Below are 57,671 nucleotides of genomic sequence, written 5' to 3' on the forward strand. Positions count from 1 at the left end.
TTCGCCGCGCGCGCGCTCGACGCCTTGCCCTGCTTTTTCACTTCTTCCGCATGCTGGTCCTGCTCCACCTTGGCCACCAGCGCCAGCCAGTCCGACGGCGCCGCCTGCAGGTAATGGTCGAGGATGCGCCATTGCAGCGCCGTCATCGAACCGCCATTTTCCGCATTGGTGAGGATGGCCACGCCCAATTTCGCTTCCGGCACCATCACCACGCGCGAATAGAATCCCTGCAGCGCGCCGCCGTGCATGGCGACCTTCATGCCCTTGTAGTCGCGCAGCTGGAAGCCCAGGCCATACGCGCTGAAGTTCGGTTTCGTCGCGGCCAATGCCGGTTTCGGCTCGGGGATCTTGATCGGCGTTTGCGCCGTCCACATTTCGCGGCCCTGCTTTTCACTGAACAGGCGCGCTTCCTTGCCGTCCTTGCCCTGCACGCCGGCGATCTTGCCGCCGTCGAGCAGCACCATCATCCACTTGGCGATGTCTTCCGCATTTGTGTTGATGCCGACGGCGCCCACCGCGTTCGGCACGGGCATCGACTTGACGGCGGCGATCTTGCCGTCGATCTTGCTGTGCGCACTGGCGACATCGGGATTGCCCGCATTCTCGGCCAGGCTGGTGGTGGTGCCCGTCATGCCCAGCGGCGCCAGGATACGCTCATGCATGGCCTCGCCCCAGCTTTTTCCCGCCTTGTCGGCGATGATCTTGCCGGCCACGATATACAGCAGGTTATCGTAGGCATAGCTGTTGCGAAAACTCGTGGCGGGACGGATGTAGCGCAGCTTCTCGATAATCTCGTCGGTGCTGAACGTGGTGGTGGGCCACCACAGCAAGTCGCCGGCACCCAAGCCCAGGCCGCTGCGGTGCGTCAGCAGATCGCGGATGGTCATGGCGCCCGTGACGTAGGAATCGTGCATCTGGAAGCCGGGCAGATGCTTGGTGACGGGATCGTCCCAGGCCAGCTTGCCCTCGTCGACCAGCATGGCCAGCGCGGCTGCCGTAAAACCCTTCGAGTTCGATGCCACCTCGAACACGGTCTGCGCATCGACGGCGGCCGCTTCGCCCAGCTTGCGCACGCCAAAACCCCTGGCGGTGACGACTTTGCCATCCTTGACGATAGCGATCGCCATGCCGGGCACGTCGAACACTTTCAGGGCGGTGGCGACGTCGCGCTCAAGATCAAAGGCCGGCGCGGGCGCGGGCGCAGCGGCAACGACGGGGGCGGCGTCAAATGCCAGCGCCGGCACGGCGATACCGGAAAACGCCAGCACGATGGCGGCGGCGAGACGGTTCATGGTATGCATGGTCAAGGTGTCCAAAGAAAGGTTCAATGCGCTTGCGCGGCCATCAATTTATCGACGCTTTCCTGCGTCACCGGGTGGTAGCGTTCGCGCGCCTGCGCATACACGTCCTGGGCCCAGGCATGGCCCTGCGGCGTCTTCATCAAGGCGCTGTACAGGGGCACGACGAACTTCTGGCGGCCCACGCTCAGCAGGAATGCCTGCAAGGGCTGACGCACGTCGTAGCCGGCGTTCACGGAGGCCAGGTAGAAGCGGTAGGCCACTTCATTATTGCCGCTCTTGCCCACGCCGTAGACCTGGTCCAGCTCACGCAATTGCGCCGCGCTGGCCTTGTTGTTGATGTCGTTCAGGAAGTGCATCGATTCGATGGCGATCCACTTGTCCATGCCCAGATCCTTGGTGGCAAGTTCGCCTTTCAGCCAGGCGTCGCGGTGCTGGTCGAGCAGCGCCAGGCGCGGCGAGACGACGCGCTGCGCGCTGGCCGGCACGCCCGTGCCATACAGCCATTCCTCGAGTTCCGCTTCCGGCATCACGTCCGGATGCTGCGCCAGCAGGTTCTTGCGCAAGTAGGCGATGAACTGCTCCGTCGTCACGCTCTGGAACGCATGCTGGTCGAACCAGCCGCGCAGGAAGGGGTCGAACACGGCGCGGCCGGCGCGGCGCTCCATGGTGGCCAGGAACCAGGCGCCTTTCGGGTAGATGATGCCGTCGTCCGTGTACGTTTCCGCCGGGTTGGCGTCCGCATCGCGCGTGATCAGCGCCGTTTTCGCAGCCGGCAACTCCTTGATCGACGCGGCCAGTTCTTCCTGATCGACCTGCACGCCCATCTGCGCCACGTCGCTGCCATACAGCTGCTCGACGATGCGCGTCGTGACGTAGGTGGTGAAGCCTTCGTTGAGCCACATGTGCTTCCACGAGGCGTTGGTGACCAGGTTGCCCGACCACGAGTGGGCCAGTTCATGCGCGATCAGGTCGACCAGGCTGCGGTCGCCCGCGATCATGGTCGGCGTGAGGAAGGTCAGGCGCGGGTTTTCCATGCCGCCGTAGGGGAACGATGGCGGCAGCACGATCATGTCGTAGCGCCCCCAGCCATACGGGCCATACAGCGCCTCGGCCGCCTGGATCATCTTTTCCGTATCGGCCAGTTCGTATTCGGCCGCCTTGATGCGCGGCGGTTCCGCATACACGGCGGAGCGTGGGCCGAGTTTGCGCACTTCCAGTTCGCCGATGGCAATGGCCAGCAGGTACGAGGGAATCGGCTGCGGCATCCTGAATTTCCAGCCACCCTTGCCGGTCGCCTTTTCGTCGTTCTCGGCGCTCATCACGACGCGCATGCCGCTTGGCGCCTCGATGCGCGCGCTATACGTAAAGCGCACGGCCGGCGTATCCTGCGACGGCACCCACGAGCGGGCGTTGATGCTTTGCGACTGGCTGAACATGAAAGGCAGCTTGCCCGACATCGTCTGCTGCGGCGTGAGCCACTGCAGCGCGATGGCGTTCGGCGCCGTGTGATAGTAGACGCGCACCTTGCCCGGCTGGCCCGTGGTGGTGATGCGCAGCGCCTGGCCCTTTTCCGGGTCGGCCTTGTCCAGCTGGTACGGCGCCATCTGCCAGGCGCCGCGCTTGTCCTGTACCTGCACCTTGGCGATCGACAGATCGCGCGTGTCGAGCACCAGCGTGCGCGCCGCCGGATCGATCCAGTTCAAGGACAGCTCGGCATAGCCGGAGAGCGTCTTTTGCTTGAAGTCGGCTTTCAGGTCCAGCTGCAGGTCGCGCGTGCGCACCTGGTCGTAGCGCGCATAGCTGAGGGGATCGGCGTGCGCAGCCAGCGTTAGCTGGCAAAATAGCGCACAGCCCAGCGCGCGCAGGAAGGTCAAAGTTTGCATGGTCGTCTTTTGAATGATTTGCGAAAGCCCCGGTCCGTGTGCGCCGGGGCGTCGCGCAGAATAGCACTTCCGGCGCGGGCCGGCAGAAAAAAGCGCCGGACCGGCCGGCACTGTTTTCCTATTTTGCTTCTGCCCTGGCTTGCGGCTTGGCCTCGGGCGCCTTCAGCGGCGTATTCAAATCCTTCATCAGGTTATGCTTGTCGCGGTCCTGCTTGAACAGCTCCAGGCGCGACGGCGTGATTTTTCGCGGCCAGCTATTGTTGCTCGTGTCGATGTCGGCCGTCTCCCAGTACGGGTCCTGCACCAGGCCCACCATCGGCTCGTCCGTGATGATCACCTTGCTGATCTTGTGCGGCGCGTAGCGCCACACTTCGGCCGGCACGCGCTCGATGATTTTCTTGCCGCTTTTCAGTTCGATTTCCAGGATCAGCGGCATCACCAGGCCGCCGAGATTCGAAAAGTCGACCAGGTACAGATGCTTGCCCATGTTGCGCTGTTCCAGCAGCTTTTTCTCCCACGGCTCCAGCGTTTCCTGCTCTTCCGCATAGCTGTTGCGGTCCTTGTTGGTGACCGTGAATTCATCGTGCCGGTTATAGAAATCCTTCAGCGCTGGATCGGTATCCACCTTCTTCGGCAGCGCCTTGTTGCGCTGGTCCGAGATCGAGATGGGCTGCGCGTCCTTCTGCGCCTTCTTCCACGCTTTCTCGACCTCCGGATTCTTCGTGCTCACGCCGTATTCGCTGATGCCGTCGATGCTGATGTCGACCGCATCGGTGGTATAGAACCAGCCGCGCCAGAACCAGTCCAGGTCCGTGCCGGACGCATCTTCCATGGTGCGGAAAAAGTCGGCCGGCGTCGGGCGCTTGAACTTCCAGCGCAAGGCGTACTGCTTGAAGGCGAAGTCGAACAGCTCGCGCCCGAGGATGGTTTCGCGCAGGATGTTGAGCGCCGTGGCCGGCTTGTCGTAGGCGTTCGCCGTGAACTGCAGCAGGGACTCGGAATTGGTCATGATGGGCACCTGGTTCTGGCTGCGCATGTAGTCGACGATCTTGCGCGGCTCGCCATTCCAGGAGGGGAAATGCTCTTCCCACGCCTGCTCGGCCAGGTACTGCAGGAAGGAATTGAGGCCCTCGTCCATCCACGTCCACTGGCGCTCGTCCGAGTTGACGATCATGGGAAAATAATTGTGGCCCACTTCATGGATGATCACGCCGATCAGGTCATATTTGGTCGTCTTCGAATACGTGAGTTCCCCCGTCTTCTTGTCCTTCACGGGGCGCCCGCCATTGAACGCAATCATCGGATACTCCATGCCGCCCACGGCGCCATTGACGGAAATCGCGTTCGGATAGGGATAGTCGAAACTGTACTTGTTGTACTGCTCGATCGCGTGCACGACGGCGCGCGTGCTGTACTGCTGCCACAGCGGATTGCCCTCGTTCGGATAGTAGGACATGGCCATCACGCGCTTGCCGCCGCTGTTCAGCCCCTGCGCATCCCAGATGAACTTGCGGCTCGACGCCCACGCCACGTCGCGCACATTGGCCGCCTTGAAGTGCCAGGTCTTCATGCCTGTGGCTTTACCCTTTTCCGCCGCCAGCGCCTCTTCCGGCGTGATCACCAGCAGCGGCGCAGCGCTGTTTTTCGCCCGCGCCAGCCGCTCGCGCTGCGCCGCGCTCAATACAGCGCCAGGGTTTTGCAGCTCTCCCGTGGCGGCCACCACGTGGTCGGCCGGCACCGTCAGGTACAGCTCGTAGTCGCCAAACTCCAGCGTGAATTCACCGGAGCCGAGGAATTGCTTGTGCTGCCAGCCGACGGCGTCGTAATACGCGGCCATGCGCGGGAACCACTGCGCGATCTGGAAAATCGCGTTCTTGTCGTCCTCAAAATACTCATAGCCGGAGCGCTCGACCAGCACCTTCTGGTCATTGATCCGGTACGACCAGTCGATGTTGAACGTGATGCTCTGGCCGGGCGCCAGCGCCACCGGCAGATCGATGCGCAGCATGGTCTGGTTGACCACATACGGCAGCGGCTTGCCGCTGGCCGCTTTCACGGCGGTGAGCTTGAAGCCGCCGTCGAATTCGCGGCCCGCGTGGATGGCGCGCAAGTCCTCGAATTTCAGCGCCTCCTCTTCGCTGCCGCTCAACCAGGCCTGGCGCGACGGCGCGCTCAATACGCGGCGCTGGTCGGCATCCTGTCGCAAGCCGTTCTGATCCAGTTGCAGCCACAGATACGCAAGGCTGTCGGGCGAACGGTTGTGGTAGGTGATCTGCTCGCTGGCCGTGATGGCGCGGCGCGCTTCATCGAGCGTGGCGCGGATCACGTAATCGGCGCGCTGCTGCCAGTAGGCGTGACCGGGCGCGCCGGACGCCGTGCGGTAGCTGTTCGGCGTGGGCAGCAGTTCTTCGAGCTGGCGGAACTTGTCGTCGAAGGGCGCAGCGGCGCACAGGCCAGGCAAGGGAGCAAACAAGGTCAAACACAGGGCAAGCAAGCGGACAAGGACCGGCATGGCGCATTCCATCTGGGAGTCGTGGACAGAACTGCATTCTAAGTCGAGTCTGTTTGCAATCGATCATTGTTGTGGAAGTCCCACACGCAGCACGGCGCCCGGGGCCGGCGGCACTGGCGCAGAAACACGCATAGGCGTATGATGCGCCTCGAACATTGGGGAGTAGTCGTCCTGCGGTCCTGCCGCGGGAACCTGTATCAACATGATTGGCCCGCAGGCCATGGTGCAGGTGGTTGCAAAACTTGACGAGACCATTGATCCAGGGCGGCCGCATGGGCCGGAGTCGCCCGTGGATCATTGGTTAATTCGTCCGGCCCGCGTACCTCTTGCAATCTCATGGAAGCATTCCTCATCTCCACCGGCATCGTCGGTCTCGCTGAAATCGGCGACAAAACCCAACTGCTGGCCTTTCTGCTGGCCGCCAAATTCCGCAAGCCTTTGCCCATCGTGCTGGCCATTTTCGTCGCCACCGTCGCCAACCACGCGTTCGCCGCCGCCGTCGGCGCCTGGATCACCAGCATGCTGGGCCCGGACGTGCTGCGCTGGGTGCTGGGCGTCTCCTTTTTGGCCATGGCCGCCTGGACCCTGATCCCCGACAAGCTCGATGAAGACGAGACCAAGCTGGCCAAATACGGCGTCTTCCTGACCACCCTGATCGCCTTCTTCATGGCGGAAATGGGAGACAAGACGCAGGTGGCGACGGTGGCGCTGGCGGCGCGCTACCACGATATCGTTTCCGTCGTGCTGGGCACCACCTTCGGCATGATGCTGGCCAACGTGCCGGCCGTCTACCTGGGCGACAGGATCGCCAACCGCGTCCCGCTGCGCCTCGTGCATGGTATCGCGGCCCTGGTCTTTGCCGTGCTGGGCGTGGCCACCCTGCTGGGCGCGGGCGCCGCCCTGGGATTTTGAGACAACCCTGCATAATTTCCAATTTACAATATTCATGCTCATAATTACAATATCGTCGGCATGAATACCGGCGCGCCGATCCGGAACGGTCAGCGCGCTTTCTTGAGGAATGTATGCAGTTGAATAGAAACGTGGCGGCGCTGTGCCTGGCCGCTTGCGCCAGCCAGCCTGCCGCCGCCATGGCGGCCCCCTTGCGTCACCACCAGACGGCGACACCATCCGCGCCCGAAGTGCGCACGCGCGATTTGCTGCTATTTGGCGCCGGCCTGATCCTGCTGGCTGGCCGGCGCCGTCCCGAACACGAGAAGTGGCAAAACTAGAGCAGCAGTAGCACCGCATACTCGCGGCCCTCGTCGCGCAGGGCGATGCTGTTGCCGCCCTGTGCCACGCCATCGAGCGACAACCCCGCGGGCCGCCCCTGCGCCTGCTCCACCGTGATGGCATAGATGCTGGCGCCGAAACGGTAGTGCAGCTTGAAGCTGCCCCATTCGGCCGGCATGGCCGGCGCCAGACGCAGCACGTTCGCTTCGCGCGTCAAGCCGAGCAGGGATTCGACGATCAGGCGGTACAGCCAGCCCGACGATCCCGTGTACCAGCTCCAGCCGCCGCGCCCCACGTGCGGCGCCACGGCATACACGTCGGCCGTCACCACGTACGGTTCCACCTTGTAGCGCGCCACCGCCTGCGCGTCGACGCCATGGCGCACGGGATTGATCATGCGCAGCAATTCCCACGCCTTTTCGCCGTCGCCCATGCGGGCAAACGCCATCGCCGTCCAGATGGCAGCATGCGTGTACTGGCCGCCGTTCTCGCGCACGCCCGGCACATAGCCGCGGATGTAGCCGGGATTGAGGTCGGCCTTGTCGAACGGCGGATCGAGCAGCTGGATCACGCCGGAATCCCGGCGCACGAGGCGCGCATCGACCTGGCGCATGGCGCCGGCGACCCGCTCCTTGTTGGCGGCGCCCGACAGCACGCCCCAGCTTTGCGAAATCGAATCGATCTGGCATTCCTCGTTCGTGTGCGAACCCAATGGCGTGCCGTCGTCGAAATACGCGCGCCGGTACCACTCGCCATCCCAAGCATGTTCCTCGACGTTGGCCGCCAGTTTCACGGCTTCGTCGCGGCAGAACTGGGCGAACGCGGCGTCGCCGCGCAGCATGGCCACCTCGGCGAAACGCTGCAGCACTTCGTACAGGAAGAAGGCCAGCCAGACGCTCTCGCCCTTGCCGTGTTCGCCCACCTTGTCCATGCCGTCGTTCCAGTCGCAGGAACCGATCAGCGGCAAGCCGTGCACGCCCATGCGCAAGCCGTGGCGGATGGCGCGCACGCAGTGCTCGTACAGGTCGGCCGACTCGCCCGAACGCATGGGCAAGTCATAGTAGGAATCCTCTTCCGGCTTGACGGCCCGCCCCTCGATGAAGGGCGCCACTTCCGACAGCACGTTGACGTCGCCCGTGGCGATCACATAGCGGCAGGCGGCCAGCGGCAACCACAGGTAATCGTCGGAGCAGTGCGTGCGCACGCCCCGGTCCGACGGCGGATGCCACCAATGCTGCACATCGCCTTCGACAAACTGGTGCGCCGCACACAGCAGCAAGTGCTTGCGCAGCAATTGCGGCGCCGTGTGGATCATCGCCATCGCGTCCTGCAGCTGGTCGCGGAAACCGTAGGCGCCGCCCGACTGGTAATAGCCGCTGCGCGCCCACAAACGGCAGGCGATGGTCTGGTACATCAGCCAGCCATTGGCAATCACGTCGAGCGACGGCTCGGGCGTTTCGATGCGCACCGCGCCCAGAGTGGTGTCCCAGTGCGCGCGTACCGCGTCGAGCGCCATGCGGGCCGCTTCCTTGCCCGCATGGCGCTGCACCATGGTGCTGGCGTCGGCATTGCGGCGCCCGCCCACGCCGAGCAGGAAGACGATTTCGCGCTCCTGTCCCGGCTGCAGTTCGAACGGCACCTGGATGGCGGCACACTGGTCCAGCCCCGTGCCCGCCTTGCCGGACAGGCGCACGCGGCGCAGCGCCGCCGGCTGCGCCAGGCTGCCGTTGCGGCCGATGAATTCATTACGGTCGCAGGTGATGGAGCGGATGCTGGCGTCCGTATTGAAAAAGCCGACGCGGCCGGAAAACTCCGTGTTGTAGTTATTGCGCGCAAACAGCGCGCCGCTGATCGTATCGACTTCGGTGGCCACATGCATGCCGGACTTGGCGCGCAGGTCGGCCATCACCCATTCCACGTAGCCGGTGACGGACAAACGGCGCGGCACGCCGCTGTCGTTGCGCACCTTGATCACCGAGTATTTGACGGCCGCATCAAGCGCCACATAGGTGCACAACTCGGTGGCGATGCCGCCCTCGCTGTGCTCAAAAATGCTGTAGCCGAAACCGTGGCGCGTCACGTAGTCGCCGCTGCCGCGCGCGGGCAGGGACGAGGGCGACCAGAACTGGCCGGTCTGCTCGTCGCGCACATAAAACGCTTCGCCCGACAGGTCCGACACGGGGTCGTTCTGCCATGGCGTAAGGCGGAATTCATGCGCGTTCTCGCTCCACGTGTACGCCTGGCCGGCTTCCGACACCACCGTGCCGAACTGCGCATTGGCCAGCACGTTCGACCACGGCGCCGGCGTCTGCTTGCCTTCTGCCGTGGTGATCACGTATTCGCGCCCATCGGGCGTGAAACCGCCGAGGCCATTTTCCAGGATCAGCTCGCGCTGCGGCGCCCGGTGCGGCACGCCGCCATGCTCGCGTGCCGGGTCCTGCAGCAGCGGCGGCATGCGCAGCACGGGGCTCGGCGGACGCTTGACCTGCTCGGCCAGGGTGCCGCGCAAATCGCTGATGATGGCGCGCGCCACCGATTGCAGCAAGATGCGGTCTTCGTTGGCGATCTGCTCGGCCAGGCGCACGAAGATGCCGCCCGGGCGGTCGATCGCCTGCGCATCGATGCCCGAGGCGATCAAGCCCATGATCTGGTCGTGCAGCAGCTGGCGGTAGCCCGACTGCTCTTCGTACCAGATCACCAGGTCGACGATCAATCCTTTCAGGCGCCAATAGGCATGCGCCTGCACCATCTGGCGCGCCAGTTCGATATTGGCCGCGTCGCGTATCTGCAGCAGCACGATGGGCAGGTCGCCGGAAATCGCATACGCCCACAGGCCGGACTGGCCGCGCTGGTTCTTGATCAGGATGCTCGCTTCCGCGCGCAAGGCCGCATTCGGATAGATCACGGCGTTGGCCAGGCGCGCATACAGCTGCGCGTCCGCTTCGCTGGCGTTCAACTGGCGCAGCACCACCTGGCTGTGCGTCCAGGCCAGTTCGAAGACGCGGTCGGCCAGATGGCGGTCCTGGTATTTGTCGATCAGGTGCAGCGCCGCCTCGCGCTGCTCCACCATGCCGGTGACGCTGTCGACGGTGACGGCCTGGTCGGGTTCGAGCGTGATGACGTAGCGGATGGCCACGATGGGGTCGAGCACGGAGCCGTGGCCGCCGCTGAGCGGCCCGTCGTCCTGCAGCGCCTGCGGCAGCTGCGCCGTGTTGCCGCGGCCGATGAAGCGCGCGCGGTCCGTCTCGAACGACACTTCGTAGCGCTCGATATCGTGCACCGTCATCACATGCAGCAGCCACGGCATCTGCTCGTCTTTCGAGCGGGGCCGGCGCGTGCATAAAATCGCCTTTTCATGCGCGAGGATTTCCGTCTGCACGAACAGTTTGCTGAACGCGGGGTGGGCCGCATCGGCCGCCGCCGGCGCCATCACCACTTCGGCAAAACTGGTGATCTCGATGCGCCGCTGGCGGTTCGAATTATTGCTGATCCGCGTGCGGCGGATTTCGATGTCGTCCTCGGGCGAGACGACGATTTCCGTGTACAGGTCGAGGCCATGGTCGGCGCGGCGGAACTCGGCCCGCCCTTCCGAAAAAATCACTTCGTATTTCTTCGGTTCGGCCAGGGTCGGCTGGTACATGGTGGACCAGACTTCACCGTCGTCGAGGTCGCGCAGGTAGCAGAAATTGCCCCAGTTGTCGCGCGTGCTGTCTTCGCGCCAGCGCGTCACGGACAGGTCTTTCCAGCGGCTGTAGCTGCCGCCCGCATTGCTCACCATGACGTGGTAGCGGCCGTTTGACAGCAGCTGCGTTTCGGGCACGGCGCTGTTGGCCTGCGTGAGGATGCGCATCGGCATGGCCTGCTCGGGCGCGCCGCTGCGCAGCACCGCCAGTTCGGCCGTGTTCGAGTAAAACGCGCCGGCCTGCGGCGTGCGTTCCTGCAGCACCAGCAAGGCCGATTGCAGCAGCGGATCGGACTCGAAACGGCGCTGCATCGGCCGGTCGTGCAGCAGGTAGCTGAGGGCCAGAAAGCCCATGCCCTGGTGGTGCACCATGAAGGAGCGGATGACGGCGCTGCCCTGCCCGCGCGGCAGGCGCGCGGTGGTGAAATCGATCGCTTCAAAAAAGCCGTAGCGGCCCATGTAGCCAGCCGCCTGCATGCGCTGCAGGTTCTGGCACGACGCTTCCGGCTGCACCATCAGGCCCATCATGCTGGCGTACGGCGCCACCACCAGGTCGTCGGCCAGGCCACGCTTGAGGCCCAGGCCGGGCACGCCAAAGGCGCGGTACTGGTAATTCAGGCTGGCGTCGACCGTGTTGTAGCCGGATTCGGAAATCCCCCACGGCACGTCGCGCTGGCGCCCGTAATCGATCTGCGCCTCGATGACGGAATGGTAGGTCTGGTCGAGCAGGGTATTCGGGTAGTTCGGCATCACCAGCAGCGGCATCAGGTACTCGAACATCGAACCGCTCCACGACAGCAGCACGGGCTGGCCGGCCACCATGCACAGCTGGCGGCCCAGGGCGAACCAGTGCTCCTGCGGCAGCTGCCCCTGGGCGATGGCGATGAAGCTGGCCAGACGCACTTCGGAAGCCAATAAATCGTAGTAGCTGGGGTCCAGGCGCCGTTCGCTGACGTTGTAGCCGATGGCCAGCAGCTTGGTGGACGGGTTGTACAGGAAGCCGTATTCGATCTGCGCAAAGTCGCGCGCCTGGCCCGCCGCGTGGGCGATGTCGCGCATATGGCGGCCCGCCTGTTCGCGGCCCAGCGCCAGCAGGGCGGCCAGCTCGGATGGCGTGCCTTCAGGCACCTCCAGGTTGGCCAGTTCGCGCAGGGTCGGCATGCGCAGCCATGCCGCATTGATGCCGGCCTGCGCCGCCCACGGCGCCAGTTGCAGCAATTCGGCCAGCGCCGCGCGGCACTGGCGCGCCAGCGCGCCCGTCCACATGGACAGCTCGCCATCCTCGCTGTGCAGGGTCAGCGACAGCAGCGCATCGGCCGCGCCGTTCGCGGCGGCGAGATAAGCATGCCATTCGTCCAGGGTGGCGGGCGCGGCGGACGCCTGCAACAGGCTCATGCTCTCGCGCATGGCCTTGCCCTCGCCTTCGGCGGCGATGAATTCCTGCAGCACCTGCGCCGTCGTGCGGATGCCCTGCACCACTTGCGCGCCGATGATGGGAGCGTCGTACAGTTCCACCAGTCCCGGCTGCAAGGTCAGCAGATGGCCGGCCAGGTTGCCGCTGTCGACCGTCGAGATGTACATCGGCTGCAGCGCCTTGAGCGTTTGCGTGTCGTACCAGTTATAGAAATGGCCCTGGAAGCGTTCCAGCTCGCCCATGCTGTGCAGGGTGGCGCGGCTGCGCTCGATCAACTGACCCAGGGTCACATAGCCGAAATCGTAGGCCGTCAGGTTGGCCAGCAGCGCCAGGCCGATATTCGTCGGCGAGGTGCGGTGCGCTACCACGAGGTTCGGGTGTTCCTGCATGTTATCGGGCGGCAGCCAGTGGTCGTCCGGCCCGACGAAGGTGTCGAAATACGCCCAGGTCTTGCGCGCCACGCCATGCAGGAAACGTCCCTGCTCGGCCGACAGGCGCGCCACGGCCCGCTCGATGGGGCGGCTGATCCACCAGGCGATGGCGGGCGCGGCCAGCCACAACAGCAGTACCACGGCGGCGGCCGGCAAGGCGGCCGGGCGCCAGTAGAGCAAGGCGCCGAAGGTGGCCAGCGCCAGCGCGGGCGAGCACCACATGGCGCGCCAGCTGTCGGCTTGACTGCCGGAAGAGCTGTGCAGGTTCGAGGCGCGCCAGTCGAGCAAATGCTTGTGCGACACACCGAGGCGCCACAGCGTGCGCGCGATGGCGTCCAGGCTGATCCACGCTTCATACGGCAGGAAGACGAGGGTCAGCATGGCGTGCGAAAACTGCACGCCGCAGCGCCGTTCGAACGCGGCCAGATGCTGGCGCCACAGGGTGTCGCGCGGTTTGCGCAGCAGATCGTACAGGGCCGAAAACACGGGCGGCAGGAAGATGATGGCCAGCACGGCCGCGCTCCAGAAGGCCACGTGCGGCAGGAAGCCCCACACCAGCAACAGGGACACGGTGGTGGCCGGCGCCACGACGCTGCGACGCAGGTTGTCGAACAGCTTCCAGCGCGACAGCATCGACAAAGGATTGCGTTCGCGCTTGCCGGCGCGGCCCGGCACCCGCCCCAGCAGCCAGCCGATCAGCTGCCAGTCGCCGCGGATCCAGCGCTGGCGGCGGCTGACGTCGGCGTCGTAGCGGGCCGGATATTCTTCATACAGCTGCGAGTCGCTGAGCAGGCCGGCGCGCAAATAACAGCCTTCCAGCAAATCGTGGCTGAGGATTTTATTGTCGGGCAGGCGCTGGCCCAGCACGCGCTCGAACATGTCGAGGTCATAGATGCCCTTGCCGATGAACGAGCCTTCATAAAAGACGTCCTGGTACAGGTCGGACACGGTGCGCGTGTACGGGTCGATGCCCGGTTCGCCGCCGCACAGCAGCTCGTAGCGCGAGGCATTCGCGCTGGGCAGCGCCACGGCCACGCGCGGCTGCAGGATGCCGTAGCCGGCCACCACGCGCGTGCCGGCCGCGTCGAGCACGGGACGGTTCAGCGGGTGCATCATGGTGGCGATGAATTCGCGCGCCGCGTCGCGCGGCAGCTGCGTATCGGTGTCGAGCGTGATCACGTATTTGATCGTGCGCAGGCCGCGCAACTCGCCTTCCACCAGCGAGAATTTGTCGCGCGCGCCGCCGCGCAAAAACGCGTGCAGGTCGGACAATTTGCCGCGCTTGCGCTCTTGCCCCATCCACGCATTCTGCTGCGAATTCCACAGGCGCGGACGATGCAGCAGCAGGAACGGCCCCGCATGGCCCAGCTCTTCCGGATCGGCCGGGTCGCCGTTGTCCTTGAACTCGGCTCCCTCCACGCGGTATTTCTCGTTCAGGCCACGGATGGTCTCCTGCGCCTGGTTCAGCAAGGCTTCGTCGCCGGGCAGGGTTTGCGCCTGCGCGTCGACAAAATCCGTCAGCAGGCAGAAACGCAGGTTCGGGTCGCGGTTGGCGAGATAACGCACTTCCAGCGCCTCGCACAGGGCCGCCACGTTTTCCGCGCTGTAGATCAAGGTCGGCACCACGACGATGCCGCGCGCATCGGACGGAATGCCGGACCGGTAATCCATGCGCGGCAGCGGATGCGGCGACGTCATCAGGGTTGCCAGCCAGTTCACCACGGCCACGGCCAGCTGGCTGCTGCCCAGCAGCGCCAGCGCGCCCAGCGCCGCCAGGGGCCAGCCCTGCACGCCATGGCGCACGGCGCGCTCGAGCAGCAGGGCGCTCGTCGCCAGGGTCAGGAACGCAATGGCGCCCAGATAGCTGGCCAGCGGCGCGGCGCGCGCCGTATGCTGCAGCGCCTCGATGAACGGCAGCCTGGCGCCAGCCTGCTTTTCCAGTACCAGCACGCCGCGCCCGACCAGGTAAAAGCCGATGTGGCCGCGGCGCGCGTCATTGCCATTGCCGTGCGTGTGCGCCAGCTGCACCGCCATCTCGGCCACTTCCACTTCGCTGCGCGCGCTGCGCTTGGCGATGCGTTCGATGGCGTGGCGGTAGCTGTCGCGCGTGGCGAAATCCATCAAGCCATATGTGCCGGCCGGGTCCAGGCGCAGGGTTTGCTCGACCACGCTCATGGTCTCGACGAACTCCTGCCAATCCATGGTGCCGAGAAAACGCAGGCTGCCGATGCTGTTGGCGATCGATACCTGGTCGGCCGCCTGCTGCCCGATCTCGGACTGGATCTGCTGCTCGATGGTGAGGCCCGACTCGGCCAGCTTGTGCGTCAGCCACGACAGCGCCAGGGTCAGCGAGGAACTCTGTCCCTGCAGGCGGCGCGACAATTCGGCCACGAAGGCGCTGGTCATCGGCGGATTCGAACGGGCCATGTCCGCCACGAGCAGGATCAAGCCGCTGGGATTGCGCTCGGCGATCTCCGTCATCTGGTCGGCCCAGGTGTTGGCCAGGTCGCGCTGCATGCGGTCGTCGGCCACGCGCGCGGCAACGCGGCGCAGGTTTTCGATCAGCGCCAGACGCAGCATGATGGGCACGGCCCACAGTTCGCCCAGGGTCAAGGTGGCCACGTCCTGATATGCCTCGACGAAGTGGCAGAGGTTTTCCAGGTCGACCCTGCCATCGCCGTGCGAGATGATTTCCAGCGCGATTTTATACACGCGCGGGCAGCCCGCATCCACGCCGGAACTCAGCCGTGGCAACTCCTTGCTGTAATTCTTCGGCAAGTGGCGCCGCGTGGTGCGGATCTGCTCTTCGATCAGATAAAAATTATCGAGCAGCCACTCCGAGGCGGGCGTGACCTGGCGCCCGCTTTTGACAGTCGCCGTCAGCTCATTGACGGTGGCCGTGATGAGGGCCGCATTGTCGGCCAGGCGCGCCAACAGGCGGTCGCGGCCATGATGCCTGCCCACCGCATGGCCGGCGGCCACGTGCTTGCCGTGGGCGGCCATCTGCATGGCGCTGAATAACTCGGAACGCAGGGGCAAGGCATCGTCGCGCGCGGCGTCGAAGGTGTCCGGTGCAAGGGAATGGTCGCGGAAGATTTCTTTGACTTTGGAAACCTGTTCCTTGATCTGCTGCGTGACAACTGCTGTGTACTCTTTCAACTTTAGCCTCGCTAGGTGCGCGCAGGCAGCCAGCGGCCACCGTCATGCGGGCCCAGTCTGGAAGAACACGATCGGACACTGGCGAAGACGGAAAGCGAAGCGCCGGAGCGTTGCGACGAATCTCAGGGTATAGGGAGATTTTCTGAACTTCATCGTAGGAGGGCGACGCAGGCAAGACCGTGCGCTAGCGTACATACTCCGTGTTTTAGGGACGTTTCAGCAAAGAAATCAGCGTGTTGAATGGCAGAAAAATGCCGGTGGGAAATGAACGGGAAAAAAGGCGCGACGCGCACCGTGCCGATGATGGCACGGTGCAATATTTCATGAAAGAAAGTTCAAGCAGTTCAGGCCGCAATCGCCAGCGGATGGCGCGTCGCCTCCGCCATTGCCATGCCGCCGTTGAGTTGCCATGCCGCGCCGTGACCGACGCGGCGCAGGCAGGCGGCGGCCCGTGCGCTGCGGTTGCCGCTGCGGCAGAAAAACACCAGCGGGCGCTGCGGCTGCTGCAGCCAGGCCGCCACCTGCCCCGCCAAGCGGCTCAGCGGTACGCTGCGCACTTCGCAGCCCTCGAACACGGTGCCGGCGCACGCCGCGTGTTCATACGCTTCGCGCACGTCGATCAGGATGGCGTCGGGATGCTGGCGCAGGAAGGCGGGCAAGGCGGCCGCGTCGAGCTGCAGTTCGGCGGCCGGCACGCTACCGTTCTGCACCGTGCGCACGGTGCCGCAGATGCTGCCGTCGTCGCCGGACGCGCACAGCACGGTGTCCTGCGTCAGCAGCGCCGCGTCCAGCAAGGGGGTCAGCGCCTCGGGCGCCAGGGAGCCGATGAAGGCGAAGCGCTGCTCCAGCAGGTACACATGGGTTTCGCCGCACTCGATGCGGCGCAGCCGCTGCCGGCCCAGCGCCAGCTCGCCATCGATATCGACGCGGCCCACCTGCTCGATAGCGAGTTCCTGCAGCAGCGCCAGACGCGCGGCGCCATGGTCCGCTGGCGCCGTCGTATGCACGATAGCGCGCAAGGCCAGGTGCTGGCAGCGGATGAAAGCGGCCAGACGCGGCACGAGCGCGGCGGCGGGATCGATGACGACGCAACTGGCGCTGGCGGCGTCGCTGAGCAGCCAGGTGCACTGGCCGTCGACGCTCAGCTGGATTATGCCGTCCTGCGGCGATGGCGCCAGCGCCGACGGCAGCAGACAGCTGCTGCGCAGCGCTTCGCCGCAGCGCTCGATGCGCGCGCAGGCGGAAGCGACCGTCGCCGCATCGATCAGGGGACCGAACGACAGCCGGATGGCGGAACTGGCGCGCCATTGCGGCACGTGCATCGCTTCCAGCACATAACTGGGCAGCGCCTTGGCGGCGGAACAGGCGCTGCCAGAGCTGACGCGCACGCGCGCCGCGTCGAACAGGTCCAGCAGCTCTTTCGAGGACAGGCCCGGCACTGAAAAATTGAGCGTCGTCGGCAAGGACAGATCGAACGGCATATTGAACACGATGCCAGGGAAAGCGTGTTCCAGGCTGGCCACCAGCTGCTCGCGGAACGCGGCCAGGTCGGCGTGGCTGCGGAAGGTCTTGCCATCGTCCAGCGCGGCGAGCACGGCGCCCAGCGCGGCGATACCGGCCATGTTTTCCGTGCCAGAACGCAGGCCCGCTTCCTGGCCGCCGCCCATCATCAAGGGCGTAAACGGGGCACCGGCGCGCACATACAGCATGCCGATGCCCTTGGGCGCATACAGCTTGTGGCCGGAAAACGGCGCGTAGTCGATGCGCGTGGCGGCCAGGTTCAGTTTCAGCTTGCCCAGCGCCTGCACGCAATCGACCATCCAGTAGGCGTCGGCACCGCGTTCCTGCAGCAGCTGGGCGATGGCGGACAAATCGCTGACGACACCGGTTTCATTATTCGCCGCCATCGTGCACAGCATGGCCGCCTCGCCGATCAGCGCATCGAGCGCCTGCAGGTCGTGGCGCCCCTGCGCATCGACGGGCAGCTTGCGCACTTCCAGCTTCAGGCCCAGTAAACGGTTCCAGTGCGCCAGGCTCTCCGGCACGGCTTTGTGCTCGGTCGCGCCATACAGCAGCAGGCTGCCGATGCGCTTGCCCGCGTCGCGCCGTTCGCGCAGCGCACACAGGGCCGACAGCACGGCCGTCTGGATGCCCTCGGTGGCGCCGCTGTTGAACATCAATCGGCCGTCGCCCACGCCCAGCAAGCCGCTGGCACGCTGGCGCACGCCATCCATCATGGCCTTGGCCTGCAAACCCGTCGCATGTGTGCTGCTGGGGTTGCCATAGCCCTGCTCCATCGCTTGCCGGGCGGCGGCAACGGCGGCGGGCAGCACGCAAGTGGTGGCATTGCTGTCGAGGTAGATGTCTTTCATGATGGCAGTCCGAATATTCTATAAAAAGGGCGCAGTTAAAAAGGCGCAGCGCAGGCGGCTGGGCCATCTCGATAGTCTACCGGCCGGCCCCCGTGAAGATATGCCAAAAGACACTGCAACTACGCTACTATGCAGCATGTTCATGCCATAAAAACCGGAATATTAAAATGAATTCACCAAACGCCTCGCTCGACAAATTCGACTGCGCCATCCTCGCCGCCCTGCAGCAGGACGGCACCCTGTCGATCGCCGCCCTCAGCGAAAAGATCGGCCTGTCCAGCACGCCGTGCTGGAAGCGGGTCAAGCGCCTCGAGGAAGACGGCTATATCGAGAGCCGCGTGGCCATCGTCAACCGGCAAAAAGTGGGTTTGCCCGTGACCGTCTTCGTCAGCGTGCGCACGGGACAGCACGATGAAAAATGGCTGCGCCGCTTCGCCGCCGCCGTCATCGTCTTGCCCGAGGTACAGGAATTTCACCGCATGAGCGGCGACATCGACTACCTGCTGAAAGTCGTCACCACCGACATCAAGGGCTACGACACGTTTTATAAAAAACTCATCAAGGCAGCACAACTGACGGGCGTGTCGTCCGCCTTTTCCATGGAACAAATCAAGTACAGCACGGAATTGCCGCTGGAATTGATCGCCCACGGCTTGCCTGCCTGAGGCGTTTTCCGGCCATGCGGGGCAGATGGGGAAAGTACGTTGCCGCAACGCAACATAAGTAAACGAAAAGCAGCATTCGTGCGGCGGGACGCGCAGCGCGGCCGGTATACTGTCCGCTCGCCTGCCCGCTTTCTGTCTATTGTGCAGGCCATCCTCCAAGGTCTTCCATGTCTCTGCTCCGCCGCCTCTCCATCCAGAAAAAACTCCTGTTCAGCATGGGCTTGTGCCTGCTGCTCTTCATGGCGATCTCGTCTTTCCTCAGCGTGCGCATGAGCAGCGATTACGTGCGCGAGCGCGTCGTCAGCCAGGAATTGCCGGCGCAGGTGGGCGAGATCCGCAACGACGTGCTGCGCCAGATCAGCCAACCCCTGTCGGTGGTGCAAACCATGGCCAACGATGTCTATCTGCAAGACTGGGAAGACGCCGGCTTGCCCGACAGCGGCATCGCCACCTTCCAGCGCTACGCCACCGTGGTCAAGGACAAGAACAAGGCCGCCTCGATCAACTGGGCTTCCGCCAGCACGGGCAAATACTTCACCACGGAAGGCTTGCTGCGCACCCTGGACAAGAACCAGGCCGCCGACCAGTGGTTTTATGGCTTGCTGGCCGGCGACAAGGCCTACACGCTCGATATCGACAAGGCGGACAATTCCAGCGACCTGATGCTCTATCTGAATGCGCGCGGCCAGACGGCGGGCGGAAAGCAGATCGCGGCCGGCCTGGGCTTGTCCATCAATGCGCTGGCCGACACCATCCGCAGCTACAAGATCGGCCAGACGGGCCATGTCTACCTGGCGCGCGCCAATGGCGTGCTGCTGGTGCACCGCGACACGGCCCTGTCCGACGGCAAGCACCTGCTCAAGGATTTGCCCGGATTTCGCGATAGCCTGAGCAAGAGCCTGCTGACCGGCAACAAATACGCGTACGCCGTCTACGACGCGCCTGCGGGACGCCGGTTCGTCGCCGCTTCCTTCGTGCCGGAACTCAATCTATATGTGATGGCCGAAGTGCCGGAAGCGGAAGCGCTGGGCAATGTCACGCGCTCGGCCCTGATCGCCGCCCTGATTGCCGGCCTGGTCGGTGGCGGTATCGCCCTGTGCATCATTTATGTCATCAGCCGCGCCATCGCCGCGCCCGTCGCGCGGGCAGCGGACATGCTCAGTGAAATCGCCAGCGGGAATGGCGACTTGAGCCGCCGCATGCCCGTGGAATCGGAAGACGAGGTCGGCGCGCTGGCCGCTGCCTTCAACCGCTTCGTCGCGTCGCTGAACGTGACGATACGCGAAGTTCGCGACAGTACCGGGGCCATTGCCAGTGCATCGAGCCAGATCGCGTCGGGCAACCTGGACCTGTCTGCCCGCACGGAAGCCCAGGCATCGAGCCTGGAAGAAACAGCGGCGGCCATGGAAGAGCTGACGTCGACGGTGAAACAGAATGCGGACAACGCGCGCCAGGCGAATCAGCTGGTGGTGTCGGCCTCGGGCCACGCCGTCAAGGGCGGCGAAGTGGTCGGCCAAGTCGTGCAGACGATGGGCGCGATTACGGAAAGTTCGCGCAAGATCGCGGATATTATCGGCGTGATCGACGGCATTGCCTTTCAAACCAATATCCTCGCCCTGAACGCTGCCGTCGAGGCGGCCCGCGCGGGCGAACAGGGCCGCGGCTTTGCCGTGGTGGCAACCGAAGTGCGCAACCTGGCGCAACGCTCAGCGGCAGCAGCCCGGGAAATCAAGGACTTGATCGTCGACTCGGGCAGCAAGGTGGAAGCGGGCAGCAAGCTGGTCGACTCGGCCGGCACCACCATGCAGGACATCGTCGTCTCCGTCCAGAGGGTGGCCGACCTGATGGGAGAGATCGCGTCGGCCAGCCAGGAACAAAGCCAGGGCATCGCGCAAGTCAATGCCACGGTCACGCAGATGGATGATGCGACCCAGCAAAATGCAGCGCTGGTGGAAGAAGCGGCGGCGGCGGCCCAATCCCTGCAGGACCAGGCGGGACGCCTGGCGCAGGTGGTCAGCGTTTTCAAGCTGGAAGAAACGGGGCATGCAGCGCAGCAGCAGCAGCAGCAGCAGCAGCCTCGGCAGCCAGCGCACAAGCCCATGCTGCCCACGCCAGCGCGCCCGAAAGCGCCGGCCAGCGATGCGTGGGAAGAGTTTTAAGGAAGTTTGAAAAACGCTTAAATCGCCGGCGCTTTCACGCTGGCGGCTTGTTTAAAGAAATCATAGATGCCGCTCTCGCTCATGCGGCGGGCATTCGCCAGTTCGCCGCCCTTGGTGGCGTACAGCACCTGGTTGTTGTCGCTCGAGACCAGCACGGCGGCGGGGATGCCTTTCTTGAGCGGATTGCCATAGGCTTGCGCCACGTCCAGGTTATGGTCGAAGTTACCCACGTCGACCTTGACGACCTTGAACTGCTGTTGCATCAGCTCGGCGTTCTTGCCTTCCTTCAAGGCCTTGTCGAGCGCGCGGCAATCTTCGCACCAGTTGGCGCCAAAGATCAGCAAGACAGGCACGTGCGCCGCCTTGGCTTCGGCCAGCGCGCGGGTCACGTCGGCCTTGGCGTCGGCCGCCGCGTTGTACGGCAGATGCGGCGTGGCGACCGGGTTGGCCGGTGTGGGGGCGGCGGCAATGGCGGTACCGGCAAGCAGCAGGCTGGCAAAGAATGGGGCGACGAAACGGGAAAGGCGCATGCGGGGCTCCTGAGAGAAATCGTGAAGCCAGCTGAACAGCTGCCAGCGGGCGTGATTATCTAGAATATGCCTGCTTGTAAGAAATATCCACCATTTAATTGCACTGTGCTTATGCGGAAAACATATAAGCACGTATCAGAGCACCACCCAGGAGAAGCCGCTTGAGCATGCCAGATACATTACCCCCAACGCTGTCCGGCGCCGCGCGCATGTTGCGCGACGCCTATCCCGGCGGCATGCCCGATACGGCATATTTCGCCGTGCTGGCCCTGCTGTATGAACACTTTTCCGACCGCAACCTGACCGAGCTGATGGCCGCCGTCACGGGCAAAGATGCGGCGACGATCCTCAATGACATCTATGCCTGCGCCAGCAGCGAGCCGGCGCCGTCCGCCATCGCGGCCGCCAGGAAACTGCTGGCACGGCACGGCTTGCAGGCCGTCTGCGCCGACGATTAGTACCCGCAGGCAGCGAAATGGAACGCATGGGATAATATCGGGCTCACACTGAGCAACGCGGCCCGAACGCGCCCTCCCCATGACGACTTCTTTCCTGGCACGCTGGCTGCCGCAACCGAACAACGGCAGCCGCCGCGAACAATTGCGCGCTTGCGCGGGCGCCATCTGCGGCTTGCTGCTGACGGGCCTGATCTGCCATTTCCTGCTGGCCCCGGACAGCGCCAGCGTCTACCTGATCGCGCCCATGGGCGCCTCGGCGGTGCTGCTGTTCTGCCTGCCGGCCAGCCCGCTGGCGCAACCGTGGTCCGTGGTGGGCGGCAACGTCGTCTCCGGCCTGGTCGGCATGGCCTGCGTCAAATGGCTGGGATCCAGCGTGGGCGTGGCGGCGCTGGCCGCCTGCCTGGCCATCGGCGCCATGTTTGCCCTGCGCTGTTTGCATCCGCCGGGCGGGGCCGTCGCGCTCACCACCGTCGTCGGCGGCGCCAGCGTGCATGCGGCCGGCTTTGAATTCGTCTTCATCACGGTGCTGTTCAATTCCGCCGTGCTGGTCGCGTGCGCCGTGCTGTACAACAACCTGACGGGACGCCGCTACCCGCACGTCCAGCAACTGGTCACGCCGCATCCGCACGATACAAAGGATGACGTGCCCAGCAACCGCCTGGGGTTTTCACCGGATGACCTCGATGCCGTCTTGCGCCAGCACAGTGAAGTGCTCGACATCAGCCGCGACGATTTGCAGGCAATCTTCCTGCAAACGGAAATGCGCGCCTACCAGCGCCGCTTCGGCGTCGTCACCTGCGCCGATATCATGTCGAAGGATGTGCTCAGCGTGGAATTCGGCACGCCGCTCGATGTTGCATGGCGCACCATGCGCGAGCACGATATAGGCGCCCTGCCCGTTGTCAACCGGGCGCGCCGCGTCATCGGCATCATCACGCAGACGGATTTCCTGCGCCATGGCGGCCTCGACGATTACCAGGGCATGCGCCAGCGCCTGCGCGGCTTGCTGCAGCGCAGCGGCCTGTCCCACAGCGACAAGCCGGAAGCGGTGGGACAGCTGATGACGCCGTCGCCGCACACGGCCCGCCTCGGCACGCCCATCATCGACCTCGTGCCCCTGATGGCCGACGCTGGCTACCACCATATCCCCATCCTCGACGAGGAAGAACGCCTGGCCGGCATCATCAGCCAGTCCGACCTGATGGCCGCCCTGTACGAAAGCCGCTTTGCCGAGGCCGCCGCATGACGCCATTCCGGGCACTGCTGAGCGGCCCCGACGGCGGCCCGGCGGGCACGCCCGTTAGTGCGCATTTTTTCGGCACGCAACTGACCATCGATGCGCCCGGCCATGATGTCGACGTGGCGCAGCTGGTCGTCAGCGTGGGCGGTGTCGACGGACCGGAACTGTTCCTGAACTGGCTCGACGAACAAGGACGGCAAGCCTCGCTCAAGCCGCTGACAGCGGACGACATCGCCATCGTGTTAAAAGAAGCGCCGGCCGCGCTGCAGCCGCAACTGCAGCACCTGTGGAGCGAGCGCCAGCGCAACCGGCGGCAAGTGTCGGGCTGGCTGGCCGGCTTGACGGGCGCGGCCGTCGTCGCTGCAGCCCTGCTGTGGTGGCAAGGCGGCCATGCCGTCGGCGCGCTGGCGGGATGGATTCCCCTGTCGACGGAAAAGCAGCTGGGCGAACTGGCCCTGGCGCAAGTGCGCGCGCAGGGCGGCATCGTCGAGAACGGCGTGGCGCAGCAGACGGTGCAGGACATCGGCCGCACGCTGACGGCCGGTTCGCGCTACCAGTACCGCTGGCTGGTCAAGCAGGATGACACGGTCAACGCGTTTGCCATGCCCGGCGGCATCATCGTCGTGCATACGGGCTTGCTGCGCCAGGCGGGGGACCCGGGCGAACTGGCCGGCGTGCTCGCGCATGAAGTGCAGCACGTGGAACAGCGCCATTCGTTGCGGCAGATGATCAGCAGCCTGGGCTGGGGCGCCCTGGTGGGCCTGACCATCGGCGACATCAGCGCCGTGGCCGCCATGCTGGCACACCAGGCCGGCACCCTGTATTTCAGCCGCGACATGGAGGAAGAAGCGGACCGGCTCGGTTTGCTGGCCTTGCAGCGCGCGCAGATCCGTCCCGACGGCATGCTGCGTTTTTTCCAGAGGCTCGATGGCAAGGACCAGGCCAAGGTGCCGGACTGGATTTCCTCGCACCCGCAAACGGCGGCGCGCGCGCAGCAGATCGAAAGCCTGATCGCCGCCATGCCCTGCCCTGCCTGCCGTCCCTTGACCAGCAGCCACTGGCCAGCCATGAAAGCGGCCCTGCCGCCTACGGCAAAATAGCAACATTCCTTTCCGCACAATTTATCCAAACGCACTGGGCAATGGCGTATGCTTACGCCCCGGCTGTTCCTTCTTGAACGGCCACCCCCGACCTCGCTACGCCTCCGTTCATTCCCTCCTTACAAAGGATCTCGCGCATGAAGCATCGTTTTGCCGCCGGCACCCTCGGCACCCTGGCCATCTCCCTGTTGTTCGCCTACGCGCCCATGGCGCAAGCGGCCCAGCCCGCGGCCAAAGCGGCCGTCGCGCCGGCCGTCAGCGCGCCAAAAGCCAAGCAGCAGCTGCAAGTGCTGGCCGACCAGTACTACGATGCGTTGGCCCGTTTCGAGCCGATCAATGCCACCGAGAGCGGCGACAACCGTTTTGACGACCAGCTTGGTTCAGCCATCGTGCCCGCCGCGCGCGCAAAGCAGTTCGCCCTGTACCGCCAGTACCAGAAGACCCTGCGCGGTATTGCCCGCGCGCAGCTGTCGCACCAGGACCAGATCAACTACGATATCCTCGACTATGAACTGGCCACGGCACTGAGCTTCGAGCGCTTCCCCGAATATCTGCTGCCTTTGAACCAGATGGACAGCATGCCCGTCACCCTGGCCAATTATGCGGGCGGCGAGGCATCGCAACCTTTGACCACGGTCAAGGAGTATGACGCTTACCTGAGCCGTATCGGCCAGTTGCCGGGCTGGATAGACCAGGCCATCGCCAACATGAAAGTCGGCATGCAAAAGGGCATCGTGCTGCCGAAGGCGCTGACGGAATCGGCCCTGCCGCAATTCAAGAAGCTCGTCAGCGCCACGCCGCAGGACAGCGTGTATTACACGCCCATCAAGAACTTGCCGGCCAGCTTTTCCGCCGCCGACAGGGAACGCCTGACGCAAACCTACACCGTCATCATCAAGGCCAAGCTGATGCCTGCGCTGCAGCGCCTGGCCACCTTCATGGAACGCGATTACCTGCCGGCCGGCCGCACGAGCAGCGGCTGGAGCGCCCTGCCCGATGGCGCGGCCTGGTACCAGGCGCGCGTGGCCAGCAGCACCACGACGGATTTGAAACCGGAGCAGATCCACGCCATCGGCTTGAAGGAAGTGGCGCGCATCCAGGAACAATACGCGATCGTCGGTCCGAAGATGGGCTACAACGGCCCGGCCGCCGGCTTGCCCGTGTGGGTATCGGAACAGGCGAAATACCGCCCGTTCAAGACGGAGCAGGAAGTGCTCGACGTCTACCGCAAGCTGAACGTGCTGCTGGACAGCAAATTGCCCGCCCTGTTCACCCTGGTGCCTAAGGCACCGCTGGACTTGCGCCTGGAACCTGAACTGAGCCGCGATACGGCCGCCGATCACTACACGGCCCCGGCCGCCGACGGTTCGCGCCCGGGCGTGTTCTGGTCCGTCGTCACGGATCCGAAACTGTATGGCGACACGGGCATGACCACCCTGTTCCTGCACGAAGGCAAACCGGGCCACCATTTCCACCTGGCGCTGGTGCAAGAGATGGACTTGCCGAACTTCCGCCGCTTCGGCGGCAACAATGCCTTCACGGAAGGCTGGGCCCTGTATGCGGAAACCCTGGGCAAGGAAATGGGCCTGTTCGACGATCCTGCCCAGTACTTCGGCCATTTGAACGACGAGATGCTGCGCGCCGTGCGCCTGGTGGTCGACACGGGCTTGCACACCAAGGACTGGACGCGCGAGCAGACGATCAAGTACATGCGCGACACCCTCGGCTATGACGCGGTGGCGAGGAGCGAAACGGAACGCTACATGGCCTGGCCTGGCCAGGCGCTGGGCTACAAGATCGGTTCGCTGAAAATCGTCGAACTGCGCCAGCGTGCCCAGCAGGCGTTGGGTGACAAGTTCAGCCTGCCGAAGTTCCACGAAGTGGTGCTCGGCGACGGCACCCTGCCCCTGAAACTGCTGGAAGCCAAGGTCGACCGGTGGATCGCGCAGCAGAAGTAAAACACAGCGCCTGAAGGTAAAACGGCAACGCCTCGATGGCGCTGCCGTTTTTTTTCGCCGGTGGCGTTTTCAGCTACACCAGCAAAGCCGCACTCATCGAGCGTACTTCCTCGTCCGATTCGGCCAGGATGCTTTGCAGGGTCTCGTTGTCGATGATGAAATCGATGACGGAATCGGAGGGCGTGAGCATTTCCACGTACGTCACCTGCAAGGGCGAGGGCACGGGCGACAGTTGCTTGGCCAACAACAAGGTGTCGAGCAGGGAGTCGGGCGGAATGGACAGCAAGCCATCGCGCAAGCCTTCGATGGCTTCGCTCACGGCCCGCGGAATCAGCAGCTTCTTCATGACTTCGCGGGAAATAATTTCTTCGGCGGACTCCATCCAGTGATCGGCATCGTCGTCGAGCAGGCCGGGAAATTCATCGGCACGCGACAACAGGTAAAAACCGCCCACCTCATGCACGATGCCGGCGAACAGCGCCGTATCGGCATCGACGTTCGTCACGCGGCGGGCCAGCACGTGCGCCAGCGCCGCCACGTGGGCAGTGTGCTCCCACAGCTGGGTCGCCTTCTGGCGCAGCACGGGGTCGATGATCTTGCTGCCGAACTGGCGCACCACCATGGCCGCCACCAGCGCGTACAGATTGCGGTAGCCCATGCGCATGACGGCGGCGCGCACGCTGGTCACGGGCGCCGCATCGCCGCGGCTGTACACGGCCGAATTGGCCAGCGCGACCGTGCGCGCCGCCAGCAAGGGCTCGGCCAGTACCAGCTTGATCGCATGGTCGATATGGCAGTCCGGTTCAGCCAGGGCCAATTGCAATTGCAGTGCTGAATTAACGCTCGTGGGAAACGTTAATTCTCCGCGCACCGCTTGGGAAACAATTAAACCGAAAGCCTGTAGTTTATTCATCATACGATCAATCCGCCTCAGATATTATTCTGGCCAACAATTTCATGTACCTGAAATTGAATGCCAGGCCCGGCCTTTAGAATACAGATGGCATGTCATTCACTTGTAATGAAGAATCCGGTAATGCCAGCGCCTGCAATAGCGATTCATCGCCGATGACAAACAACTTCGGCTGCTGTAATACCTGCAGCAGAAATGGCTGGCCTTCACGCAGCCGCCGGCGATAATCCGCCAGCGTATATAGGTTGGGATTGATTTTACGCCGTAAGGTTCGCTCGGCCGGGGCCAATCCCGTCAACAGATCGCCATAATTGGCTTCTTCGCCCACCAGCAGCAAATCGATGGCGCTGCCGGGCAGGTCCTGCCCCTTCGCCGCGGCGCCCGACACAAATGCCAGGTGCAGCTGGGCACGCAAGGGCGCCAGGGTCATGCTGAGCACACCGACGATGCCGAAGGTTTTTTGCACCAGTCCGCTCAACTCCGGATACACGAGACTTTCCTTGTTAGGCCAGAAGCGCCGCACGTTGCCGATCCGCTCCGATATGATCAGGCCGGACTCATGCAGACGGCGCAGCTCCCGCTGTGCCGACGCGCTCCCCATGCCCGTCAAGCGCATGATCTCGTTCAAGTGAAAGCCTTCATTCACGCGGACAAAGAGCAAACCCAGCAGTTTTTGCTGGGCGGGAGTAAACAGGGCTTGGGCAATCATGCGCCAAATCTTAGCATGAATGAACTGAAAACTGGCGTGGCGCAGGCAACGGGGCGTGACGCCACAACAACGCCGTGATGCGTCATCACCAGCAGTTGGGCGAGCCCATGGGCAGCAAAGCGGGATGACGCAACAGCAGTAGCCAAGAGCCGTCAACGGCAAGCAGCCATTCTTGTAAGCGCTCACTTCAAATTCGTCGGCGCCACGTCTACCATCGTGCCTCGCACCTGCACGAGTCTGGCGTCAACCGCGTTACACGGTTTTAGTCCATCAATTCAAACATGCTCGACGTAATTTAGCTCGGCCGCATTAAGCTATCAGCGTATCAGAATGCATGCCTGCATAAGAATCTTGTTCGTCATCTTGGCCGGTAATAAAGAGCATGACTTTTAATGCGTGCGTTGACCTTCCATTTTACGCTTGCCATTTATATAGGCTGCGAAATACAAATGAATGGGTGCGAACAAGCGACAACCGAAAATCGTGTTCCTCAGTGAGCGATATAAATGATGTGCTGCCGTGGCGATATGCATGCCAATCGAATAGACAAATGGAATGGGCTGCCATCATTTACCGCCTGCCACGCTATCTTTTCGCGCATGGCAATGCGGACAGGCATAAAAAACGGCACCCGAAGGTGCCGTTCTTGTCAGCTAGCAGCGGTCAGCTAGCAACGCAGATTACGCTTCGTCGCCGTGGTGTTACTGGGTCTCGATTTTCTAGCAGATCTTCGGTGGCGGCACCGGCCAGCGTGGTTTTATCGGCCAGCAGCAGCGCTTGACGCTCTTCCACTTCCCACGCTTCTTTCTCTTTGCGTGCATCGTGGAAGGCTGTGCAACGGGCATAAAAAAACGGCACCCGAAGGTGCCGTTCTTGTCAGCTAGCAGCGCAGATTACACTTCGTCGCCGTGGTGTTGCTGGGTCTCGATTTTCTAGCAGATCTTCGGTGGCTGCACCGGCCAGCGTGGTTTTATCGGCCAGCAGCAGCGCTTGACGCTCTTCCACTTCCCACGCTTCTTTCTCTTTGCGTGCATCGTGGAAGGCTGTGCAACGGGCATAAAAAAACGGCACCCGAAGGTGCCGTTCTTGTCAGCTAGCAGCGCAGATTACGCTTCGTCGCCGTGGTGTTGCTGGGTCTCGATTTTCTAGCAGATCTTCGGTGGCTGCACCGGCCAGCGTGGTTTTATCGGCCAGCAGCAGCGCTTGACGCTCTTCCACTTCCCACGCTTCTTTCTCTTTGCGTGCATCGTGGAAGGCCGCGCAACGGGCATAAAAAACGGCACCCGAAGGTGCCGTTCTTGTCAGCTAGCAGCGCAGATTACGCTTCGTCGCCGTGGTGTTGCTGGGTCTCGATTTTCTAGCAGATCTTCGGTGGCTGCACCGGCCAGCGTGGTTTTATCGGCCAGCAGCAGCGCTTGACGCTCTTCCACTTCCCACGCTTCTTTCTCTTTGCATGCATCGTGGAAGGCCTCGCAACGGGCATAAAAAAACGGCACCCGAAGGTGCCGTTCTTGTCAGCTAGCAGCGCAGATTACGCTTCGTCGCCGTGGTGTTGCTGGGTCTCGATGTCCTGCAGCGCTTCGGCAGCTTCGCCAGCCATCGAGGCTTTCTCGGCCAGCAGCAGTGCTTGACGCTCTTCCACTTCCCACGCTTCTTTCTCTTTGCGTGCGCGGTGGAAGGCCAGGCCCGTACCGCCAGGAATCAGACGGCCGACGATGACGTTCTCTTTCAGGCCGCGCAGACCATCGCGCTTGCCCATGATCGCCGCTTCGGTCAGCACGCGGGTGGTTTCCTGGAACGATGCGGCCGAGATGAACGAATCGGTCGACAGCGATGCCTTGGTAATACCCAACAAGACGTTTTCGTAGGTCGCTGGAATCTTGTTCTCAACGGCCATGCGATCGTTCTCGTCCAGCAGTTCCGAACGCTCTACCTGCTCGCCAACGATGTAGTTGGTGTCGCCGGCATTGACGATCTGTACGCGGCGCAGCATCTGACGCACGATCACTTCGATGTGCTTGTCATTGATCTTCACGCCTTGCAGACGGTACACGTCCTGCACTTCGTCAACGATGTAACGTGCCAGCGCTTCGATACCCAGCAGACGCAGGATGTCTTGCGGATCGGCCGGGCCGTCCACGATCATCTCGCCCTTGTTCACGACTTGGCCGTCATGCACCAGCACTTGTTTGTCCTTGGTGATCAAGAACTCATGCTTGTTGCCGTCCATGTCCGTGATTTCCAGACGCTGCTTGCCCTTGGTTTCTTTACCGAACGCAACCGTACCCGTGACTTCCGCCAGCATACCGGCATCTTTCGGCGAGCGCGCTTCGAACAGTTCCGCAACGCGTGGCAGACCACCGGTAATATCGCGCGTTTTTTGCGATTCGGTAGGAATACGTGCCAGCACTTCACCCACCGATACCTGTTGACCGTCCTTGACCATGATCAGCGCGCCGACCTGGAAGCCGATCGCCACCGAGTGTTCGGTGCCGGCGATCTTGACTTCTTCGTTCGCATCGTTGATCAGCTTGACTTGCGGACGCAGGGTCTTGGTCAGCGAACCGCGACGTTTCGCATCGATCGCCACCAGGGTGGACAGACCGGTCACTTCGTCGACCTGACGGGCGACGGTGACGCCTTCTTCGACGTTCTCGAAACGCACTTGACCGGCGTATTCGGTAATGATCGGACGGGTCAGCGGATCCCACGTTGCCAGGGCCGTACCGGCCTTGATGACCATGCCGTCCTTGACGATCAGGGTCGCACCGTACGGTACTTTATGACGCTCACGCTCACGGCCATGGTCGTCGGTGATCAGCACTTCGCCGGAACGGGAAATGACGATTTGCGCGCCCTTGCCGTTCGTCACGTAACGCATGGTTGCCGTGAAGCGGATGGTACCGTTCGACTTGGCTTCCACCGACGATGCCACTGCCGCACGCGATGCCGCACCACCAATGTGGAACGTACGCATGGTCAGCTGGGTACCAGGTTCACCAATCGACTGCGCTGCCACCACACCGACGGCTTCGCCGGCGTTGACCAGCATGCCGCGGCCCAGGTCGCGGCCATAGCACTTGGCGCACAGGCCGAAGCGCGTGTCGCAAGTCAGTGGCGTGCGGACCTTGACTTCATCGATGGACAGACGCTCGATCTCTTCGACCATGTCTTCGTCCATCAGGGTGCCGGCTTCGTACAGCGTTTCCTGGGTTTCAGGATTGACGACGTCATGCACCACCACGCGGCCGAGGATACGGTCACGCAACGGCTCGATGACTTCACCACCTTCGACCAGTGCCTTCATGACGGCGCCGTTCATGGTGCCGCAATCGTCCTCGATCACCACCAAGTCTTGCGTCACGTCCACCAGACGACGCGTCAGGTAACCGGAGTTCGCCGTTTTCAGCGCCGTATCGGCCAGACCTTTACGTGCACCGTGGGTCGAAATGAAGTACTGCAAAACGTTCAGACCTTCGCGGAAGTTCGCGGTAATCGGCGTTTCGATAATCGAGCCATCCGGTTTGGCCATCAGACCACGCATACCGGCCAACTGGCGAATCTGGGCTGCGGAACCGCGCGCGCCGGAGTCGGCCATCATGTAAATGGCGTTGAACGATTCTTGCGTCGACTTGGTGCCGTCGCGGCGGATCACGTCTTCGACTTTGAGCTGGTCCATCATGGCCTTGCCGACTTCATCCGAGGTCTTGCCCCAGATATCGACGACCTTGTTGTAACGCTCGCCGGCGGTCACGAGACCCGAGGCGTATTGCTGTTCGATCTGCTTGACTTCCGATTCGGCCGTCGCGATCAAAGTGACTTTTTGCGGCGGTACCAGCATGTCGTCGACGCAGATCGAGATACCGGCGCGTGTCGCCAGGCGGAAACCCGATTGCATCAGTTTGTCTGCGAACACCACGGTGGCGCGCAGGCCGCACTTGCGGAACGACGTGTTGATCAGCTTGGAAATTTCTTTCTTTTTCAGCGCGCGGTTCAGGACGGAGAACGGCAGGCCTTTCGGCAGAATTTCCGACAGGATCGCACGGCCGATCGTCGTTTCGTAGCGGGTAACCGTTTTCTCGAATTCGCCCGTTTCGGCGTTTTTCGGGTATTCGGTAATACGCACGGTGACGCGGGTCGTCAGTTCGACTTCCTTGTTGTCGTAGGCGCGGATCACTTCCGACACGTCAGGGAACATCATCCCTTCGTTCTTCGCATTGATCGCTTCGCGGGTCGCGTAGTACAGACCCAGCACGATATCCTGCGACGGCACGATCGATGGTTCGCCGTTCGATGGGAACAGGATGTTGTTCGATGCCAGCATCAGGGTGCGTGCTTCCATCTGCGCTTCGATCGACAGAGGAACGTGGACCGCCATTTGGTCACCGTCAAAGTCGGCGTTGAATGCGGCGCAGACGAGCGGGTGCAGCTGGATGGCCTTGCCTTCAATCAGGACTGGCTCGAACGCCTGGATACCCAGACGGTGCAAGGTCGGTGCGCGGTTCAACATGATCGGATGTTCGCGGATCACGTCTTCCAGGATGTCCCATACGACCGGTTCCTGGATCTCGACCAGCTTTTTCGCTGCCTTGATCGTGGTCGCCAGACCCATCAGTTCCAGTTTATTGAAAATGAATGGCTTGAACAGTTCCAGCGCCATCAGTTTCGGCAAGCCGCACTGATGCAGTTTCAATTGCGGGCCCACGACGATGACCGAACGACCGGAGTAATCGACGCGTTTGCCCAGCAAGTTTTGACGGAAACGGCCGCCCTTGCCCTTGATCATCTCGGCCAAGGACTTCAACGGACGCTTGTTGGCGCCGGTCATCGCTTTGCCGCGACGGCCGTTGTCCAGCAGCGAATCGACCGCTTCTTGCAGCATGCGCTTTTCGTTGCGCGTGATGATCTCTGGAGCGCGCAGCTCCATCAGGCGTTTCAGGCGGTTGTTACGGTTGATGACGCGGCGATACAGATCGTTCAGATCCGAGGTCGCGAAACGGCCACCGTCCAGCGGTACCAGCGGACGCAATTCCGGCGGCAGCACTGGCAGCACTTCCATGATCATCCAGTCAGGCTTGATGCCCGAACGTTGGAACGCTTCCAGCACTTTCAGGCGCTTCGCGTATTTCTTGATCTTGGCTTCGGATTTCGATTCCTTCAGTTCCACGCGCAGGGTTTCGGCATCGCGGTGGATGTCGATCGAGCGCAGCAGTTCACGGATACCTTCGGCGCCCATGAAGGCGGTGAAGTCGTCGCCGTACTCTTCGTACTTGGCGGCGTAGTCGTCTTCCGACATGATCTGGCACTTCTTCAGCGGGGTCATGCCTGGATCGGTCACGACGTATGCTTCAAAGTACAGCACGCGTTCGATGTCCCGCAGGGTCATGTCCAGGACCATGCCCAGACGCGACGGCAGCGACTTCAGGAACCAGATGTGCGCGGTCGGCGAAGCCAGCTCGATGTGGCCCATGCGCTCGCGGCGCACTTTGGCCAAGGTGACTTCGACGCCGCACTTTTCGCAGATCACGCCGCGGTGTTTCAGGCGCTTGTACTTGCCGCACAGGCATTCGTAATCCTTGATCGGGCCAAAGATCTTGGCGCAGAACAGGCCGTCGCGCTCAGGCTTGAAGGTACGGTAGTTGATGGTTTCCGGCTTCTTGACTTCGCCGTAGGACCACGAACGGATTTTCTCAGGCGAAGCGAGACCGATCTTGATTGCATCGAAGGTCTCGTTGGTCTGTACTTGCTTGAATAGATCGAGCAGTGCTTTCATGTATCACTCCAGAGGTGATTAAATTTCTATATTCCTGAGACTACATTGCCCGGCGTGGTTTCCCAGCCGGGCTTTGTGTTTCCCAAACCAAATGACAGGGTGCTGTCGTTTAGTTGCGTTCGAGGTCGATATCGATACCCAGCGAACGGATTTCCTTGACCAGCACGTTGAACGATTCCGGCATGCCGGCGTCGATCACGTGGTCGCCCTTGACGAGGTTCTCGTACACTTTGGTACGGCCATTCACGTCATCGGACTTGACCGTCAACATCTCTTGCAAGACATACGACGCGCCATACGCTTCCAGTGCCCAGACTTCCATCTCACCGAAACGCTGACCACCGAACTGGGCTTTACCACCCAGCGGCTGTTGCGTGACCAGCGAGTAAGGACCGGTCGAACGCGCATGCATCTTGTCATCGACCAAGTGATGCAGTTTCAGCATGTGCATGACGCCGACAGTGACCTTGCGCTCGAACGCTTCACCGGTGCGACCGTCATACATGGTCACCTGGTTTTTCGAAGCGGTCATGCCCAGGTTCTTGGCGATGTCGTCCGGATACGCCAGGTCCAGCATGCGGCGGATCTCTTCTTCATTGGCGCCGTCGAACACTGGCGTGGCGAATGGAACACCTTTTTTCAGGTTTTCCGCCAGCTTCATGATCTCTTCATCGTCGAAGTCGTTCAGATCTTCCGCGCGGCCGTTGTCGTTGTAGATCGTCGTCAGGTACTTGCGCACTTGCTCGACCTTGGTTTGCGCCTTCAGCATTTCGCCGATGCGGATACCCAGACCCTTGGCAGCCCAGCCCAAGTGCGTCTCGAGAATCTGACCAACGTTCATCCGCGAAGGAACGCCCAGCGGGTTCAGCACAACGTCGGCTGGCGTGCCGTCGGCCATGTATGGCATGTCTTCCACAGGAACAATACGGGAAACCACACCCTTGTTACCGTGGCGACCTGCCATCTTGTCGCCCGACTGCAGGCGGCGTTTCACGGCCAGGTAGACCTTGACCATTTTTTGCACGCCTGGTTGCAGCTCATCGCCTTGCGTCAGTTTCTTGCGCTTCTCTTCGAAGGCCAGATCGAACTGGTGACGCTTCTCGTTGATCGACTCCTTGATCGCTTCCAGCGCTACCGCGGCATCGTCGTCCGCAGGGCGGATGTCGAACCAGTGGTATTTGTCCAGATCGGCCAGGTATTCCTTGGTGATCTTGGCGCCTTTGGCCAGCTTTTTCGGGCCGCCGTTGACAACTTTGCCGATCAGCATTTTTTCCAGACGCTGGAAGGCATCGCCTTCAACGATACGCATCTGGTCGTTCAAGTCCAGACGGAAGCGTTTCAGTTCGTCATCGATAATTTGCTGGGCACGCTTGTCGCGCACAATGCCTTCACGGGTGAAGACTTGCACGTCGATCACGGTACCGATCATGCCCGAAGGCACGCGCAGCGACGTATCTTTTACGTCCGAGGCTTTTTCGCCGAAGATCGCGCGCAGCAGCTTCTCTTCCGGAGTCAGCTGGGTTTCGCCTTTTGGCGTCACTTTACCAACCAGGGTGTCGCCCGCTTGGACTTCTGCGCCGATGTAGACGATACCGGACTCATCCAGACGTGCCAGCTGATTTTCAGCCAGGTTCGAGATGTCGCGCGTAATTTCTTCCGCGCCCAGTTTCGTGTCACGGGCCACCACCGACAACTCTTCGATGTGAATCGAGGTGTAGCGGTCGTCCTTGACGACGTTTTCCGAGATCAGGATCGAATCTTCGAAGTTCAGACCATTCCATGGCATGAAGGCCACGGTCATGTTCTGGCCCAGCGCCAATTCACCCAGGTCGGTCGATGCGCCGTCGGCGATCACGTCGCGCTTGGCAACACGGTCGCCCACTTGCACGATAGGACGCTGGTTGATGTTGGTGTTCTGGTTCGAACGGGTGTACTTGATCAGGTTGTAGATGTCGACGCCCACTTCACCAGCTTGCGCTTCGTCATCATTGACGCGAATCACGACACGGCCCGCATCGATGTAATCGACGATACCGCCACGCAGCGCTTGCACGGTGGTGCCCGAGTCGACCGCAACGGTGCGTTCGATACCGGTACCGACCAGCGCTTTTTCCGGACGCAAGCAAGGCACGGCCTGGCGTTGCATGTTGGCGCCCATCAATGCACGGTTTGCATCATCGTGTTCGAGGAACGGAATCAGCGAGGCAGCGACGGAAACGATCTGGCCTGGCGCCACGTCCATGTACTGGATGCGCTCCGGGGAGACCAGGATGGTTTCGCCGGCTTCACGGGCCGAGACCAGTTCATCGGACAACATGCCGGCGTCGTTGATGGTCGCATTCGCCTGAGCGATGATGTAGCGGCCTTCTTCGATGGCGGACAGGTAGTCGATCTGATCGGTAATCTTGGAGCCTTCGACCTTGCGGTACGGGGTTTCCAGGAAGCCGTATTCATTCAGGCGGGCGTACAGAGCCAGCGAGTTGATCAGACCAATGTTCGGACCTTCCGGTGTCTCGATCGGGCAGACGCGGCCGTAGTGGGTCGGATGCACGTCGCGCACTTCAAAGCCGGCGCGTTCGCGTGTCAGACCGCCGGGTCCCAGAGCCGATACGCGGCGCTTGTGGGTAATTTCCGACAGAGGATTGGTTTGGTCCATAAACTGCGACAGCTGGGACGAACCGAAGAACTCGCGAATCGCAGCCGAAATCGGCTTCGAGTTGATCAGGTCGTGCGGCATCAGGTTGTCCGCTTCGGCTTGGCCGAGGCGTTCCTTGACGGCGCGCTCAACACGCACCAGGCCGGCGCGGAATTGATTCTCGGCCAGTTCGCCCACGCAACGTACGCGACGGTTACCCAGGTGATCGATATCGTCGACTTCGCCGCGGCCATTGCGCAGTTCCACCAGGATCTTGATCACGGCCAGCACGTCTTCGTTCGACAGGGTCATGGCGCCGGTCAGTTCATCGCGGCCAATGCGGCGGTTGAACTTCATGCGGCCCACGGCCGACAGGTCGTAGCGGTCCGAGTTGTAGAACAGGCCATTGAACAGCGCTTCAACGGAGTCTTCCGTTGGCGGTTCGCCTGGACGCATCATGCGGTAGATCGCCACTTTCGCAGCCATCTGGTCGGCGGTGTCGTCGATACGCAGGGTTTGCGAGATGTAGGCGCCCTGGTCCAGGTCGTTCGTGTACAAGGTCTGGATTTCGGAAATGTTGGCGTCGCGCAGGCGGCCCAACAGATCTTCGGTCAGCTCATCGTTCGCGGAAGCGACGACTTCACCGGTGTCGCCATCGACGATGTTCTTCGCCAATACGCGGCCCAGCAGGTAGTCTTCCGGTACGGAAATGTGCTTGATGCCGGCAGCTTCGATATCACGCACGTGTTTCGCGTTGATACGCTTGTCTTTCAGCACCAGGGTCTTGCCCGACTTGTCGACGATGTCGAAACGCGCCACTTCGCCGCGCAGACGCTCGGAGACGAATTCCATTTCCGCGCCTTCGGAGCGCAGGTTGAAATTGTCGAAGACGAAGAAGTTCGCCAGGATTTGCTCGTGCGACATGCCGATGGCTTTGAGCAGAATCGTCACTGGCATCTTGCGGCGGCGGTCGACGCGGAAGAACAGGATGTCTTTCGGGTCGAACTCGAAGTCCAGCCACGAACCGCGGTAAGGAATGATACGCGCGGAGAACAGCAGCTTACCGGACGAGTGAGTCTTGCCGCGGTCGTGCTCGAAGAACACGCCAGGCGAACGGTGCAGCTGGGAAACGATCACCCGCTCCGTGCCGTTGATCACGAACGAACCGGTGGTCGTCATGAGCGGCAATTCGCCCATGTAGACTTCCTGTTCCTTCATCTCTTTGACGACGGGCTTGGTTGGCGATTCCTTGTCCAGGATCACCAGGCGCACTTTCGCGCGCAGCGGCGACGCGAACGTCAGGCCACGTTGTTGACATTCTTTGACGTCAAAGGCAGGATCGCCCAGAACGTACGACAAGAATTCGAGTCGCGCAAAACCATTGTGCGACACGATAGGGAAAATCGAGGTGAAAGCCGACTGCAGGCCATCATTCTTGCGGCCGGACGGTGCTATGTCCTCTTGCAAGAAGCTATGATAAGACTCGAGCTGGGTCGCCAGCAGGAACGGAACGTGGTGAACGTTGGCGCGCTTCGCGAATGATTTGCGAATGCGTTTCTTCTCAGTAAATGAGTAGTGCATGGACACTCCGTGAGTGACAGAAAGGATAGAAAATTCAGGTTTTGCAAGTGTTCGTTTGCACCGCTGCGTGTGACACAGACGAAACCTCAAGGCTCTGCTTTCCGGCTTGAATCGAATAAAAACTGCTGCTACAACTACATGACAAATACGATGCAGACGACAAAGGAGCCAAAGTCGGATTTCCCCCCTTGCGAGGGGAAACCTCAGACTTTGACTCGGGCGCTAACTGCCGCCGGTACAGATATTACTTCATCGAAGCGGTTGCGCCGGCTTCAACCAGTTTCTTCACTGCAGCTTCAGCGTCAGCTTTCGACACTGCTTCTTTCACAGTTTTTGGTGCGCCATCGACCAGGTCTTTAGCTTCTTTCAAGCCCAGGCCGGTGATTTCGCGAACTGCTTTAATGACGCCAACTTTGTTTGCGCCGAAGGTGTCCAGTACAACGTTGAACTCGGTTTGCTCTTCAGCAGCTGCTGCTGGGCCTGCTGCAGGACCGGCCGAAGCCATCGCTGCTGCGGACACGCCGAATTTTTCTTCGAATGCTTTAACCAGGTCGTTCAGGTCCATTACGGACATGGCGCTAACTGCTTCCAGGATATCGTCTTTGCTAATTGCCATTTTGAAACTCCTAAATTTATTACGTTAGTTACATCAGATTGGTACTGAGAGAAAAAAGCGCGCGCAATTAAGCGGCTGCTGGGGCTTCTTCTGCTGCTGCTTCTGCAGGAGCTTCGGCGCCTTCGCCTTTTTTCGCTGCCAGGGCAGCCAGACCACGTGCAAAGCCCGAAACCGGAGCCAGCATAACGCCCAACAACTGCGAAATGAGGACTTCACGGCTAGGAATGCTCGCCAACGCGGTGACAGCAGCTGTATCCAGCGGCTTGCCTGCGTAGTTACCTGCTTTGATGACCAGTTTGTCGTTGGTTTTAGCGAAGTCAGCGATGACTTTAGCTGCTGCAACGGCATCGGCCGAGATCGAGTAGATCAACGGGCCGGTCATGGCATCTGCCAGGCTGGCGAATGCGGTACCTTCAACGGAGCGACGAGCCAGAGTGTTTTTCAACACACGCAGGTACACGCCTTGGGCACGCGCTTTAGCACGCAGTTGCGTCAAGTGACCAACCTGGATGCCACGATATTCGGCCACGACGATCGTTTGCGCATTTGCTACTTGTGCGGAAACTTCGGCGACGACGGCCTTTTTGTCATTCAGATTGAGACTCACGGTCAACCTCCTTAAATGATGTTCAGCGATCACAACCGAGTGGTTGAGCGCCTTGCATCGGTTCGAACACGGCGTCCGAAGTCAAGAAGTACTAAACTGAGCGGATGGATTCACGCAGCATGAGGACTACAAAACTTGTTCGGGTACACCATCTGCGTTGGGCACTTGCCGTTGCCGGCAAGCCTATTAACCTTCTGCATGTGCAATCGCAGTCGGCCCAACGGTCTTTGATTGTCTGCCTGCCTGATGCGGACACCAGGCAGACAGCCCAAAGATGCGCCCGCAGCGCCCGAAGGCGCTACAGGACTTGATTCTGTTACTTAAGCTGCCAGGCTAGCCTGGTCAACACGGACGCCAGCGCCCATGGTCGACGACAGCGAAACTTTGCGCAGGTACACGCCTTTGCTCGATGCTGGCTTGGCTTTGTTCAGTGCGTCGATCAGTGCGACCAGATTCGACTTCAGATCTGCGTCAGCGAACGATTTACGGCCGATGGTAGCGTGGATGATACCGGATTTGTCGGTACGGTACTGAACTTGACCGGCTTTCGCGTTTTTCACGGCGGTAGCGACGTCAGGAGTAACAGTGCCGACTTTCGGGTTAGGCATCATGCCGCGCGGGCCCAGGATCTGACCCAGGGTACCAACGATACGCATGGTATCTGGCGAAGCGATAACGATGTCGAAAGGCATGTCGCCGGCTTTGATCTGCTCGGCCAGGTCTTCCATACCAACGATGTCGGCGCCAGCTGCTTTGGCAGCTTCCGCTTTTTCGCCCGACGCGAAGACTGCCACGCGTACGGTTTTGCCGGTACCAGCTGGCAGCACGACGGAGCCGCGCACCACTTGGTCGGATTTCTTAGGATCAACACCCAGTTGTACCGATACGTCGATCGATTCATTGAACTTGGCCGTTGCGCACTCTTTGATCAGAGCGACAGCGTTGTCGAAAGCGTACACTTTGGTACGGTCGACTTTGGCTTTCAAAGCCTTGATACGTTTGGATAACTTAGCCATTATACAACACCTTCCACCGTGATACCAATCGAACGAGCGGAACCAGCGATGGTGCGTACAGCAGCATCCATGTCGGCAGCGGTCAGATCAGGGGTTTTCAATTTAGCGATTTCTTCAGCTTGTGCGCGGGTCAGCGTACCGACTTTGTCGGTATGTGGCTTCGGCGAACCTTTGGTGATCGCAGCAGCTTTTTTGATCAGGTAGGTTGCTGGAGGCGTCTTCATCACGAACGTGAAGGACTTGTCAGCGAACGCGGTGATCACGACTGGGATCGGCATGCCTGGTTCCATACCTTGGGTCTGCGCGTTGAACGCTTTGCAGAATTCCATGATGTTCAGACCGCGTTGACCCAGAGCTGGACCGATTGGTGGGGATGGGTTTGCTTTACCAGCTGGCACTTGCAGCTTGATAAAACCAATGATTTTCTTTGCCATGATGGCTCCTATCTTGGATTGAGTAGTAGCGCCCCGCCGATCCTACCCTGGCGGGGCTCCTCTGACCGGATTTTGCTGTTACTACCGCAACGCTCCTGGTGGCGTTTGAGACAGACTTAAACTTTTTCGACCTGGCCGAATTCGAGCTCTACCGGGGTAGCGCGGCCGAAGATGGTGACCGAGACGCGCACTTTGGATTTCTCGTAATTGACTTCTTCGACATTGCCGTTGAAATCGGTGAACGGACCATCCTTGATGCGTACCTGCTCGCCCACCTCGTACAAGGTTTTCGGACGGGGCTTTTCAACGCCTTCCTGCATCTGCTTCATGATGCCGTCGATTTCGCGCGCGGAGATCGGCGTCGGCTTGTTCGACTTGCCACCAATGAAGCCGGTAACCTTGCTGGTGTTCTTGACCAAGTGCCAGCTCTCGTCCGTCATTTCCATTTCAACCAGCACATAGCCAGGATAGAAACGACGTTCGGTGACGGACTTCACGCCATTCTTGACTTCGACAACTTCTTCGATCGGCACCAGGATCTGGCCGAACTGGTCTTGCATGCCCGCGCGCTCGATGCGCTCGGTCAGTGCGCGCATGACGCTTTTTTCCATGCCGGAATAAGCATGCACGACATACCAGCGCTTGCTGCTCACTGGCACGCTCAGCGCTGCACCAGTATCCGCTGCCGGAGCGTCGCCCGGAACGGACTCTTCCGCCGCTTCATCATGCACATTTTCGCTCATTATTTTTTCCAACCCAGAATTACGTCATACAACAAAAACTCGAGCAATTTATCCGTGCCCCACAGGAAAATCGCCATGACCAGCACAAAGGCAAACACGATCGCGGTAATCTGCGTGGCTTCTTTGCGGGTAGGCCAAACGACTTTCTTGGTTTCGCGCACAGCTTCTTTGGCGAAATTGAGAAATTCACGGCCGGTCGTCGAGACATACAAGAGCGCAACAGCAATAACCAAACCAGCCACAAGCGCGCTTGCACGCACCAGAGCTGGTTGGCCTGCCAGGTAATAAAACCCGACTACTCCTGCAATCGCAGCTACTATTGCCAGCGCGACTTTTATCTTGTCACTCGACGTGCTAACGGTTTGCACGGATTGATTTGACATTTTTCTACTTTCGGTGCCCTGCACCTTGACGGTGGCAGGGACGGAGGGCATCGAACCCCCAACCTTCGGTTTTGGAGACCGACGCTCTGCCAATTGAGCTACGTCCCTACGTAAAACTTTCGAGGAGTGCTATTCTACCACCCAGGACGCCCCGGGTGGAAGCATAACATTTCCTTATGCGATGATTTTTGCAACCACGCCGGCGCCGACGGTACGGCCGCCTTCGCGGATAGCGAAGCGCAGGCCTTCTTCCATCGCGATCGGGTTGATCAGCTTGACGGTGATCGACACGTTATCGCCTGGCATGACCATTTCTTTGTCTGCTGGCAACTCGATCGAACCGGTTACGTCCGTCGTGCGGAAGTAGAACTGTGGACGATAGTTGTTGAAGAATGGCGTATGACGGCCGCCTTCGTCTTTCGACAGAACATAGATCTCGCCGGTGAAGTGCGCGTGCGGCTTGATCGAGCCTGGCTTGGCCAGCACTTGACCACGTTGCACGTCTTCACGCTTGGTGCCGCGCAGCAGCAGACCAACGTTGTCGCCAGCTTGACCTTGGTCCAGCAGCTTGCGGAACATTTCCACGCCGGTGCAAGTCGTTTTGACGGTATCGGTGATACCGACGATTTCGATCTCTTCGCCGACTTTGACAATGCCGCGCTCGATACGACCGGTCACAACGGTACCGCGACCCGAGATCGAGAACACGTCTTCCACTGGCATCAGGAACGCACCATCAACAGCGCGCTCTGGCGTTGGGATGTAAGCATCCAGCGCATCGGCCAGACGCAGCACTGCGTCAACGCCCATTTCGCCTTCTTTGCCTTCCAGCGCCATACGTGCCGAACCTTTGATGATAGGCAGGTCGTCGCCTGGGAATTCGTACTTCGACAACAGCTCGCGCACTTCCATTTCAACCAGTTCCAGCAGCTCTGCGTCATCGACCAGGTCGCACTTGTTCAGGAACACGATGATGTATGGAACGCCAACTTGGCGGGCCAGCAGGATGTGTTCGCGGGTCTGTGGCATTGGGCCGTCAGCTGCGGAGCACACCAGGATCGCGCCGTCCATCTGGGCTGCACCGGTAATCATGTTTTTGATGTAATCGGCGTGGCCTGGGCAGTCAACGTGCGCGTAGTGACGCGTTTCCGTTTCGTACTCGACGTGGGCGGTGTTAATCGTGATACCGCGCGCTTTTTCTTCTGGTGCTGCATCGATCTGGTCGTATGCTTTAGCTTCGCCGCCGAATTTCTTCGACAGAACCGTTGCGATTGCAGCGGTCAGCGTGGTTTTACCGTGGTCGACGTGGCCGATGGTGCCGACGTTGACGTGCGGCTTGGTCCGTTCGAATTTACCTTTTGCCATTTTGAACTCCTAATGATTTGATTAGATTGCTCAGGCACACGCCCGACGGTCTGGTTTGAATTGCTTCTGTGCTGCCTGCTGCGAATTCTGGTGCCCTTGACGTGGATCGAACACGTGGCCTCTCCCTTACCAAGGGAGTGCTCTACCACTGAGCTACAAGGGCTGTAATTTGTTGCATGCGATGCATCAAGCATCTGAACGGAAACTGGAGCGGGTGAAGGGAATCGAACCCTCGTCGTAAGCTTGGAAGGCTTCTGCTCTACCATTGAGCTACACCCGCGAGGTATCGTTCACTTTATCTTCACTTGCTTTTTGCTACTACCCAGTTTTCCTTGCAAAAACTTGGTGGAGGGGGCTGGATTCGAACCAGCGTACTCATAGAGAACAGATTTACAGTCTGTCGCCTTTAACCACTCGGCCACCCCTCCGCGGGAACCGCAGAGTATGAAGCATCTACTCACAACTGTCAACCTTATTTACTGATGCCTGACTGCTGCATTTGCGTATAAAGAAGAAGTTGGCTGCTTCGGGGCGTGATTATAAGCTCCCGATTTGAGAATGTGCAAGGGTTGGCGCGAAAAAGTCAGCTTTTTTCGTATTTTTTTTATCGCCCCTGCCGGCAAGCCGCATTTTTTCGTCATTTGCCCCGCATTTCCCCGCTTACCTTGCGTCAGGCGGATGCATCCAGGCATTGCCCAAGGGCTTGTATTTACGCAATAACTGCTGATGCAGGCCCGACAGCACGGGCAATTTGGGATTGCGCGGGTCCAGGCGGCGCACGCCGGCGATAAAAGTCAGCGCCTGCTGCCCCATGCGCTCATCCCAGCCCTCGTGCTCCAGGCATTTCAGCACGGCCACGGCCGCATTGAAGACCACCTGCGGATTGTCGGGCAGGCGCGTGACGGCCTCGCCCATCAGATCGACGGCGCCGCGGAAATCGCCCTCGCCCGCCCGGGCTGCCCCGGCCGCCACCATGTCGGCCACTTCCTGGCGGCTTTGCCGCGCCAATGCCTTGGCCAGTTCCTCGCGCCCCGCCTGTTCGAACACTGCCATGGCGCGCGTCATGGCGGCGCTGTCGGGCGCATTGCGCATGACTTCGCGCATCACCTCGGCCGCGCCGTCTTCGCGCCCGTGCGCCAGGCAGTGGCGCGCCAGCTCCGTTTTCAGCGTATTCGAGCTGCCCACGCTGTGCCGGTTGGCGGCCAGGGCCGCGTCGAGCGATTGCTGCAGGCGCTCCTCGTTGCCCGTATGCGCATGCAGCATGGCGCTGCACAGGGCGCTGCACAGTTCCGCATTCTTTTGCCCACCCATCGATTTGTCGAGGTCGCGGATCACGGCGCCCGCCTGCAAGGGATCTCCCTTGCGCACCAGGGTCTGCACCAGGCGCACATGGTCTTCCGGATCGCGGAATTCCGAATATTTGGCCTTGCTGACCACCAGTTTGAGGGATTTTTCCGCCATGTCGATATCGTCGGCCGCCAGGGCCGCCTCGCCCAGGCGGCGCAAGCGGCGCACGGCATGCGGCGACAGGGCCACCGCTTCGCTCAAGGCCGCCTGCGCCAGTTCCGGCTTGCCTTGCGCCATATGCGTGCGCGCCAGCCAGTCATAGGCGTCGAGAAAACGCTTGTTGTTTTCCAGCAGCCCTTCCAGGGTGCCCTGCGCCGCTTCGTACTCGCCCAGCAGGAACTGCGTCTTGGCCTGCCCCAGGCGCGCCCAGCCGATGGACTTGCTTTCGTATAAGGCTGTGTAGATCGGACCGGCATCGGCCGCCTCGCCCAGCAGCAAATGCAGCTCCGCGCGCAGGCGCAGGAAATCCGTGGCGTAACGGGGGTACAGGCTGGCGCCTTCGGTGCAGGCGGCGATCGCCGCGCGCTCATTGCCCACGTCGATCAGTTCGTACACGGGCACGAAGGCATTGCGCTTGTCGAGCGCGCGGGCTATGCGCTCGAGCATGTTGTCAGCGGTAAATGGCTTGAGGATGTAATCGGTGGGCAACAGCTCGACGGCGCTGACCACCTTGGCGAAGCTGCCTTCGCCCGTGACCATGAAGAACATGGTCGACGCGTGCATCAATTTATGGTGGCGCAAGTCTTCCAGCATCTGCTGGCCATCCTGCCCGCCGCCGAGGTCGTATTCGCACAGGATCAGATCATACGATTTGCTGCCCAGCATGCGGATCGCCTGGCCCGAGCTGGCCGCGTCGTCGATCTTCGCCAGGCCGCACAGGTTGAGCATATTGTGCAGGCTGGCGCGCATGCCTGGATGCGGCTCGATGATCAGTGCGCTAAGGCCCTTGAGTTCTTTCATGTCGTGATGTCCGAAAACTCCGCGGCGCGCCACACCGGTGCGTGGCGCCGGCCAGCATGAGGCTGCCGAGTATATGACGGCGCCGCGCGCAAGGGAATGGGGCCGTGCCGAAAAGCGCCAACGAAGTTGCTGCTCAAGCGGTGGCGCGCTCCGGATGCCACAGTTGCGGCTCGTTGTCGATCAGATCCAGCAGCGCCGCCACCACTTCCGGATCGAACTGGCTGCCGCTGCGCTGTTCGATGTATTCGCGCACCTGCGGATACGGCCACGGCTCCTTGTACGGCCGCTCATGCAGCAAGGCATCGAAGACGTCGACCACGGCAACGATGCGCGCGGCCAAGGGAATGTCGCGTCCCTTCAGGCCGTTCGGATAGCCGGCGCCGTCGAAATGTTCATGGTGGCCGCCCGCAATCTGCGCGCCATACGTGAGGTAGCTGACGCCGTCGACCATGTTGGCGGCACGCTCGAGGATGGTGCGCCCGACGCTGGCGTGCAGCTGCATCTGCACCCGCTCCTCGTCCGTATGCCGGCCCGGCTTGAGCAGCACGGCGTCCGGCGTGGCCACCTTGCCCACGTCGTGCAGGATGCTGGCCAGGCCGATCATGTCGAGCAGCTGCGGCGTGAGCTCGTCGGCATACACCCCGCGCTGCTGGATGCGCAGGGCGATGGCGTCGGACAGCTGCTGCACGCGCCGCACGTGGCCGCCCGTGTCGCTGTCGCGGAACTCGGCCAGGTCGGCCAGCGCCACGACGGTCGCTTCCTGCGCCTTGCGCAGCTGGCCGAACATGTACAGGTTGTCGAAGGCGGCCGCGATACGCTGGCAAAACACTTCCAGCAGATCGCGCTGGATCTGCGCCAGCGGCCACGGCGGCGTGACGGAAATGGCCAGCTCGCGGTTGCCTTCCGTGTGGATGAACAGCACATTGGCCGGATGCTCGAACTGGCTGCGCTTTTCCGCGAACGCCTTGTCGATGGTGGGCGTGAGCGCGTGGTCGGCCGGCATGGCTTCCGCCTCGGCCAGCACGGCATAGGTGCCGGTGGCGGCGACCACCTCGGGCCGCCCCGCGCCGCCCTGCATCAGGCACAGCACGCCGTCGGCGCCCACGTCGAGGATGGCGCTAACCTGGTTGAGCACGCCGGAAGCGAATTCGCGCAAGGAATGGATCTGGTACAGATTGGTGGCGCCGGCGAGGATCTTGCCCAGGCCGATGCGACTGCGCTCGAGCATCATCAGGCTCTCGTAGGCGCGCAGGGCCGAGATAACGGTCGTAAACAGCTTTTGCGTCGTCAGCTCCGTCTTGGCCTTGTAATCGTTGATGTCGTATTCGATGATGACGCGTTGCTCGGGCGCCTGGCCCGGCTGCCCCGTGCGCAGCACGACGCGCACGATGGAGTTGTTCAGGTCGGCGCGGATGCGCTTGGCGAGGATCAGGCCGGCGTCATCCGTTTCCATCACCACGTCGAGCAGCACCAGCGCGATATCGGGCGTGTCGCGCAGGATCTCGTACCCCTCGCGGCCGCTGTAGGCGGAAAACAGTTCCAGTTCGCGGCCCTTGAAGCTGACATTGCGCAGCGCCAGCCGCGTGACCGCATGCACATCGACGTCGTCATCGACGATCAGCACACGCCACAGGCGCTGGTCGGGCGCGGCCAACCCGGCTGGACTGGCCACCGGCTCATCTTCGTCGAGCAGCCAGTTATCATCTGCATCGGCTTTGAGGTCGGTCATGAATACTCCTAAGGGATAAGTTCGATGTGGACGCTGCGTTGACGCATATCAAGCATAATCAGATTAGATGCTGCTTACAACAGGATTCTGCGTACCACCCTCTCCCGCGGCAGGCGCCGGTATCGAGGCGCCGCTGCGCGTAGTACCGCCGCAATTGTCCTGGCCTGGCCCGACGGCCTGGTAGCGCACTTCGTATTTGCCCGCGCTGAGCTGCTCCACGGTCAGCTTGTCATTGGCCAGGATATACAGGTAGCGCACATTCGAGCGCCGCTCCTGGTCATACAGCTTGACGAAGACGGGCGCCGTATTGCTGCTGTTATCGATGGTTAAACTCAGTTCATCGCCCTTGTTGCCGATCGGGAAGCCATCGACATAGCCGGACCGCGCCGGCCAAGGCTCGCCATTCGGCGCCACCAGCCCCGCCGACTCGGCCTGGCTGGCGCCATCGCAGGCGGGCCGGCTGGCTTTCAGGCTCAGCTGCGCCACGGCCAGCACGCGGATCTCGGGCGCCTTCGCTTGCGCGGGCTCGGCCGCATACGGCTTGCCCACGGCCCAGCTATCGATAGCCACCGCCTCGTTTTTTGCCGGCGGCGTGGCTGCGCTCTCCGCCGTTGCCGTGTCCGGGTGCACCCTGGCGCCATCGCGGGCCAGCCCGCTCCATGCCGACGCCAGCGCGGCAGGCACGGGCGGCGAGGTATCGAGCATCAGCAAGGCGCCCAGCCAGCCCAGCAGCAGGCAGACAAGCAAACTCAGCCACCAGCGCCAGTTGCGCCAGATGGGCAGCGCCCCACTCCGCGGCTTGCCCTTCGGCGGCGGCACATCCTGCGCCCAGGTGTGCTCATGCGATTGGGCATGGCCTTTCGCACGGCCATCGCGGCTCTTGCCTTCTTCGTGGTGGGTGCTTTCCAGCCATTCGATTTCCCACTCCTCGGCGGCGATCCACTCGTCGTGTTCCTTGCGTCGTTGCGGATCGGACAAGGTGCCATAGGCGCTGTTGAGGATGGCCATGATGCGGGCGGCCTTTTCGTCGCCGGGATTCTTGTCGGGGTGGTATTTCTGGCTGAGGGCTTTATACGCGGCACGTATGACTTCCTGCGGCGCCAGGCGCGCCACTTTCAGGTTGTCATAGTGTGTATGTATCTTTCCCATCGTTCTATCTTGAAATCGGTGCGCGGCGACGGGTTCTTGCAGGATGGAACCGTGCTGTGTCGGTCATCATATACGATATGACAAGATAATAACCACCGGCGGACAGGAAATTACAGGGCGGTACGGCCCTGCCTTGATATTGACCGCGCTTACAGGCGGTGACTGCGGTCACTGGACAACAGCGCTTCCGGCAACGCCACGTGGTGCCCCACCGCCAGCACCTTGAACAATTCGCCCATCTCGGCCGGCGACACCAGCTTTTGCACGGCGCTGGCCTGCGGCAGGTAGGTCTTGACCTGCTCGGGGTCGGTGCGCAGCAGCAAGTCGCCGATACCGGAGCCAAGCAGGAAGGACGCCTGGTTCATGTATGCGAGCACATCGAGGCCAGCATCCTGCGCCGCCACCGCCATGGCCGTAAAATCCACGTGAGCCGTGATGTCCTGCAAACCGGGCAGATAAAACGGTTCCGCGTGGGCATGGTGGCGGTAATGGCACATCAGGGTGCCCGTGGCGCGCAAGTCCAGATAATACTCGTGCGCAGGAAAACCGTAATCGAACAGCACAGCCGCGCCGCCCTTGCCATTGGTCAGCATGCGCGCCAGCGAGCGCATGAAGCCGCAGGCCACGCCATGAATTTCTGTGACATAGCCGACCGGCAAGTCATCGGCGTCCGGCACCTGGGCGGCGATCTGCGCGGCCACGTCGGCGCCGGCAGGGCGTTCGACAAACACGAACTGGCCGTCGGCAATGCTGACGTCGAGTTCGCACCAGCCGGCGGGCGTCTTGCTGATCAGGTTGACGGGCATGGCGTCGAGCACTTCATTGCCGAACACGGCGCCTTCAAAACTGTCGGGGAAGCCGTCGAGCCACACCACTTGCGGAAAGGCGGCCAGCGCCAGCTCCTGGCGCGCGCGCAATTCGCCGGACAATTCGACGATCGCATACTGTTCGATAGCGATGCCGGCATTCGCCGCTTCCGTCAGGATATCGAAAGCCAGCTTGCCCGTGCCGGCGCCGAATTCGAGGATGCGCGGGGCCGTTTGCGCCATAATAGCGGCTGCCACATGGGCCAGCGTGGCGCCGAACAGGGGCGAAATCTCCGGCGCGGTTGTAAAATCGCCATCTTTGCCCAGCTTGGCGGCGCCGCCGCTGTAATAGCCGAGGTCAGGCGCGTACAGCGCCAGCTCCATGAAGCGGACAAAAGGAATGGCGCCGTCATTGCGCGCGATTTCGGCGGCAATCTGGTGCTGCAAGGCATGGGACGCGGCCAGCGCGTCGCTATCGGGTGCGGGAAGAGACATTCCCGCATTGTAGCGAATCGGCGGCGCATGCCGCCAGTGTGGCGTCCACCGAATATCTCAACCATAGCAAAGACATGACAGAAGCAACGACAACGCCCTTCGACAGCATTCCCCGCGTCGCCCTTGTCACGGGCGCGGCGCGCCGCCTCGGCCGCGCCATCGCGCTGGGCCTGGCGCGCGACGGCTGGGATATCGCCGTCCACTACCGCGACTCGCGCGATGAAGCGCTCAGCCTGGTGGCGGACATCACGGCGCTGGGCCGCCGCGCGCAAGCATTCCCTTGCGACCTGGCGCAGGAAGACGCCGTGCGCCAGCTGCTGCCGCAGGCACAGGCGGCGCTGGGACCCGTCACTTGCGTAGTCAACAACGCATCGTTGTTTGAATACGACAATGCGGGCGATTTTTCCTTCGCCGCCCTGGACGCCCACATGCACGCCAACCTGGCCGCCCCCATCCTGCTGGCGCAAGCGCTGTACCATGCCACCCCGGCAGGCGGGCAAGCCGTGGTCATCAACTTGCTGGACCAAAAACTGTACAATCTCAATCCTGATTTTTTGTCGTACACCCTGTCCAAGGCGGCGCTGCTGTCGGCGACCACCATGCTGGCCCAGGCGCTGGCGCCGAAAGTGCGCGTGGTGGGTATTGCCCCCGGCATCACCATGGTCTCCGGCGAGCAGACGGCAGCGAACTTTGCCAAGGCGCATGAAAACACGCCGCTAGGACGCTCCAGCACGCCCGAAGATGTGGCCGACAGCGTCTGTTACGTGGCCGGCGCGCGCGCGCTGACGGGCACGACCCTGCTGGTCGATGGCGGCCAGCATTTGATCGGCTTGCCGCGCGACGTCATGTTTTTGACCAAATAATCAGCAGCCCTGCCAAACAACCCGCATTCAGCATTCCCGAAAAGGTAAAACTATGTCGTCCGCCCTGTCCCACCCTCGCCTGCTTGATTGCCGCCGGCTGTTCCTGCGCAATTACGAAGTCCTCATCAACATCGGCGTCTACGACTTCGAAAAAAAGGGCGAGCAGCGCGTCCTCATCAACGTCGACCTGTACATTCCCCTGGCCCTGTCGACGCCCAAGGATGACCAGCTGGAAGAGGTGGTCGATTACGACTTCATGCGCGAAACCATCGCCAGGCGCATGGCGCAAGGCCACGTGCAGCTGCAGGAAAGCCTGGTCGACGACGTGCTCGCCGCCATGCTGGCCCACCCGCGCGTGCGCGCCGCGCGCGTGTCGAGCATGAAACCGGACGTGTATCCCGACTGCGAAGGCGTGGGCGTGGAAGTATTCAAGATCAAGGATGAAGCATGAACAACATGAGCAACACCGCCGTGCTGGAAACGACGACGACGGCCGTGGAATTCCCGGCCAATGTGGAAGCGCAGAAACTGGCGCGCAAGAAGGCGGAAAAGATCGCCCTGGAAAACAACAAGCTGCACAAGCGCCTGTGCCGCCTGGTCGGCCAGGCCATCGGCGACTTCAACATGATCGAAGACGGCGACAAGGTAATGGTGTGCCTGTCGGGCGGCAAGGATAGCTATGCCCTGCTGGACATCCTGATGACCTTGCGCGAGCGTGCGCCGATTCACTTCGATATCGTCGCCGTCAACCTGGATCAGAAGCAGCCGAACTTCCCGCCGGAAATCCTGCCCGCCTACCTGACGGAACTGGGCGTGGCCTTCCATATCGAAAACCAGGATACCTACAGCATCGTCAAACGCCTGATCCCGGAAGGCAAGACGACCTGCTCGCTGTGCTCGCGCCTGCGCCGCGGTATCCTGTACCGCGTGGCCGACGAGCTGGGCGCCAACAAGATCGCCCTGGGCCACCACCGCGATGATATTTTGGAAACGTTCTTCCTGAATATGTTCTTCGGCGGCAAACTGAAAGGCATGCCGGCCAAGCTGCAATCGGACGACGGCAAGCACATCGTCATCCGCCCGATGGCGTATGTGAAGGAAGAAGACACGCAGCGCTATGCGGAAGTCAAGGGCTTCCCCATCATTCCATGCGATTTGTGCGGTTCGCAGGAAAACCTGCAGCGCAAACAGATCAAGGGCTTGATGCGCGAATGGGACAAGAAATTCCCGGGCCGCGTGGAAAGCATCTTCTCGGCCCTGTCGAACGTGGCGCCATCGCACCTGATGGATCCGAAGCTGTTCGGCTTCAAGGACTTGAAGGCGGACGGCGTGGCCAACCCAATGGGCGACATCGCCTTCGACGAAGAGCCGTGCTCGACGCCGACCACGTTCGGCACGATTCCGCTGCAAGCGCTGTAATCGGCTGTTCTCAGCCCGTGTTGTTTCGCCGCCACCGCCCAGGTGGTGGCGCCCCGCCTCTTTCCCCCTCCCCTCATTTGCTGTACCGTAGGTAACTCTGCCGGTACGCGGTGTGTCACGCGCACGTCCCTGCCCGGCGGTCAGCACGCATTCTTCCGACAACCTCACTGGAATGAACCATGACGCCATCCGCACTCAAGCGCCCCCTGCTGTTCTCCCTGCTGGCCCTCGGGCTCGCCACCGCCTCTGCCGCTCCTGCGCCAGCCCCCGCTCAGACCGACAAACAGGCCGACCGCTGGGATTTGACGGCGCTGTATCAAAACGACGCCGCATTCGACGCCGACGCGAAAAAACTGTCGGCCCAGCTGCAGCAACTGGGCGGCTGCAAGGGGCAGCTGGGAGGCTCGCCGGCCCGCCTGAAAAGCTGCCTGGACCTGTACGCCGATGCGCGCAAGCGCGTCAACACGCTGTATACCTATGCGGCGCAGTATTACGACCAGGATACGGGCGATAGCAAAGGCAACCAGCTGAACCAGCGCGCCGCCCTGCTGGGCAACGAGTTCACCCAGGCGGTGACCTTTTTACAGCCGGAAATCCTCGCCCTGGGCAGCAAGCGCATCGATGCCATGCTGGCGAAAGACAAGGGCTTGCAGCTGTACCGCTTTCAATTGAGTAACATGCTGCGCAGCGCGCCGCACACGCTCGACGCGGCCGGCGAACAGCTGGTGGCGCAGTTCGGCCTGGCAACAAGCTCGGCCGCCAGCGTCTACCGCACCCTGGCCAACGCGGAAATCCCGTGGCCGACCGTCACACTGTCGGACGGCAAGCAAGTGCGCCTCGACCAGGCGGCGTACACGAAATACCGGGGCGATGACAACCGCGCCGACCGCAAGCGGGTGTTCGACGCCTTCTTCGGCAAGTGGAAAGAGTACGAACGCACGTTCGGCGAAACCCTGTACGGCCAGCTGAAAACGGATGCCGCGTATGCCAAGGTGCGCCGTTACGCCGATTCGCAAAGCGCCGCGCTCGATGCCGACAACTTGCCGCCGGCCGTCTACCAGACCCTGATCGCGCAAACCAACGCCAACCTGCCCACCCTGCACCGCTACTTCAAGCTGCGCGCGCGCATGCTGGGCATCAAGGACCTGGCGTACTACGACGTGTATGCGCCGCTGCTGAAAAGCGAGCGCACCTTCCCTCTGGCCGAAGGCAAGCAGATGATGCTCGCTTCCGCCGCGCCGCTGGGCCCCGACTACGTCAAGGCGCTCACTGCCGCCGTGGACGCGCGCTGGATGGATGTGTATCCGCGTCCGCGCAAGGTGGCGGGCGCCTACATGAATGGCGACGCGTATGACGTGCATCCGTTCGTGCTGCTTAATTACACGGACAATTACGAAGCCGTCAGCACCCTGACGCACGAATGGGGCCACGCCATGCACTCGGTGCTGGCCAACAAGGCGCAGCCGTCGATCTATGCGCCGTACAGCATCTTTGTCGCGGAAATCGCCTCGACCACGAACGAGGCGCTGCTGCTCGACGCGCGCCTGAAGCAGGCCAAGGATGACGACGAGCGCCTGCTGTACCTGGGCGCGGCGCTGGAAAACCTGCGCGGCACCTTCTTCCGCCAATCCATGTTCGCCGAATTCGAGGCGGCCATCCACGGCAAGGTGGACAAGGGAGCGTCGCTGACGGGCGAAGAAATCACGGCCATCTATGCCGATATCCTCAAGCGCTACCACGGCGAAGCGCAGGGCGTCATGACCATCGACCCCGCCTACGCGCTGGAATGGGCGTATGTGCCGCATTTCTATCACGGCTTCTATGTGTTCCAGTACGCCACCTCGATCGCGGCGGCGCAGGATTTCGCACAGCGCATCCTCGACAAGGAACCGGGCGCGCTGGCCGCCTACCTGAAGATGCTCAGTGCGGGCGGCTCGGCCTACCCCTACGATCTGGTGAAGGCGGCCGGCGTCGACCTGGCCTCGCCGAAACCGTACCAGGCGCTGGCGGCGCGCATGAACGGCATCATGGACCAGATCGAGGCGATTGAGAGCAAACGGGGAAAATAAGCCGCTTGCCAGGAGGCGTAGGTCGGCTTAGCGCAAAGCGCGTAAGCCGACACCGCCAACACGATGTCGGATTACGCGGTTCCCGCTAATCCGACCTACCGTTCTCCGCTTCCGCCGCCGCAAACGCCGCCGCATCGCTCTCGAACATGTCTTCCAGCTCCTCGCGCGCCTGGCGCGTGAGGGACATGACTTTTTGCTGGTCCTGGAAGTGCGGCGCCACTTCCAGCAAAGTTTTCAGGTTATGCCGGCCGAAGATGCCGGCCGCGCGCTGCGCCCGCTCGGCGCTGAAGCCCACCTGCTGCAAGGTCTGCTCGCCCAGCAACAGGGCCGCGGCAAACGTCTCGCGCTCGATCAGGGTCACGCCGCGCTTCATCAATTCATAGTAATGCGTGACGTTGCGCGCGCGCGCCAGGATCGTCAGCTCGGGCAGGCGCAGGCGCACGGCGTCGACCAGGGCCAGGCTGTCGTCCACATTGTCGATGGCGATCACCAGCGCCTTCGCCTTCTCGATGCCGGCCGCCACCAGCAGGTCCACGCGCGTGGCGTCGCCATAAAACACCTTGAAGCCAAACTTGCGCAGCAGTTCGATCTGGTCCGGGTCGTGGTCGAGCACCGTCACGCCGATCTTGTTGGCCGCCAGCAGGCGGCCGATGATCTGGCCGAAGCGGCCGAAGCCGGCGATGACGATGGGGTTGTCCTGCGCCTCGATATGGTCGTCGGGACGGCGCTTCTTCTCGCCCTGCAGACGCGGCGCGACGAACTTGTCGTGCGCCAGCAGCAGCAGGGGCGTGGCCACCATCGACAGGGTCACCACCACGACCAGCAGCGCGGCCGTCTGCGGCGCAAACACATGCGCGGCCTCGGCGGCGGCAAACACGACGAAAGCAAATTCGCCACCCTGCGACAGCAGCAGCGCAAAAAACAGCTGCTGGCCGCGGGGAATGTCGAAAAACTTCGACAACACATACAGCAAGCCGATCTTGACCACCAGCAGCCCCGCCACCAGGGCCAGGATCAGCAGCGGCTGGGCGCGCAGCACGCCGAAATCGACGGACATGCCCACGGCGATGAAGAACAGGCCCAGCAGCAAACCCTTGAACGGTTCCAGGTCGGAAATGAGTTCATGCCGGTATTCGGAATCGGCCAGCAGCACGCCCGCCATGAAGGTGCCCAGCGCCATCGACAAGCCCACCGATTCCATCAGCACGCAAATGGCGATCACCAGCAGCAGGGCAAAGGCCGTGAAGATTTCGCGCAAGTCCGTCTTGGCGATGAAGCGCAGGATGGGGTTCACCAGGAAGCGCCCGCCGATCACCAGGGCGGCCAGCACGGCGGCCAGCTTGGCCACGCGCAGCCAGCCCGGTTCGCCGCTATGCGTGACCAGGCCGCCCAAGAGCGGCACCAGCGCGATCATGGGAATGGCGGCGATATCCTGGAACAGCAAGATGGAAAAGCCGGCGGAACCGGCCGGCGTACTCATCAGTTTACGTTCGCCCAAGGTGGCCAGCACGATGGCCGTCGACGACAGCGACAGCCCCAGCGCACCGACCAGCGCCGTGCGCCAGTCCACGCCGAACGCCATGGCCACGGCGCACAGTCCCGCGCTGACGACGCCCACCTGCGCCCCGCCCCAGCCGAAGATGGGCCGGCGCAGCAGCCACAATCGCCTGGGCTCGAGCTCCAGTCCGATCAAAAACAGCAGCAGCACCACACCGAACTCGGAAAAGCTGAGAATCACCTCGACATTCTTGATCAGGCCCAGGCCCCACGGTCCGATGACGACGCCGGCCACCAGATAACCGAGCACGGCGCCCATGCCCAGACGCTTGGCCAGCGGCACCATGATGATGGCGGCGACCAGGTAAAACAGTATGTTGATGAGAAAGCTGTGGTGTTCCATGCGGATTCCGGGCGGATGTGTGGATGAAACGACATCATGCCTGAAGTGGCGCGCCCGCGTGAAGTGGCTGCTCCGCCACGCCGGCTATTTGCGCGCAGCCACCCGCGCCCGCAGCGCGTCGAACATTTTCGGGATGCTGTCGCGGCTCATGCTGTCGACGATCCAGCCCAGGCCCATCGGCACGGGGCCCGGATCCGTGTACACCTGGTACCTGACGGCGGCAGCGCCCGCGTCAAACGGATCCGGCGACAGCTGCCAATAGCCGCTGGTGTCGGCGATGGTGTCCTCCACCTTCAGTCCCTCCATCGGCACCAGCTTCCAGGCCAGGCTGCAACTGGCGTCGAGCACCTTGGGCGTCATTCTCAGGCGGTATTGCTTGATTTTCCCCATCGGCAGCTTGAGCGTGACGTCGACCAGCGAGGCGCCACCGCCGGCGGCCGTCACCTTGATCTTGTCCACGTTCGGCATGAACTGCGGATAGCCGGCGAAATCCTGGATGGCCGCGCAGACGGTGTCCACGCTGGCCGGCATGCTGGTCGTGGCGGCAAAGGTCTTGCCGGGCATGCCGGCTTTGCTGACATCGCGCACATCGAGCGCAGGCGTGGCCGCCAGGGCGGCCGGCGGATAACAGGCGGAACAGGCGGAACAGGCGGCCAGTGCGAACAGCAGGGTCTTCATGGTTTTTCCTGTTCAATCTGCGCGCGCAGCGCCGCCACGTCGACGCGCTTGAGGTAGCTTTCGATATTCTTCCACACGGCGTGATAGCCGTAACCGCCATTCTTCAACTCGTCGATCGCCTTCGCGCGCGGCCAGCCCTGGTACAGCATGCGGTACATAGCGGCCATCAGGCCCGTGCGGTCGGCGCCGTGCAGGCAGTGCAGCAGCACGGGTCCCTGCTGTTCGGCGGCGCGGATGCTGCGCATGGTCTCGATCACATGCTTGTCGCGGATGGCCCAGGTATTGATGGGAATGCGGACGGCACGGATGCCGCTGCCATCGAGCACCTGCGTGTCGGAGTGGAAGGAACGCAGGCTGATCACCGTCTTCACGCCCAGCGTCTGCAGCTGGGCCACGTCGGCGCTGTCGAGCTTTGCGCTGCGGTACAGGACGGGGGTGACCTGGTGCAGGTTCGACACGTGCGGCAGCGGCGTCGCCCACTCGGCATTGCGCTCGGGCGCCCCGGGCGCTTGCGCGCCGGCGGAACCGGCCGCCAGGGCCAGGAATAGCAGCAAAAGATGCGGCAAGGGCGATAAGGTCATGACTTCCTCTTGTATGAAAACCACAGCAGCACGCCAGCCAGCAGCAGCGATACCCAGTAATCGGTCGGCGCCCACCACAGCCAGTGCTTGTGCCAGGCGATGTGGGCCGGATTGAAGTGCGCCACGCCATAGGCGGGATTGAGCACGAACCACAGATAATCCTCGATGATCCAGAACAGCATGATGCAGCCGATGGCGCGGCACTCGAGGCGCGGCGACCATTGCGCCAGAAAGAGCATGGGGAAATGGAAGAACAGGGCAATGAAGGGAAACACCCAGGCATGGTAGCCCGTCATCGGCCGCCCGCCCCAGAAGATATCGAGCAGCCAATGGCTTTCGATGCGCCAGGTGGGCAGGTTCGCGGCCCACCCGGCCGGCCCCTCGATCTGGATTTCCACCTGGGCGAAGAATAGTCCCAGCAGGGCCACCCAGGCCAGCGTCAGGGCGATCTGCCAGGGTTTTACTACGCCCCCTGTCAAGCCAGCACCTGCGCCAGCACGTCGATGGCGGCGCGCGGACGGCCCAGGGCCAGCGCTTTTGCGCGCATCGCTTGCAACTGCTCCGGATGATCGAGCAACAGGCGCACGCGGTATTCGAGGGTGACGGCATCGAATGCCTTCAGGGCCACGCCCTGCTCCAGCAGATAGTCGGCATTGCGCTCTTCCTGCCCGGGAATCGGCGAGTTGACGATCATGGGCAAGCCCAGGGCCAGGCATTCGGACGTGGTCAACCCGCCCGGCTTGGTGATCACCAGATCGGCGCACGCCATCAGGCGCTCGACTTCGCTGGTAAAGCCTTGCGCC

The 57,671-nt window shown here is 62.1% G+C and carries 38 protein-coding genes, 4 tRNA genes and 1 riboswitch (2 of these 43 only partly in view); of the genes, 12 read left to right on the forward strand and 30 right to left on the reverse strand.

Annotation, left to right across the window (positions count from 1 at the left end):
* The 3 genes from OX462_RS26345 to OX462_RS26355 all read right to left on the reverse strand — a co-directional run.
* Positions 1-1,301, reverse strand: the 5' portion of a protein-coding gene (locus OX462_RS26345) for a serine hydrolase (protein ID WP_409027382.1). Its footprint begins 337 nt before the window's first position; 1,301 of the gene's 1,638 nt are visible here — the first part of the coding sequence; the start codon lies at positions 1,299-1,301; the stop codon falls past the left edge of the window.
* A gap of 23 nt (positions 1,302-1,324) precedes the next feature.
* Positions 1,325-3,184, reverse strand: coding sequence for a M1 family metallopeptidase (locus OX462_RS26350; RefSeq protein ID WP_409027383.1), 1,860 nt, complete (start codon positions 3,182-3,184; stop codon positions 1,325-1,327).
* 118 nt (positions 3,185-3,302) lie between these two features.
* Positions 3,303-5,696, reverse strand: coding sequence for a M1 family aminopeptidase (locus OX462_RS26355; protein ID WP_409027384.1), 2,394 nt, complete (start codon positions 5,694-5,696; stop codon positions 3,303-3,305).
* A gap of 145 nt (positions 5,697-5,841) precedes the next feature.
* Positions 5,842-6,023: riboswitch (yybP-ykoY riboswitch) on the forward strand.
* A gap of 9 nt (positions 6,024-6,032) precedes the next feature.
* Between OX462_RS26355 and OX462_RS26360 the strand changes: the two genes are divergently transcribed.
* Entirely contained in the window at positions 6,033-6,608 is a 576-nt protein-coding gene (locus OX462_RS26360) for a TMEM165/GDT1 family protein (protein ID WP_070223416.1), read from the forward strand.
* A gap of 113 nt (positions 6,609-6,721) precedes the next feature.
* Entirely contained in the window at positions 6,722-6,928 is a 207-nt protein-coding gene (locus OX462_RS26365) for a hypothetical protein (protein ID WP_070223414.1), read from the forward strand.
* Here the strand turns inward: OX462_RS26365 and OX462_RS26370 are convergent.
* Both OX462_RS26370 and OX462_RS26375 read right to left on the reverse strand, forming a co-directional pair.
* Positions 6,925-15,552, reverse strand: a complete 8,628-nt coding sequence (locus OX462_RS26370) for a glycoside hydrolase family 94 protein (protein WP_409028785.1) — start codon at positions 15,550-15,552, stop codon at positions 6,925-6,927. The two genes, OX462_RS26365 and OX462_RS26370, sit on opposite strands and share 4 nt — an antisense overlap.
* Positions 15,553-15,959: 407 nt before the next feature.
* Positions 15,960-17,987, reverse strand: a complete 2,028-nt coding sequence (locus OX462_RS26375) for an aminotransferase class V-fold PLP-dependent enzyme (protein ID WP_409027385.1) — start codon at positions 17,985-17,987, stop codon at positions 15,960-15,962.
* 167 nt (positions 17,988-18,154) lie between these two features.
* Between OX462_RS26375 and OX462_RS26380 the strand changes: the two genes are divergently transcribed.
* Together OX462_RS26380 and OX462_RS26385 are read left to right on the forward strand one after the other, a co-directional pair.
* The gene (locus OX462_RS26380) at positions 18,155-18,652 is read left to right on the forward strand and encodes an Lrp/AsnC family transcriptional regulator (protein ID WP_230506747.1); all 498 of its coding nucleotides are present in this window, start codon (positions 18,155-18,157) and stop codon (positions 18,650-18,652) included.
* A gap of 167 nt (positions 18,653-18,819) precedes the next feature.
* Positions 18,820-20,811: a methyl-accepting chemotaxis protein gene (locus OX462_RS26385; protein WP_409027386.1), complete on the forward strand. Its 1,992-nt coding sequence runs from the start codon at positions 18,820-18,822 to the stop codon at positions 20,809-20,811.
* 17 nt (positions 20,812-20,828) lie between these two features.
* On the opposite strand, the gene OX462_RS26390 is transcribed toward OX462_RS26385, so the two are convergent.
* Positions 20,829-21,341 (reverse strand): thioredoxin family protein, encoded by a 513-nt coding sequence (locus OX462_RS26390; protein ID WP_217494537.1) that lies wholly within the window; start codon positions 21,339-21,341, stop codon positions 20,829-20,831.
* Between the two features lie 167 nt (positions 21,342-21,508).
* Between OX462_RS26390 and OX462_RS26395 the strand changes: the two genes are divergently transcribed.
* The 4 genes from OX462_RS26395 to OX462_RS26410 all read left to right on the forward strand — a co-directional run bounded on the left by OX462_RS26395 (position 21,509) and on the right by OX462_RS26410 (position 26,097).
* On the forward strand, positions 21,509-21,799 hold the full coding sequence (locus tag OX462_RS26395) for a DUF3349 domain-containing protein (protein WP_070223452.1): 291 nt from the start codon (positions 21,509-21,511) through the stop codon (positions 21,797-21,799).
* Between the two features lie 79 nt (positions 21,800-21,878).
* The gene (locus OX462_RS26400; protein WP_070223406.1) at positions 21,879-23,045 is read left to right on the forward strand and encodes an HPP family protein; all 1,167 of its coding nucleotides are present in this window, start codon (positions 21,879-21,881) and stop codon (positions 23,043-23,045) included.
* The gene (locus tag OX462_RS26405) at positions 23,042-24,139 is read left to right on the forward strand and encodes a M48 family metallopeptidase (RefSeq protein ID WP_070223403.1); all 1,098 of its coding nucleotides are present in this window, start codon (positions 23,042-23,044) and stop codon (positions 24,137-24,139) included. The genes OX462_RS26400 and OX462_RS26405 overlap by 4 nt, the downstream gene beginning before the upstream one ends.
* Positions 24,140-24,276: 137 nt before the next feature.
* Positions 24,277-26,097, forward strand: coding sequence for a DUF885 domain-containing protein (locus OX462_RS26410; protein WP_070223400.1), 1,821 nt, complete (start codon positions 24,277-24,279; stop codon positions 26,095-26,097).
* Between the two features lie 73 nt (positions 26,098-26,170).
* On the opposite strand, the gene OX462_RS26415 is transcribed toward OX462_RS26410, so the two are convergent.
* The 19 genes from OX462_RS26415 to OX462_RS26505 all read right to left on the reverse strand — a co-directional run bounded on the left by OX462_RS26415 (position 26,171) and on the right by OX462_RS26505 (position 49,358).
* Complete coding sequence (locus OX462_RS26415; RefSeq protein ID WP_070223450.1) at positions 26,171-27,010, reverse strand: HDOD domain-containing protein; 840 nt, start codon at positions 27,008-27,010, stop codon at positions 26,171-26,173.
* Between the two features lie 76 nt (positions 27,011-27,086).
* Entirely contained in the window at positions 27,087-27,719 is a 633-nt protein-coding gene (locus OX462_RS26420) for an ArsR family transcriptional regulator (protein WP_409027387.1), read from the reverse strand.
* A gap of 1,531 nt (positions 27,720-29,250) precedes the next feature.
* On the reverse strand, positions 29,251-33,492 hold the full coding sequence (gene rpoC, locus OX462_RS26425; RefSeq protein WP_034753138.1) for a DNA-directed RNA polymerase subunit beta': 4,242 nt from the start codon (positions 33,490-33,492) through the stop codon (positions 29,251-29,253).
* A gap of 109 nt (positions 33,493-33,601) precedes the next feature.
* The gene (gene rpoB / locus OX462_RS26430) at positions 33,602-37,708 is read right to left on the reverse strand and encodes a DNA-directed RNA polymerase subunit beta (RefSeq protein ID WP_070223392.1); all 4,107 of its coding nucleotides are present in this window, start codon (positions 37,706-37,708) and stop codon (positions 33,602-33,604) included.
* Between the two features lie 244 nt (positions 37,709-37,952).
* On the reverse strand, positions 37,953-38,324 hold the full coding sequence (gene rplL, locus OX462_RS26435; RefSeq protein WP_070223390.1) for a 50S ribosomal protein L7/L12: 372 nt from the start codon (positions 38,322-38,324) through the stop codon (positions 37,953-37,955).
* A 67-nt stretch (positions 38,325-38,391) separates the two neighbouring features.
* A complete protein-coding gene (gene rplJ / locus OX462_RS26440) occupies positions 38,392-38,931 on the reverse strand; it encodes a 50S ribosomal protein L10 (protein ID WP_034753621.1) in 540 nt (179 codons plus the stop codon).
* A gap of 320 nt (positions 38,932-39,251) precedes the next feature.
* On the reverse strand, positions 39,252-39,947 hold the full coding sequence (gene rplA, locus OX462_RS26445) for a 50S ribosomal protein L1 (RefSeq protein WP_034753134.1): 696 nt from the start codon (positions 39,945-39,947) through the stop codon (positions 39,252-39,254).
* On the reverse strand, positions 39,947-40,381 hold the full coding sequence (rplK, locus tag OX462_RS26450) for a 50S ribosomal protein L11 (protein WP_034783246.1): 435 nt from the start codon (positions 40,379-40,381) through the stop codon (positions 39,947-39,949). The genes rplA and rplK overlap by 1 nt, the downstream gene beginning before the upstream one ends.
* A 116-nt stretch (positions 40,382-40,497) precedes the next feature.
* A complete protein-coding gene (nusG, locus tag OX462_RS26455) occupies positions 40,498-41,124 on the reverse strand; it encodes a transcription termination/antitermination protein NusG (protein WP_070223388.1) in 627 nt (208 codons plus the stop codon).
* Positions 41,124-41,507 (reverse strand): preprotein translocase subunit SecE, encoded by a 384-nt coding sequence (gene secE / locus OX462_RS26460; protein ID WP_010394308.1) that lies wholly within the window; start codon positions 41,505-41,507, stop codon positions 41,124-41,126. The genes nusG and secE overlap by 1 nt, the downstream gene beginning before the upstream one ends.
* Before the next feature lie 32 nt (positions 41,508-41,539).
* Positions 41,540-41,615, reverse strand: a tRNA-Trp gene (locus tag OX462_RS26465).
* Positions 41,616-41,681: 66 nt separating this feature from the next.
* Complete coding sequence (gene tuf, locus OX462_RS26470) at positions 41,682-42,872, reverse strand: elongation factor Tu (protein ID WP_077398776.1); 1,191 nt, start codon at positions 42,870-42,872, stop codon at positions 41,682-41,684.
* A gap of 88 nt (positions 42,873-42,960) precedes the next feature.
* Positions 42,961-43,035 (reverse strand) — tRNA-Thr (locus OX462_RS26475).
* A 43-nt stretch (positions 43,036-43,078) separates the two neighbouring features.
* Positions 43,079-43,152, reverse strand: a tRNA-Gly gene (locus OX462_RS26480).
* Positions 43,153-43,215: 63 nt separating this feature from the next.
* Positions 43,216-43,300, reverse strand: a tRNA-Tyr gene (locus OX462_RS26485).
* Between the two features lie 232 nt (positions 43,301-43,532).
* Positions 43,533-45,179: a tetratricopeptide repeat-containing response regulator gene (locus OX462_RS26490; RefSeq protein WP_070220795.1), complete on the reverse strand. Its 1,647-nt coding sequence runs from the start codon at positions 45,177-45,179 to the stop codon at positions 43,533-43,535.
* A 133-nt stretch (positions 45,180-45,312) separates the two neighbouring features.
* On the reverse strand, positions 45,313-46,908 hold the full coding sequence (locus OX462_RS26495; protein ID WP_070220797.1) for a DUF3369 domain-containing protein: 1,596 nt from the start codon (positions 46,906-46,908) through the stop codon (positions 45,313-45,315).
* 63 nt (positions 46,909-46,971) lie between these two features.
* On the reverse strand, positions 46,972-48,057 hold the full coding sequence (locus OX462_RS26500; RefSeq protein ID WP_230504092.1) for a J domain-containing protein: 1,086 nt from the start codon (positions 48,055-48,057) through the stop codon (positions 46,972-46,974).
* A gap of 149 nt (positions 48,058-48,206) precedes the next feature.
* Positions 48,207-49,358, reverse strand: coding sequence for a class I SAM-dependent methyltransferase (locus OX462_RS26505; protein WP_409027388.1), 1,152 nt, complete (start codon positions 49,356-49,358; stop codon positions 48,207-48,209).
* A 74-nt stretch (positions 49,359-49,432) separates the two neighbouring features.
* Between OX462_RS26505 and OX462_RS26510 the strand changes: the two genes are divergently transcribed.
* From OX462_RS26510 to pepF, 4 genes are all read left to right on the forward strand, one after another.
* Positions 49,433-50,221 carry an SDR family oxidoreductase gene (locus OX462_RS26510; protein WP_409027389.1) on the forward strand — a complete coding sequence of 263 codons (789 nt, stop codon included), beginning with the start codon at positions 49,433-49,435 and terminating at the stop codon, positions 50,219-50,221.
* Positions 50,222-50,273: 52 nt separating this feature from the next.
* A complete protein-coding gene (locus OX462_RS26515) occupies positions 50,274-50,672 on the forward strand; it encodes a dihydroneopterin aldolase (protein ID WP_070220805.1) in 399 nt (132 codons plus the stop codon).
* 5 nt (positions 50,673-50,677) lie between these two features.
* Positions 50,678-51,640, forward strand: coding sequence for a tRNA 2-thiocytidine(32) synthetase TtcA (ttcA, locus tag OX462_RS26520; protein WP_409028786.1), 963 nt, complete (start codon positions 50,678-50,680; stop codon positions 51,638-51,640).
* 179 nt (positions 51,641-51,819) lie between these two features.
* Entirely contained in the window at positions 51,820-53,709 is a 1,890-nt protein-coding gene (pepF, locus tag OX462_RS26525) for an oligoendopeptidase F (protein WP_409027390.1), read from the forward strand.
* 85 nt (positions 53,710-53,794) lie between these two features.
* On the opposite strand, the gene kefC is transcribed toward pepF, so the two are convergent.
* The 5 genes from kefC to OX462_RS26550 form a co-directional block, all read right to left on the reverse strand.
* A complete protein-coding gene (gene kefC / locus OX462_RS26530; protein WP_070220809.1) occupies positions 53,795-55,609 on the reverse strand; it encodes a glutathione-regulated potassium-efflux system protein KefC in 1,815 nt (604 codons plus the stop codon).
* 84 nt (positions 55,610-55,693) lie between these two features.
* On the reverse strand, positions 55,694-56,287 hold the full coding sequence (locus tag OX462_RS26535) for an SRPBCC family protein (RefSeq protein WP_070311495.1): 594 nt from the start codon (positions 56,285-56,287) through the stop codon (positions 55,694-55,696).
* Positions 56,284-56,868 (reverse strand): dual specificity protein phosphatase family protein, encoded by a 585-nt coding sequence (locus tag OX462_RS26540; protein ID WP_070220812.1) that lies wholly within the window; start codon positions 56,866-56,868, stop codon positions 56,284-56,286. Before OX462_RS26540 ends, OX462_RS26535 begins: the two co-directional genes overlap by 4 nt.
* The gene (locus tag OX462_RS26545) at positions 56,865-57,347 is read right to left on the reverse strand and encodes a hypothetical protein (protein WP_070220815.1); all 483 of its coding nucleotides are present in this window, start codon (positions 57,345-57,347) and stop codon (positions 56,865-56,867) included. The genes OX462_RS26540 and OX462_RS26545 overlap by 4 nt, the downstream gene beginning before the upstream one ends.
* Positions 57,344-57,671, reverse strand: the end of a protein-coding gene (locus OX462_RS26550) for an MGDG synthase family glycosyltransferase (protein ID WP_409027391.1). Its footprint extends 812 nt past the window's final position; 328 of the gene's 1,140 nt are visible here — the last part of the coding sequence; its start codon lies beyond the right edge, outside the window — the gene reads right to left on this strand; it ends in the stop codon at positions 57,344-57,346. The genes OX462_RS26545 and OX462_RS26550 overlap by 4 nt, the downstream gene beginning before the upstream one ends.

Origin of the sequence: Janthinobacterium aestuarii (assembly GCF_046113285.1) — a bacterium.
In the GTDB taxonomy this organism is placed as follows: Bacteria; Pseudomonadota; Gammaproteobacteria; order Burkholderiales; family Burkholderiaceae_D; genus Janthinobacterium.

Coding starts and splice junctions, on each gene's coding strand:
- OX462_RS26375 (WP_409027385.1), bottom strand. CDS start 17,987: ATGAAAGACATCTACCTCGACAGCAATGCCACCACTTGCGTGCTGCCC.
- OX462_RS26415 (WP_070223450.1), bottom strand. CDS start 27,010: ATGAATAAACTACAGGCTTTCGGTTTAATTGTTTCCCAAGCGGTGCGC.
- rplK (WP_034783246.1), bottom strand. CDS start 40,381: ATGGCAAAGAAAATCATTGGTTTTATCAAGCTGCAAGTGCCAGCTGGT.
- OX462_RS26410 (WP_070223400.1), top strand. CDS start 24,277: ATGAAGCATCGTTTTGCCGCCGGCACCCTCGGCACCCTGGCCATCTCC.
- OX462_RS26355 (WP_409027384.1), bottom strand. CDS start 5,696: ATGCCGGTCCTTGTCCGCTTGCTTGCCCTGTGTTTGACCTTGTTTGCT.
- rpoC (WP_034753138.1), bottom strand. CDS start 33,492: ATGAAAGCACTGCTCGATCTATTCAAGCAAGTACAGACCAACGAGACC.
- OX462_RS26385 (WP_409027386.1), top strand. CDS start 18,820: ATGTCTCTGCTCCGCCGCCTCTCCATCCAGAAAAAACTCCTGTTCAGC.
- OX462_RS26350 (WP_409027383.1), bottom strand. CDS start 3,184: ATGCAAACTTTGACCTTCCTGCGCGCGCTGGGCTGTGCGCTATTTTGC.
- OX462_RS26515 (WP_070220805.1), top strand. CDS start 50,274: ATGTCGTCCGCCCTGTCCCACCCTCGCCTGCTTGATTGCCGCCGGCTG.
- OX462_RS26535 (WP_070311495.1), bottom strand. CDS start 56,287: ATGAAGACCCTGCTGTTCGCACTGGCCGCCTGTTCCGCCTGTTCCGCC.
- OX462_RS26500 (WP_230504092.1), bottom strand. CDS start 48,057: ATGGGAAAGATACATACACACTATGACAACCTGAAAGTGGCGCGCCTG.
- OX462_RS26380 (WP_230506747.1), top strand. CDS start 18,155: ATGAATTCACCAAACGCCTCGCTCGACAAATTCGACTGCGCCATCCTC.
- OX462_RS26490 (WP_070220795.1), bottom strand. CDS start 45,179: ATGAAAGAACTCAAGGGCCTTAGCGCACTGATCATCGAGCCGCATCCA.
- pepF (WP_409027390.1), top strand. CDS start 51,820: ATGACGCCATCCGCACTCAAGCGCCCCCTGCTGTTCTCCCTGCTGGCC.
- OX462_RS26505 (WP_409027388.1), bottom strand. CDS start 49,358: ATGTCTCTTCCCGCACCCGATAGCGACGCGCTGGCCGCGTCCCATGCC.
- OX462_RS26420 (WP_409027387.1), bottom strand. CDS start 27,719: ATGATTGCCCAAGCCCTGTTTACTCCCGCCCAGCAAAAACTGCTGGGT.
- OX462_RS26405 (WP_070223403.1), top strand. CDS start 23,042: ATGACGCCATTCCGGGCACTGCTGAGCGGCCCCGACGGCGGCCCGGCG.
- OX462_RS26495 (WP_070220797.1), bottom strand. CDS start 46,908: ATGACCGACCTCAAAGCCGATGCAGATGATAACTGGCTGCTCGACGAA.
- OX462_RS26360 (WP_070223416.1), top strand. CDS start 6,033: ATGGAAGCATTCCTCATCTCCACCGGCATCGTCGGTCTCGCTGAAATC.
- tuf (WP_077398776.1), bottom strand. CDS start 42,872: ATGGCAAAAGGTAAATTCGAACGGACCAAGCCGCACGTCAACGTCGGC.
- rpoB (WP_070223392.1), bottom strand. CDS start 37,708: ATGCACTACTCATTTACTGAGAAGAAACGCATTCGCAAATCATTCGCG.
- OX462_RS26365 (WP_070223414.1), top strand. CDS start 6,722: ATGCAGTTGAATAGAAACGTGGCGGCGCTGTGCCTGGCCGCTTGCGCC.
- kefC (WP_070220809.1), bottom strand. CDS start 55,609: ATGGAACACCACAGCTTTCTCATCAACATACTGTTTTACCTGGTCGCC.
- ttcA (WP_409028786.1), top strand. CDS start 50,678: ATGAGCAACACCGCCGTGCTGGAAACGACGACGACGGCCGTGGAATTC.
- nusG (WP_070223388.1), bottom strand. CDS start 41,124: ATGAGCGAAAATGTGCATGATGAAGCGGCGGAAGAGTCCGTTCCGGGC.
- rplL (WP_070223390.1), bottom strand. CDS start 38,324: ATGGCAATTAGCAAAGACGATATCCTGGAAGCAGTTAGCGCCATGTCC.
- OX462_RS26390 (WP_217494537.1), bottom strand. CDS start 21,341: ATGCGCCTTTCCCGTTTCGTCGCCCCATTCTTTGCCAGCCTGCTGCTT.
- OX462_RS26400 (WP_070223406.1), top strand. CDS start 21,879: ATGACGACTTCTTTCCTGGCACGCTGGCTGCCGCAACCGAACAACGGC.
- OX462_RS26510 (WP_409027389.1), top strand. CDS start 49,433: ATGACAGAAGCAACGACAACGCCCTTCGACAGCATTCCCCGCGTCGCC.
- rplA (WP_034753134.1), bottom strand. CDS start 39,947: ATGGCTAAGTTATCCAAACGTATCAAGGCTTTGAAAGCCAAAGTCGAC.
- secE (WP_010394308.1), bottom strand. CDS start 41,507: ATGTCAAATCAATCCGTGCAAACCGTTAGCACGTCGAGTGACAAGATA.
- OX462_RS26540 (WP_070220812.1), bottom strand. CDS start 56,868: ATGACCTTATCGCCCTTGCCGCATCTTTTGCTGCTATTCCTGGCCCTG.
- OX462_RS26395 (WP_070223452.1), top strand. CDS start 21,509: ATGCCAGATACATTACCCCCAACGCTGTCCGGCGCCGCGCGCATGTTG.